This is a genomic window from Caldisphaera lagunensis DSM 15908, assembly GCF_000317795.1.
Classification (GTDB): Archaea; Thermoproteota; Thermoprotei_A; order Sulfolobales; family Acidilobaceae; genus Caldisphaera; species Caldisphaera lagunensis.
Genome location: NC_019791.1, coordinates 1,326,444 through 1,384,114, shown reverse-complemented (window position 1 = coordinate 1,384,114; position 57,671 = coordinate 1,326,444). Strand labels below are relative to the sequence as shown.

64 protein-coding genes, 1 tRNA gene and 1 other RNA gene (2 of these 66 cut by a window edge) are annotated in these 57,671 nt (G+C 31.0%); 20 read left to right on the top strand and 46 right to left on the bottom strand.

Annotated elements, in window-relative coordinates; genetic code table 11:
* Positions 1–344, bottom strand: the beginning of a protein-coding gene (locus CALAG_RS06865) for a class I SAM-dependent methyltransferase (RefSeq protein WP_048816827.1). Its footprint begins 661 nt before the window's first position; only the first 344 of its 1,005 coding nucleotides appear in the window; the start codon lies at positions 342–344; the stop codon falls past the left edge of the window.
* A 216-nt stretch (positions 345–560) separates the two neighbouring features.
* Between CALAG_RS06865 and rnpB the strand changes: the two genes are divergently transcribed.
* An RNA gene (rnpB, locus tag CALAG_RS07745) (RNase P RNA component) lies at positions 561–871 on the top strand.
* A 45-nt stretch (positions 872–916) separates the two neighbouring features.
* On the opposite strand, the gene CALAG_RS06860 is transcribed toward rnpB, so the two are convergent.
* The 5 genes from CALAG_RS06860 to CALAG_RS06840 all read right to left on the bottom strand — a co-directional run bounded on the left by CALAG_RS06860 (position 917) and on the right by CALAG_RS06840 (position 6,151).
* A complete protein-coding gene (locus CALAG_RS06860; RefSeq protein WP_015233008.1) occupies positions 917–1,348 on the bottom strand; it encodes an NOB1 family endonuclease in 432 nt (143 codons plus the stop codon).
* Positions 1,311–2,162, bottom strand: a complete 852-nt coding sequence (locus CALAG_RS06855; RefSeq protein WP_015233007.1) for an NAD(+)/NADH kinase — start codon at positions 2,160–2,162, stop codon at positions 1,311–1,313. Before CALAG_RS06855 ends, CALAG_RS06860 begins: the two co-directional genes overlap by 38 nt.
* A gap of 229 nt (positions 2,163–2,391) precedes the next feature.
* Positions 2,392–3,699 carry a tRNA (N(6)-L-threonylcarbamoyladenosine(37)-C(2))-methylthiotransferase gene (locus CALAG_RS06850; protein ID WP_245529236.1) on the bottom strand — a complete coding sequence of 436 codons (1,308 nt, stop codon included), beginning with the start codon at positions 3,697–3,699 and terminating at the stop codon, positions 2,392–2,394.
* A gap of 250 nt (positions 3,700–3,949) precedes the next feature.
* The gene (gene dcd / locus CALAG_RS06845; protein WP_015233005.1) at positions 3,950–4,480 is read right to left on the bottom strand and encodes a dCTP deaminase; all 531 of its coding nucleotides are present in this window, start codon (positions 4,478–4,480) and stop codon (positions 3,950–3,952) included.
* A gap of 69 nt (positions 4,481–4,549) precedes the next feature.
* Positions 4,550–6,151, bottom strand: coding sequence for a CTP synthase (locus tag CALAG_RS06840; RefSeq protein WP_015233004.1), 1,602 nt, complete (start codon positions 6,149–6,151; stop codon positions 4,550–4,552).
* Between the two features lie 74 nt (positions 6,152–6,225).
* Here CALAG_RS06840 and CALAG_RS06835 point away from each other — a divergent pair, with 74 nt between their 5' ends.
* Entirely contained in the window at positions 6,226–6,699 is a 474-nt protein-coding gene (locus CALAG_RS06835; protein ID WP_015233003.1) for a Holliday junction resolvase-like protein, read from the top strand.
* Between the two features lie 94 nt (positions 6,700–6,793).
* A complete protein-coding gene (locus tag CALAG_RS06830; protein ID WP_015233002.1) occupies positions 6,794–7,525 on the top strand; it encodes a TatD family hydrolase in 732 nt (243 codons plus the stop codon).
* Here the strand turns inward: CALAG_RS06830 and CALAG_RS06825 are convergent, their stop codons facing one another.
* Entirely contained in the window at positions 7,526–8,245 is a 720-nt protein-coding gene (locus CALAG_RS06825; protein ID WP_015233001.1) for a diphthine--ammonia ligase, read from the bottom strand.
* Positions 8,246–8,286: 41 nt separating this feature from the next.
* Positions 8,287–9,597 carry an asparagine--tRNA ligase gene (gene asnS, locus CALAG_RS06820; protein ID WP_015233000.1) on the bottom strand — a complete coding sequence of 437 codons (1,311 nt, stop codon included), beginning with the start codon at positions 9,595–9,597 and terminating at the stop codon, positions 8,287–8,289.
* Between the two features lie 270 nt (positions 9,598–9,867).
* Between asnS and CALAG_RS06815 the strand changes: the two genes are divergently transcribed.
* Positions 9,868–9,941, top strand: a tRNA-Val gene (locus CALAG_RS06815).
* Positions 9,942–10,020: 79 nt separating this feature from the next.
* On the opposite strand, the gene CALAG_RS06810 is transcribed toward CALAG_RS06815, so the two are convergent.
* The 4 genes from CALAG_RS06810 to CALAG_RS06795 all read right to left on the bottom strand — a co-directional run bounded on the left by CALAG_RS06810 (position 10,021) and on the right by CALAG_RS06795 (position 14,760).
* Positions 10,021–10,782, bottom strand: a complete 762-nt coding sequence (locus tag CALAG_RS06810) for a DNA polymerase sliding clamp (RefSeq protein ID WP_015232999.1) — start codon at positions 10,780–10,782, stop codon at positions 10,021–10,023.
* 94 nt (positions 10,783–10,876) lie between these two features.
* Complete coding sequence (locus CALAG_RS06805; RefSeq protein ID WP_015232998.1) at positions 10,877–12,034, bottom strand: DNA topoisomerase IV subunit A; 1,158 nt, start codon at positions 12,032–12,034, stop codon at positions 10,877–10,879.
* A gap of 11 nt (positions 12,035–12,045) precedes the next feature.
* Entirely contained in the window at positions 12,046–13,689 is a 1,644-nt protein-coding gene (locus CALAG_RS06800) for a DNA topoisomerase VI subunit B (protein ID WP_083859987.1), read from the bottom strand.
* A gap of 138 nt (positions 13,690–13,827) precedes the next feature.
* Complete coding sequence (locus CALAG_RS06795) at positions 13,828–14,760, bottom strand: deoxyhypusine synthase (RefSeq protein WP_015232996.1); 933 nt, start codon at positions 14,758–14,760, stop codon at positions 13,828–13,830.
* Positions 14,761–14,989: 229 nt separating this feature from the next.
* Here CALAG_RS06795 and CALAG_RS06790 point away from each other — a divergent pair, with 229 nt between their 5' ends.
* The 3 genes from CALAG_RS06790 to CALAG_RS06780 are packed head-to-tail and all read left to right on the top strand — an operon-like array spanning position 14,990 to position 18,233.
* Complete coding sequence (locus tag CALAG_RS06790) at positions 14,990–15,427, top strand: archaellin/type IV pilin N-terminal domain-containing protein (RefSeq protein ID WP_048816826.1); 438 nt, start codon at positions 14,990–14,992, stop codon at positions 15,425–15,427.
* An 8-nt stretch (positions 15,428–15,435) separates the two neighbouring features.
* Positions 15,436–16,851 (top strand): type II/IV secretion system ATPase subunit, encoded by a 1,416-nt coding sequence (locus CALAG_RS06785; RefSeq protein WP_157463225.1) that lies wholly within the window; start codon positions 15,436–15,438, stop codon positions 16,849–16,851.
* Positions 16,848–18,233, top strand: a complete 1,386-nt coding sequence (locus CALAG_RS06780; protein WP_015232993.1) for a hypothetical protein — start codon at positions 16,848–16,850, stop codon at positions 18,231–18,233. The genes CALAG_RS06785 and CALAG_RS06780 overlap by 4 nt, the downstream gene beginning before the upstream one ends.
* Here CALAG_RS06780 and CALAG_RS06775 read toward each other — a convergent pair.
* Together CALAG_RS06775 and CALAG_RS06770 are read right to left on the bottom strand one after the other, a co-directional pair.
* Positions 18,216–18,734 carry a PDDEXK family nuclease gene (locus CALAG_RS06775; RefSeq protein ID WP_048816825.1) on the bottom strand — a complete coding sequence of 173 codons (519 nt, stop codon included), beginning with the start codon at positions 18,732–18,734 and terminating at the stop codon, positions 18,216–18,218. The two genes, CALAG_RS06780 and CALAG_RS06775, sit on opposite strands and share 18 nt — an antisense overlap.
* A gap of 38 nt (positions 18,735–18,772) precedes the next feature.
* The gene (locus CALAG_RS06770) at positions 18,773–19,909 is read right to left on the bottom strand and encodes a DUF373 family protein (protein WP_015232991.1); all 1,137 of its coding nucleotides are present in this window, start codon (positions 19,907–19,909) and stop codon (positions 18,773–18,775) included.
* A 382-nt stretch (positions 19,910–20,291) separates the two neighbouring features.
* On the opposite strand from CALAG_RS06770, the gene pdo reads away from it, so the two are divergent.
* On the top strand, positions 20,292–21,029 hold the full coding sequence (pdo, locus tag CALAG_RS06765; protein WP_015232990.1) for a protein disulfide oxidoreductase: 738 nt from the start codon (positions 20,292–20,294) through the stop codon (positions 21,027–21,029).
* Here the strand turns inward: pdo and CALAG_RS06760 are convergent.
* From CALAG_RS06760 to map, 20 genes are all read right to left on the bottom strand, one after another.
* Positions 21,026–22,201: a hypothetical protein gene (locus CALAG_RS06760; protein ID WP_015232989.1), complete on the bottom strand. Its 1,176-nt coding sequence runs from the start codon at positions 22,199–22,201 to the stop codon at positions 21,026–21,028. The two genes, pdo and CALAG_RS06760, sit on opposite strands and share 4 nt — an antisense overlap.
* A gap of 146 nt (positions 22,202–22,347) precedes the next feature.
* Positions 22,348–22,743 (bottom strand): 30S ribosomal protein S8, encoded by a 396-nt coding sequence (locus CALAG_RS06755; RefSeq protein WP_015232988.1) that lies wholly within the window; start codon positions 22,741–22,743, stop codon positions 22,348–22,350.
* A gap of 10 nt (positions 22,744–22,753) precedes the next feature.
* A complete protein-coding gene (locus tag CALAG_RS06750; RefSeq protein WP_015232987.1) occupies positions 22,754–22,918 on the bottom strand; it encodes a 30S ribosomal protein S14 in 165 nt (54 codons plus the stop codon).
* 10 nt (positions 22,919–22,928) lie between these two features.
* Positions 22,929–23,489, bottom strand: a complete 561-nt coding sequence (locus tag CALAG_RS06745) for a 50S ribosomal protein L5 (RefSeq protein ID WP_015232986.1) — start codon at positions 23,487–23,489, stop codon at positions 22,929–22,931.
* On the bottom strand, positions 23,486–24,244 hold the full coding sequence (locus CALAG_RS06740) for a 30S ribosomal protein S4e (protein ID WP_015232985.1): 759 nt from the start codon (positions 24,242–24,244) through the stop codon (positions 23,486–23,488). The genes CALAG_RS06745 and CALAG_RS06740 overlap by 4 nt, the downstream gene beginning before the upstream one ends.
* Entirely contained in the window at positions 24,237–24,689 is a 453-nt protein-coding gene (gene rplX / locus CALAG_RS06735) for a 50S ribosomal protein L24 (protein ID WP_015232984.1), read from the bottom strand. Before rplX ends, CALAG_RS06740 begins: the two co-directional genes overlap by 8 nt.
* 10 nt (positions 24,690–24,699) lie before the next feature.
* Complete coding sequence (locus CALAG_RS06730) at positions 24,700–25,122, bottom strand: 50S ribosomal protein L14 (protein ID WP_015232983.1); 423 nt, start codon at positions 25,120–25,122, stop codon at positions 24,700–24,702.
* 18 nt (positions 25,123–25,140) lie between these two features.
* Entirely contained in the window at positions 25,141–25,479 is a 339-nt protein-coding gene (locus CALAG_RS06725; RefSeq protein WP_157463222.1) for a 30S ribosomal protein S17, read from the bottom strand.
* Between the two features lie 228 nt (positions 25,480–25,707).
* Positions 25,708–25,980 (bottom strand): ribonuclease P protein component 1, encoded by a 273-nt coding sequence (locus CALAG_RS06720; RefSeq protein WP_015232981.1) that lies wholly within the window; start codon positions 25,978–25,980, stop codon positions 25,708–25,710.
* Between the two features lie 12 nt (positions 25,981–25,992).
* The gene (gene rpmC, locus CALAG_RS06715) at positions 25,993–26,187 is read right to left on the bottom strand and encodes a 50S ribosomal protein L29 (protein ID WP_048816824.1); all 195 of its coding nucleotides are present in this window, start codon (positions 26,185–26,187) and stop codon (positions 25,993–25,995) included.
* Complete coding sequence (locus tag CALAG_RS06710) at positions 26,180–26,923, bottom strand: 30S ribosomal protein S3 (RefSeq protein ID WP_015232979.1); 744 nt, start codon at positions 26,921–26,923, stop codon at positions 26,180–26,182. The genes rpmC and CALAG_RS06710 overlap by 8 nt, the downstream gene beginning before the upstream one ends.
* 4 nt (positions 26,924–26,927) lie before the next feature.
* Positions 26,928–27,401: a 50S ribosomal protein L22 gene (rplV, locus tag CALAG_RS06705; RefSeq protein ID WP_015232978.1), complete on the bottom strand. Its 474-nt coding sequence runs from the start codon at positions 27,399–27,401 to the stop codon at positions 26,928–26,930.
* A gap of 10 nt (positions 27,402–27,411) precedes the next feature.
* A complete protein-coding gene (locus CALAG_RS06700) occupies positions 27,412–27,849 on the bottom strand; it encodes a 30S ribosomal protein S19 (protein ID WP_048816823.1) in 438 nt (145 codons plus the stop codon).
* Positions 27,850–27,974: 125 nt separating this feature from the next.
* The gene (locus tag CALAG_RS06695; protein ID WP_015232976.1) at positions 27,975–28,403 is read right to left on the bottom strand and encodes an AbrB/MazE/SpoVT family DNA-binding domain-containing protein; all 429 of its coding nucleotides are present in this window, start codon (positions 28,401–28,403) and stop codon (positions 27,975–27,977) included.
* Between the two features lie 284 nt (positions 28,404–28,687).
* Positions 28,688–30,418, bottom strand: a complete 1,731-nt coding sequence (gene metG / locus CALAG_RS06685; protein ID WP_015232974.1) for a methionine--tRNA ligase — start codon at positions 30,416–30,418, stop codon at positions 28,688–28,690.
* Positions 30,419–30,524: 106 nt separating this feature from the next.
* A complete protein-coding gene (locus CALAG_RS06680) occupies positions 30,525–30,875 on the bottom strand; it encodes a transcription factor S (RefSeq protein WP_048816900.1) in 351 nt (116 codons plus the stop codon).
* 42 nt (positions 30,876–30,917) lie between these two features.
* On the bottom strand, positions 30,918–31,178 hold the full coding sequence (locus CALAG_RS06675; RefSeq protein WP_015232972.1) for a hypothetical protein: 261 nt from the start codon (positions 31,176–31,178) through the stop codon (positions 30,918–30,920).
* A gap of 361 nt (positions 31,179–31,539) precedes the next feature.
* Positions 31,540–31,839 carry a hypothetical protein gene (locus tag CALAG_RS06670; RefSeq protein WP_015232971.1) on the bottom strand — a complete coding sequence of 100 codons (300 nt, stop codon included), beginning with the start codon at positions 31,837–31,839 and terminating at the stop codon, positions 31,540–31,542.
* On the bottom strand, positions 31,836–32,960 hold the full coding sequence (locus tag CALAG_RS06665) for a DUF1512 domain-containing protein (protein WP_425393257.1): 1,125 nt from the start codon (positions 32,958–32,960) through the stop codon (positions 31,836–31,838). Before CALAG_RS06665 ends, CALAG_RS06670 begins: the two co-directional genes overlap by 4 nt.
* Positions 32,961–33,075: 115 nt before the next feature.
* Positions 33,076–33,981 carry a type II methionyl aminopeptidase gene (map, locus tag CALAG_RS06660; RefSeq protein WP_015232969.1) on the bottom strand — a complete coding sequence of 302 codons (906 nt, stop codon included), beginning with the start codon at positions 33,979–33,981 and terminating at the stop codon, positions 33,076–33,078.
* Between the two features lie 74 nt (positions 33,982–34,055).
* Between map and CALAG_RS06655 the strand changes: the two genes are divergently transcribed.
* Positions 34,056–34,742 carry a metal-dependent hydrolase gene (locus CALAG_RS06655; protein WP_048816821.1) on the top strand — a complete coding sequence of 229 codons (687 nt, stop codon included), beginning with the start codon at positions 34,056–34,058 and terminating at the stop codon, positions 34,740–34,742.
* Positions 34,743–34,814: 72 nt separating this feature from the next.
* Positions 34,815–36,629 carry a ribosome biogenesis/translation initiation ATPase RLI gene (locus CALAG_RS06650; protein ID WP_015232967.1) on the top strand — a complete coding sequence of 605 codons (1,815 nt, stop codon included), beginning with the start codon at positions 34,815–34,817 and terminating at the stop codon, positions 36,627–36,629.
* 25 nt (positions 36,630–36,654) lie between these two features.
* Here CALAG_RS06650 and CALAG_RS06645 read toward each other — a convergent pair whose 3' ends face one another.
* On the bottom strand, positions 36,655–37,383 hold the full coding sequence (locus tag CALAG_RS06645; RefSeq protein ID WP_015232966.1) for an RNA methyltransferase: 729 nt from the start codon (positions 37,381–37,383) through the stop codon (positions 36,655–36,657).
* Between the two features lie 243 nt (positions 37,384–37,626).
* On the opposite strand from CALAG_RS06645, the gene CALAG_RS06640 reads away from it, so the two are divergent.
* Positions 37,627–38,802 carry a glycosyltransferase family 2 protein gene (locus CALAG_RS06640; RefSeq protein ID WP_015232965.1) on the top strand — a complete coding sequence of 392 codons (1,176 nt, stop codon included), beginning with the start codon at positions 37,627–37,629 and terminating at the stop codon, positions 38,800–38,802.
* A gap of 36 nt (positions 38,803–38,838) precedes the next feature.
* Here CALAG_RS06640 and CALAG_RS06635 read toward each other — a convergent pair whose 3' ends face one another.
* From CALAG_RS06635 to psmB, 6 genes are all read right to left on the bottom strand, one after another.
* Complete coding sequence (locus CALAG_RS06635; RefSeq protein WP_015232964.1) at positions 38,839–39,168, bottom strand: hypothetical protein; 330 nt, start codon at positions 39,166–39,168, stop codon at positions 38,839–38,841.
* 89 nt (positions 39,169–39,257) lie between these two features.
* Positions 39,258–39,890: a 6-phospho-3-hexuloisomerase gene (hxlB, locus tag CALAG_RS06630; protein WP_048816820.1), complete on the bottom strand. Its 633-nt coding sequence runs from the start codon at positions 39,888–39,890 to the stop codon at positions 39,258–39,260.
* 134 nt (positions 39,891–40,024) lie between these two features.
* Positions 40,025–40,933: a nucleotidyltransferase domain-containing protein gene (locus CALAG_RS06625; protein WP_015232962.1), complete on the bottom strand. Its 909-nt coding sequence runs from the start codon at positions 40,931–40,933 to the stop codon at positions 40,025–40,027.
* Positions 40,908–41,765, bottom strand: a complete 858-nt coding sequence (locus CALAG_RS06620; RefSeq protein WP_015232961.1) for a nucleotidyltransferase domain-containing protein — start codon at positions 41,763–41,765, stop codon at positions 40,908–40,910. The genes CALAG_RS06625 and CALAG_RS06620 overlap by 26 nt, the downstream gene beginning before the upstream one ends.
* A gap of 16 nt (positions 41,766–41,781) precedes the next feature.
* Positions 41,782–43,812: a beta-CASP ribonuclease aCPSF1 gene (locus CALAG_RS06615; protein WP_245529233.1), complete on the bottom strand. Its 2,031-nt coding sequence runs from the start codon at positions 43,810–43,812 to the stop codon at positions 41,782–41,784.
* A 54-nt stretch (positions 43,813–43,866) separates the two neighbouring features.
* Positions 43,867–44,499 carry an archaeal proteasome endopeptidase complex subunit beta gene (gene psmB, locus CALAG_RS06610; protein ID WP_015232959.1) on the bottom strand — a complete coding sequence of 211 codons (633 nt, stop codon included), beginning with the start codon at positions 44,497–44,499 and terminating at the stop codon, positions 43,867–43,869.
* Between the two features lie 371 nt (positions 44,500–44,870).
* On the opposite strand from psmB, the gene CALAG_RS06605 reads away from it, so the two are divergent.
* The 5 genes from CALAG_RS06605 (at position 44,871) to CALAG_RS06585 (ending at position 49,318) form a co-directional block, all read left to right on the top strand.
* Positions 44,871–46,073, top strand: a complete 1,203-nt coding sequence (locus tag CALAG_RS06605; protein ID WP_015232958.1) for an ethylbenzene dehydrogenase-related protein — start codon at positions 44,871–44,873, stop codon at positions 46,071–46,073.
* A 74-nt stretch (positions 46,074–46,147) separates the two neighbouring features.
* The gene (locus tag CALAG_RS06600; protein WP_015232957.1) at positions 46,148–46,765 is read left to right on the top strand and encodes an arsenate reductase (azurin) small subunit; all 618 of its coding nucleotides are present in this window, start codon (positions 46,148–46,150) and stop codon (positions 46,763–46,765) included.
* A gap of 10 nt (positions 46,766–46,775) precedes the next feature.
* Positions 46,776–48,143, top strand: coding sequence for a cytochrome b (locus tag CALAG_RS06595; RefSeq protein ID WP_015232956.1), 1,368 nt, complete (start codon positions 46,776–46,778; stop codon positions 48,141–48,143).
* Between the two features lie 4 nt (positions 48,144–48,147).
* Positions 48,148–48,381, top strand: coding sequence for a hypothetical protein (locus CALAG_RS06590; RefSeq protein WP_048816819.1), 234 nt, complete (start codon positions 48,148–48,150; stop codon positions 48,379–48,381).
* Entirely contained in the window at positions 48,362–49,318 is a 957-nt protein-coding gene (locus CALAG_RS06585) for a hypothetical protein (protein WP_015232954.1), read from the top strand. The genes CALAG_RS06590 and CALAG_RS06585 overlap by 20 nt, the downstream gene beginning before the upstream one ends.
* Positions 49,319–49,320: 2 nt before the next feature.
* On the opposite strand, the gene CALAG_RS06580 is transcribed toward CALAG_RS06585, so the two are convergent.
* Both CALAG_RS06580 and CALAG_RS06575 read right to left on the bottom strand, forming a co-directional pair.
* On the bottom strand, positions 49,321–49,974 hold the full coding sequence (locus tag CALAG_RS06580) for a hypothetical protein (RefSeq protein ID WP_015232953.1): 654 nt from the start codon (positions 49,972–49,974) through the stop codon (positions 49,321–49,323).
* Positions 49,971–50,171: a Sec-independent protein translocase subunit TatA/TatB gene (locus tag CALAG_RS06575; RefSeq protein WP_015232952.1), complete on the bottom strand. Its 201-nt coding sequence runs from the start codon at positions 50,169–50,171 to the stop codon at positions 49,971–49,973. Before CALAG_RS06575 ends, CALAG_RS06580 begins: the two co-directional genes overlap by 4 nt.
* Positions 50,172–50,338: 167 nt before the next feature.
* Here CALAG_RS06575 and tatC point away from each other — a divergent pair, with 167 nt between their 5' ends.
* Positions 50,339–51,133: a twin-arginine translocase subunit TatC gene (tatC, locus tag CALAG_RS06570; RefSeq protein ID WP_015232951.1), complete on the top strand. Its 795-nt coding sequence runs from the start codon at positions 50,339–50,341 to the stop codon at positions 51,131–51,133.
* 29 nt (positions 51,134–51,162) lie between these two features.
* Here tatC and CALAG_RS06565 read toward each other — a convergent pair whose 3' ends face one another.
* The 3 genes from CALAG_RS06565 to CALAG_RS06555 all read right to left on the bottom strand — a co-directional run bounded on the left by CALAG_RS06565 (position 51,163) and on the right by CALAG_RS06555 (position 54,657).
* Positions 51,163–52,218, bottom strand: coding sequence for an NAD(P)-dependent glycerol-1-phosphate dehydrogenase (locus CALAG_RS06565; protein WP_015232950.1), 1,056 nt, complete (start codon positions 52,216–52,218; stop codon positions 51,163–51,165).
* A gap of 59 nt (positions 52,219–52,277) precedes the next feature.
* A complete protein-coding gene (thsB, locus tag CALAG_RS06560; protein WP_048816898.1) occupies positions 52,278–53,936 on the bottom strand; it encodes a thermosome subunit beta in 1,659 nt (552 codons plus the stop codon).
* Between the two features lie 115 nt (positions 53,937–54,051).
* Positions 54,052–54,657: a 50S ribosomal protein L11 methyltransferase gene (locus CALAG_RS06555; protein WP_015232948.1), complete on the bottom strand. Its 606-nt coding sequence runs from the start codon at positions 54,655–54,657 to the stop codon at positions 54,052–54,054.
* A 267-nt stretch (positions 54,658–54,924) separates the two neighbouring features.
* Here CALAG_RS06555 and CALAG_RS06550 point away from each other — a divergent pair, with 267 nt between their 5' ends.
* The 3 genes from CALAG_RS06550 to CALAG_RS06540 form a co-directional block, all read left to right on the top strand.
* On the top strand, positions 54,925–55,824 hold the full coding sequence (locus tag CALAG_RS06550; RefSeq protein WP_015232947.1) for a DUF655 domain-containing protein: 900 nt from the start codon (positions 54,925–54,927) through the stop codon (positions 55,822–55,824).
* 1 nt (position 55,825) lies between these two features.
* A complete protein-coding gene (gene rsmA / locus CALAG_RS06545) occupies positions 55,826–56,617 on the top strand; it encodes a 16S rRNA (adenine(1518)-N(6)/adenine(1519)-N(6))-dimethyltransferase RsmA (RefSeq protein WP_015232946.1) in 792 nt (263 codons plus the stop codon).
* Positions 56,618–56,697: 80 nt separating this feature from the next.
* On the top strand, positions 56,698–57,671 hold the 5' portion of the coding sequence (locus CALAG_RS06540) for an Nre family DNA repair protein (protein WP_015232945.1). Its footprint extends 265 nt past the window's final position; 974 of the gene's 1,239 nt are visible here — the first part of the coding sequence; the start codon lies at positions 56,698–56,700; its stop codon lies off the right edge, out of view.

Here is a 57,671-nt window from a genome sequence, read left to right as displayed (position 1 = left end):
TTTATTTTAACTATTTCCTTAGCAGCCCTTTCTAGTAATTCTATATCTTTTTTATAATTTATTATTGCAATATCACCAATAATGGTATAGCTAGATATACCTTTTATTATTCTGTTTAATTTTTTTGTTTTGAACTTATATTCTTCAAATGTATCATTGCAAAAATCTATGTCTGCTACTCCTTTAATAATGGCTAATGACTTCTCTACATCAATAACAGGTATTAACAATTTATTATCCTGAATTTTAGGCTTTAGCTCGTTGTTCAGGATTTTTGCTTCTTTCAATATTTTAATAACGTCCTCTCCATATTGTTTGCTAATTTTTATACAAGGGCTGTTCAAGCTATTATAACCCCTTTCTTTTGAAACCCAATTTTTATAGCTAAAACAAAAATTAAAACAATACGTAATTTTCATTATTTTTGTTTCTATTTAGTTAATCTTTGCTTTTAGCATGTATTTACTCTCATTATAAGATTTTTAAATTTTTTAAATATTAAAATCTTAAAATTCCATAGGGCAACCTTTTAAGGCTTAATAAATCCATTACATTTATGCAGGCCAGGATAGCGGCTCACGGGCCTTAATAGGCCTGAGGAAACACCGCCCTCCCAGTGGCAGCTAGGCCTCAGGCTGAGGTGATACCTCAGGCAACGGCACAGAAACGACACGGCCTCCATTGTATGATTATGATACAGAAAGATCTATCCAGCAATGGATAGATAGTAATCTGTTGAAGACAATGGAGGATGCGTTGAAACGGCCGACCCTAGCGGAGCAAGGGTGAGGGCGATGAGGAGCCACGCGAGCTCTCTAATTTCCGCAGAGTCGAATGCCGCAATACAGAAGGCGGGTTATTATCCTGGCCTGCATCATTGCTAATAAATAAAAATTTATCGAAACTAAAAAGATTACTATTTCCTTAACTCTTTTATTCCTTTATATTTGATTTTTACTATTTTGATCCCTAGTTTTAAAGCCAATTTTTGTATAGAGTAATCATCCGTAACTAGGTAGACTTCTTTACAAAATTCTTTTAATTGTATAGATAATGCTAATACATCTATATCTGTATTGCTCAATTTTTTATATACATTATTCTTTGTTGCCTCATCTTTTACTTTATTAATAAATGTCTTTTCTGGTTCGATGATGATAAGTTTATTTGCACTTGAAACCATATTAACGCTATTCTTTGATTGTTCATCCTTTACTTCATTTATAACAGAAGGTGTTGTAATACATCTATCTAAACTGCTTAATATAAACCCTGAAAAAATAGCTCCTGCATCTAAGACTAGACACTTTTCACCAATAGGATAATAATCTTGAGAAAAGCCTTTCATAATAATTTTCCCACCATCTAAACCTTGCAATCTTTACTGGCTTATCACATAATTCAATTCTAAGAGATGATCTCGATTTACTATAAACTTTCTCTTGACCATCAATGTTTAAATAATATTCTCCGCTATCCTCTTTTACATTAATATCTAAAATTCCATTAATAGGAAATACTACCGGCCTTATATGTAATTGGACTGGATTAAGAGGTGTTAATATAATTAAATTTAACCTTGGATCTACTATTGGTCCCCCTGCACTTAAACTATAAGCTGTTGAACCAACAGTAGTTGATATCACTATACCATCTCCATCAACACCATAAACCCTATCTTTATTATAAAATATCTCTAGTTTAACTAAAGAACCATCTGCAGTAAAAATTACTATATCGTTCATAGCACAGCTTTTGCGCTCTCCATTAAAAATTGATTGTAATCTTGGATACTCTATTAATGTATATTTATTATTAATAAAATCATACACCCTATTTTCAATTTCATATTCTTCAACATCAAGTAAAAAACCCCTTTTGCCTGCTCTAATGGCCATAATTATTGAGTTACCTGTTTTTTCCCTCATTACTGTTCTAAGTAAAGTTCCATCTCCTCCTATAACTATAATTTTTTCAGGAGGATTATTATCAATATTAAATTCTCCAACATCTTTTATAATATTATTATAATTTTCTTTACTTTCTTTTTCAACTAATACTTCTTTTTTATTTTTTTTAAGAATATTTATAACCCTTAAAGCTATGTCTATAGCATTATTACTATTAGGCTTAACTACAATGCCATACTTTTCTTGTTGCAATTTGGAGCACCATCACATAATACAGTAATTGCCAATCTTTAAAATCTCTATTACAAAAACTTCCTTAGCTAAAGAGTAAAGGTATCATTTGTTCTGACTTCCTCCCCGCCCTAAAGGGCGAGGCTTTCTGCCCACAGTTTATGGTAAATAATAGCAATTCTTCACATAATGTTAATAAGACTATAAAATGAATAAAATTTTAAATTTGCCATTAAAACAACTCATTGTATTACATGTACTTTACTTTTAATTCTTCAATAACTTCCCCCCTTAGATCAAAGTATGTTGCTTTATTTATTCTTACTAAAGCCATCTTTCCAATCAATTCATCTCCTCCTTTAATAGCTACTGGAAAATAATTGTTAAGCCTACCTACAACATAATTTTCTCTGAAACCATGAGTTGTTATTAATACCTCATATGTTTTTCCAATATAATTTTTATAGATTTCTTCTTCTATCTCTTTTATTACTTTATTTAACATAAGACTCCTCTTCTTTTTTATTACTTCTGGAACTTGTTCCATAGATGCTGCCTTCGTTCTAGGCCTAATGCTATATTGTGCTAAATATACTCTTTCAAACCTTAATTCTTTAACCAGTTTTACTGTGTTCTGAAAAGCTTCCTCATTCTCCCCTGGATGACCTACTATTATATCCGTTGCAAACAAGGAATTAGGATATTTTGACTTTATTTTATTATGCAAATATTTATATTCCTCTATTGAATAGTTTCTATTCATAATTTTAAGCATATTATTATCTCCTGATTGAACGGGAATATGGAAAAACTTAAAGATTCTTTCATCTTTATATAATTCTAATAAGTTATCAATAATTTCAATAGACTTATCTGGTGTCATCATACCAATTCTTATTCTATATTCACCCTTTATTTTATCTAATATAATATTAATTAATTCATCTAATCTAAACTTTGGGTTAAAGTCAAGTCCATAGGCAGCTATATCTTGGCCAGTTAGCCTAATCTCCTTTACTCCTTTCTCAACAAGCTTTTTAATTGTATCCAATATTACTCTTGGCTTATAAGACTTCAAAGTCTGCCTTGCTAATTTTGTTATACAAAAGCTACAATTATCAACACATCCTTCTTCTATCATTATTGTCGCAACACTATCTTCAATTGGTGGGGTCGGCATGAAATCTGTATCTCTATTTCCTTCTATTAGTACGACTTTATTTTCAGATTTTACAACATCCAATATTTTCGTAGAATTTTGAGGTGATACTAAACTTGCATTTGGTACAACTCTGCTAATAAAAGATGGTCTTGCTTTAGCTAAGCATCCAGATACTATTAATCTTGCATTTCCATAATAATTCTTTATTTCGTTTAATCTTTTCATTATCTTAGCTTCAGTATCTAATCTAACTGCACATGTATTAACTATAATGATATCAGCATCGTTTGGATATTCTGTTTTTACATAGCCATTTTGGGATAATATGGAATCCATAGTAGAACTGTCAAATTCTGATAAAGCGCAGCCAAAGGTCTCTATGTAATATTTTTTCAATATTTCACCCTCTATATATAACTTACTAGCCTTCAATCAATCCTCCATTTTTCCATGTTACTACGCCTTCAATCACTTCAATTATTTACCAAGCTAATGCTCTAAATTGATTTGTTCAGCTATTAGCTGAACTACAGTCTTCTTAAAATTTTTGTTTATATTGTTATTTATATCCGTTGCTCTATATATGAGAAAATCTTACAAATGCAAAATAAATATAAGCCTTAATAATTCGTTAAATAATTTTATATCATTTTTTATTAAAGAACTTAGGTAATTTAACCCCAGTCTGGCCTTTATAACTACCATCATAGGGTTTTTCGGAAGGAGTTTCCATTTTAACAAGAATTAAATGGAGAAATCTATCACCAGAATATAGCTTAACTGGAAATTCGCTTCCTATAACTTCTATTGTTAACTGGCCTTCAAAACCTGCATCAGTTACAGTGCTAGGTATATAGATACCCGTTCTAGCCCATGTACTCCTTAAATTGACTAATCCTGCTAAATATGATGGCAATTTAACGTATTCTAATGTATGAAGTAAGTAATGTCTATGAGGTTCTATTATAAAACTATTTGATGAATTGCATTCATAAAACTCCTTGGGATCCTTGGGATTATTTGGATCTAAAACGGTATCTGTTTTTTTAAATGCGCAATACTCATTACCAAGTTTTAAGTCAAGCCCGTTTTCCCTTACAGTATCATCACTCAAAGGATTAATTATAAGCTCACCAGATTTTAAAAGAATTTTTATGTCTCTATCACTTAATATCATTGTTTACACCAATACAAAATAACTAATTATAGTTTAAAACTAATCCAGCTTATATCTATCTCATAATAATTATGAAGAGGCTTTGACTAATCCCACATATAATGGATTAGGATTCAATGGTCTACTTGTAAACTCTGGATGTGGCTGTGTCCCTACAAAGAATTTGTGATCTCTCTTTGATAACTCTATGAACTCTACTAAGCCTTTATCACTCCAACCGCTTACCTTTATTCCAGCATCAATTAGTTTATCTAAATATTGTAAATTAACTTCATATCTATGTCTATGTCTTTCATAAACTATTTCCCTTCCATAAAGATCATATACTGTAGTATTTTTAACAACATTTATTTTAGATACTCCAAGCCTCATGGTGCCCCCCATATTATCAATAATCCTCTGTTCAGGTAACAAGTCAATAACTGGATATGGGGTATTCGGATTAATTTCTGTCGAATTAGCATCTTTCAAGCCCAAAACATCTCTGGCATATTCAACTACTGATAATTGCATACCAAAACATACGCCGAGAGTTGGTATATTATTTTCTCTTAGATATTTTATGGCCTTAATTTTTCCTTCAGTCCCACGAGCCCCAAAGCCCGGTAATACTACAGCACCCTTAACATTTTGTAGCACTTCTTCAACTTTTATATGTCCATTTTCAATATCTGTTGCCTCAACCCAAACAAGCTTAGGAATAACGTTAAGAGAAACACCTGCACTTTTTAATGCTTCTGTAATACTAATATAGCTGTCTTTTAGTTTTGTATATTTTCCTATCATAGCTATAGGAACTTCTTTATTAATAGATTTAATTTTTTCAACAAAATTTTCCCAAGAAGCTAAATCGGGTTCTCTATCATTAATATTTAGCTTTTTAGTTAAGAATTTTCCATAACCTTGATTTTCTAGTATCAAAGGTACTTCATATGGTGTTATTGTATCATGATCACTAAAAACAGCTTCTCTTGGCAAATTAGAAAATAATGCTATCTTATATCTTGATTCATCTTCCAAGGGTCTAGAACTCCTTACAATAACAGCTGTTGGCTGTATGCCTATTCTTCTTAGTTCTTGCACACTATGTTGAACAGGTTTGGTCTTTTGTTCTCCAGTTGCTGATAATATAGGAGACATTGCAACATGCATAAACAACACATTATCAGATCCTAAATCTATCCACATTTGTCTAGCAGCTTCTAAAAATGGAAGCCCTTCAATATCTCCAACAGTCCCTCCTATTTCTATTATCATTACATCTACTCCTGTTTCTTTGGCTAACGTTATTATTCTGTTCTTTATTTCGTCTGTAACATGAGGTATAATTTGAACTGTTTTACCTAAATATTCTCCTTTTCTTTCTTTGGTAATAACATTAAAGTAAATTTGACCAGTAGTTATATTATGCTTTTTACTTAAATTTATTCCTAAAAATCTTTCATAATGACCTAAATCTAAATCTGTTTCTCCTCCATCTTCTGTTACATAAACCTCTCCATGAGCATATGGATTCATCGTTCCTGCATCAACGTTTAGATATGGATCAATTTTGATTATACCTACATTATACCCTCTTGATTTTAGCAATAAACCGGTGCTAGCAGATACGATGCCTTTCCCTATTCCTGACATCACTCCTCCTGTAACGAAGATGTATTTTTCATTCATCATTAATGCCTTTTATTATACTATACGGCTAACCTTTTAAATATTATAAGCGCATTAAATTGTGGGAGACTGAGTTGAGCATATTAATATATGCATTAATTTCAATAATACTTATTGAGTTAATAGTAATACTTTATTTATACATATCTAATTGGAGAAAATCTGTAAAGATAGATAGCATAAAAAGTAATATTGAAAACTTAGCAAATGAAAAGGCAAAAGTTATTGCTATGGAGTCTATAGAAAAAGCTAGAAAAGAAGCTGTACAACAAAGTAAAGCTGTTATAACAGGCAAAGTATATGAACAATTTGCTCCTTATTTACCTAATTTTAAGCATAATCCAAAAGAAGCTAGATTTATAGGATCGCCTATAGATTATATTGTTTTTGATGGAATAGAAAATAATGATGTTAAAGCAATTTATTTCGTTGAAATTAAAAGTGGAAAATCAAATTTAACGAATAGGGAAGAATCTATAAAAAAAGCTGTTGAAAAAAAGGCTGTTTATTTTGAAACAATTTATATAGATGATAAAAATAATAGCTAAGAATTGAAAATATATTCATATAAAATACATTTAGATAAAATTTCATATATCCAAATATATAAGAATAAATAATTGATAGATAAAGGGGGCATTAATGGAAATATATGATATGCATTGTCACCTAAATGAATTCGATGATAAAGAAATAGAAGAAATAATAAAAAATGATATCAAAATAGTAGCTGTGTCAGAGGACGTTAAAAGTTTAAAAAGGATATTAGAATTAAGTAAAAGTTTTACAGGAAAAATAATTCCATGCGGAGGATTTCATCCATGGATGATTAAAAATGGGAATTTAGATGATCATAAAGAAATACTAAATATAATTGAAAAAGAAGGGTTAAATTGCATTGGAGAGGTTGGCATAGATAAGAGATTTCTTGATGAGTCTACATATAAATTACAAGAAGAAATATTCATTTCATATGTAAAATTGGCAAAAGAATTAAATTCATTTCTTAATATACATTCACCAAGTGCATGGAATGAAGTTTTTGTCGTATTAGAAAAAGAAGGAATTGAAAAGGCAATGTTTCATTGGTATACAGGACCAACTAGTTTAATTAATGAAATAACGAATAAAGGATATATAATATCATTAAATGTTGCATTAATGATTCAAAAAAAGCATCAAAACATTATAAAAGAAACACCTTTAGCTAATGCAGTAGTCGAAAGCGATGGACCATATAATTATCACGGTGTAAGACTTACACCTTTAATGATATTTGAATTTATAGATTTTATTTCAAAATTAATTAATGTAAATAAGAAGGAATTGAACGAAATATTTAATAGAAATTCAATAAATCTTTTGAAAAAATAATTAATAATTATTTAAAATAATTTCTGCATTGTCACATAAGAAGGCCTTTTTAGGAACTAATGAGTATTCAAACTCACTTATTTTTTTTCTATATGCTTCCAAACATATGCCCTTCTTAAAAAGAGGGGCATTTATAACAAAAGTTTCTGCCTCTCCTCCTTCAAATGCTATATGAAAACCGTATAATTTTGAGAGATCAACTAATTTTTTTAAAACATTTTTATCTACCTTTATACCTAAAAAATCAATTGGTATTCCATAAGTAGTTATTTGAGTAATAATAAAAGAAATATTGTAATCTATAAGTTCATACATATATTTAATTGGATCTTTACCCCATTGGGGGTCAAACAAATTAACGTTAAGCTTTCTTGCTAGATACTCAAACCTCTTTAACTGATACTGACTTGCAATACCACCTATAACTAATGTATCAAAATCATTTATTTTCTTTATTTTATATAATTCATTATACAATTCTTCAACTTCTTTTTCTTTCTCCCCACTAATGTTTAGCAAATAATGGATTTCTTTTAAACCCATAGATTCCGTTTGTAAATTTGTCAATTCAACAAAAGGAAAATGAAACATATAGCTGTCATTTCTTTTTGGTTTAATACTTGCGATACATGATATTTCATATCCAAAGTCTACTGCTTTATGCAAAGCATATGTACTGTCTTTACCTCCAGATAATAGGGAACAAGCCTTTTTTGGCATAGATTTGACCTCTTTAAACCCAAAAAAGAGTTCTTATTATGTTATGGATAAATTCTTTCTCTAAACCTCGGGAATGGTATTGAATCTCTTATATGATCTAAACCTGCTATCCAAGTAACTAATCTGTCTACACCTAAACCATAACCACTGTGAGGAACTGAACCATATTTTCTCAAGTCCAAATACCATTGATAATCATTAGGATTAAGACCTTCTTCTATAATCCTTTTGTAAAGTTTTTCATAGCTATCTTCTCTTTGACTTCCTCCAACAACTTCTCCATAACCTTCAGGTGCTTCCAAATCAAATCCATAAACAAGTTCAGGCCTAGAATCATCAATTTTCATATAAAAGCTCTTTAAATGCTTAGGAAACATAGTTAAGAAAAATGGTGTATCGTAATACTCAGTTAACACCTTTTCTTCATCGGCTCCTATATCATCGCCCCATTTCAAATTAATACCTTTCCTTTTAAGCTTCTCAATTGCCTCATCATAAGTAATCTCAGGAAAACTTGTTTTTAATGAATTTTCTAATATGCCTACATTTCTCTTAACAATTTCTAATTCTTCTAGTCTTTCATCTAAAACTTTTTTAATTGCACTTTTAACCAATCCTTCCACATGCTTCATCATATCTTTCATATCCATCCAGGCAGCTTCTCCTTCTAAATGATAGTATTCATAAAGATGCCTTCTTGTCCTACTTTTTTCAGCCCTAAAACTTGGCGTTATTGCCCAAACCCTTTCTAGACTAAATATCATAACTTCTAGATAAAATTGAGCACTTTGACTTAGATATGCTTTTTTACCAAAAAAGTTGACCTCAAATAAAGTTGCTCCACCTTCTACAGCGCTTTGTGTTAAAATCGGAGGATTTACTTCCCACCAATTGTTTCTCTTAAAATATTCTCTCATCCCTTCAAGAATTGATTGCCTTATTTTCATAATAGCTGTTAATTTTCTTGATCTAAGCCATAAATGTCTTATATCTAAAAGATAATCAATGCTTTCTCCTCCTTTTATTGGAAAATCGTCTGAAAAGCCTATTACCGATAAGTTTTCTATTTGAAGTTCTTTTCCACCTGGAGCCCTTTCATCATCCTTAATAATACCTTCTACTATAATCGAAGATTCTATATTTACCTTTTCCGCAAGAGACACAATTTTTTCTGAAGAATTTTTCCTTGGCAAAACTGTTTGCAATATACCATCTGAATCCCTAATTACAATAAATATGTTATCTGCAAGATCCCTTTTTCTATAAACCCATCCTCTAACTTTAGCCTTTTCTCCTTCATTTAATTTCATTATTTCCTTTGTACTTTTAAATTCACTATTTTGCTCACTCATGTTTCTGTCCCTATTTTTAATATAAATTTTAGGTTTATATTTTGTGGTTATCTTTAACAAAAAGGAAATATTAAGGGAAATAAAATAAAATGATAAACCTCTAATAATGTTTATAATCTAACTTCCTCGGACCTAAAGAGAAAACTGTTTTCCGTAATTGCAGAAGATTGATTAATTTCTAAAATGGAATTGTAAAAATCTTTATAAACTTGAACTCATAAAATGGAATTGTAAAGGACCCTGAGCCGGGCGTGATCGCCGAGATCGAATGGGCCCGTAGTCTAGGTGGTTAGGACGCCGCCCTTACACGGCGGAGGTCGCCGGTTCGAGCCCGGCCGGGCCCACTATTTTATCTATAATCAGAAAGATCTTTTCCATATTTATATAAGGAAAATAAAAACCTTGTTAAGAATTATAATAATATCATGAACTTACTGGAGCTACATATATAATAAATTCTTCTGGCCCAGAAACGCTAAACTCTATCTTTAGTGGGTAATCGCTTGTAAATTCCAAACTCACACTTTCAGCTATTGTAGTTATAGGCTCTAGGGTTGATTTGAGAGAACTTAAGCTATATGATGAGCTAGATTCTTCATCTATATTTAACTCCTGTAGAGGCGAATCCTTCTTCATAATCCACTGATAAAACTTCTCTTCTCCACTAGCTTCCGCTATAATTTGGTCCTCTTTACCTGTAATTTTAATTATATCCCCAACCAGTTTTGCATCTTTTATCAATGTGTCTATATCTCCTGCAGAAAGTATAAAACGAACTGTTGGATTCATTTTAATTTCTTTAATTTCATTTCCTTCTGATTCTCCACTAGAAATTTCAAATGATCTTTCAACACCTGTTTTTTCATCAATCAAAGATACTTTCATATAACTGTTTCCAGTTGTATATTCTAAAATTATTTTATCATTTCGTGTAGATCTCCTAAGAACCTTGCTTAATTCTCCTATATTCACTGTTAAACTAATATCGGAGTCAACAGAAAGTTCTTCAAACCCAGTTGATGATACCTTAAATATTCCCAAAATCGTTTTATCTGGACTGAAAACCCATGAACTTAATCCATCAGTACTAAAATGAAATGTGCCTTCATCATTTACTCTTGCTAATGCTTGGACAATTTTTTTAAATTTGCTACCTGATGGATATACTGCTTTAAGTGATGCCAACTTAATTCCCCAGTATAATAATAGTTTATACCAAATATAAGGATTCTTATTCTTTTATCCTTACTTTTCATATCTTAATTAAAAAAATTAAAATTCACTCAATCCAATCATTAGTTTGTATCTTTTCTGGAATGTATTGGAACGCTAGGAATTTTAATCCTTTGCTTGCCATAGCTTCTATTTCAAGCTTTGCCTTCTTATCCATAAACATATCAATTTCTCTTTTCCATAGCTTAGAATGGAACCATGAATATCTCATTAATTCCTTTGCTCTTTTTATGTCAACATCTTTTGCTTTTATTATAAAGTTTCTTCTCTCTTCTTCGCTTAAATAGGCCTTCTTAGTGCCATAACCAAATATATCACTCATTGATACTCCCAAAAATTTAGCCTTAGGAGTTGCTAATCTTTCACTCTCATAACTTAGCTGTATACTTCCTACTTTAAAAACGCTATATATGTACCATCCATATGGATCTGAATCGGTTAATATATAAACAGGTAACTTTAACTCATCATGAAGTCTCCTAACAAATCTTCTAGTTGCTCTATCAGGTTGACCTGCACCTGTAACTAATAGCGCCTTATATTTTTGCCAAAAACCTGCTCTATGTAATTGCTGAAATACTGCATCTTTCTCCACGACCAAAACCATTTCTGCATCATAATCAAGAAATTCTATTAAATCAGGGGTAGATTCTATTGCATAAGCTCCATGACCTAATTTAGACAAATCTATAACATCATTACCGCTCCTAATTCTCATGTTTCCAACTACTTTACCTTTTTCTTTGCTTAAAATTAACATGTCCTCTCTAAGTAATCCTAGCATAACCTCAACGTCTCTTATTGAAGCATCACTTTCTGATTGCTCTTCCCATGTATTTTCTTCCTTTAACTTTCCATTTAAATCCTTGTATAATATTGTATGCTTACCTCTATAATACAAATCTCTTATTGTTGGGTATTCATTTTCGACTAATGCTTGATATATAATTGATGCCATAAGTAATGTTTGCATGAATTTTTTAGACTCATTCATATTTAAGAAATTCCTTTCTATTTTCCTTATGCCCAGTTTTAATATACCTTTGTTTGGGTCAAATACGGTGTTAGCTAATGTTCTCATAGGTATCTCTAATTTAGGGGGGTTTTCTTTGCTTATCTCTTCATGTAATTCAGAAAATTTTTTATGAAATATTTCTGCTACCTTTTTTCTTGCGGCAATATCTATTTTATCTATATGGGACATATCTTATCACCTTATTGCTCTAATTTAACATTAGCTATTACAGATCTAACCACCTTCTCAGGATCCTCTTCTTTTCCATCAATTTTAGGAAACTCTATTGATCTAGATACTATTTTAATCAACCTTTCTACCAAATCCTTATCATTATTTTTATTATTCCCCCATTTTTCTGGTGGTATTGATAATACTGATAGACTTCTTGCAATTTCAGGAATGTACTTTGATATTGTTACAATCTTTTCTCTTAAAATGTGCTCGCTATTCCTTTTAGATATATATAACCTTAGACTTCTTGCAATTTCTTGAATAGCATTTCTAATTTCACTCTCTAATTCCGATACCTCGCTTAATGATTCCTTACCTACCCCCTTATATGGAATCTTTGTGCTCGCTACATGAACCAAAACAACTAAAGGCATAGGCTCCTCTATATTATAAATTTTCCAATTTATTGAGCTAACTACTTTGTATGAAACGTCCTCCCTCTCTTCATATAACAATGGTATTTTGTTTGCATATCTTAGCAAAACTGGTTCTTCTGATGGAGGTATATTTCCACCATACGCAATACCTGCCTCTACAATAAATGGATGACCCTCGTATGCCTTAGCTTGTCTAGTTATAGCCTTTACCCATTCTGGGTTAAACAATCTCTTTAAACCTACTTCAATAAGCTCTTCTCCAATAGGGCTTAAATATTCACTCCTTGGAGGTCTGAAACCTTTATAGGTTCTTAATCCAGTAGATAATGTTTGCAAAAGCTTTGAATTCCCCTTTTCTATAAGGCTCTTAGGATTCATGTTTGGGTCTAATCCCATGCTCTCCAGGAATTTTCTTGCTGTAATTTCACCAATTGTTTGAAATTCCTCAGTCATAAATTCTAATAAAGTCTTTGTTTTGGTAAAAGATATCATAGCCTTGAGCTGTTCTATATCAATACCATGAGGATGTGGCTTTGCTTCACTTGGAGGTTTAGGTATTTTCTTTGTAACCCTTGGGAAATAGAATATTTCATTATCAGGAGTTTCAAATATAATTTCTGCATAAGGGGAAATTAATGCTATTCTCTTTATGTACTCTATGATCTTAGGCTTTGCCCTTGTCCAGTCTCCTTCCAAAGTTAAATAAACTTTAGTCCCATGCCAATTATTCTTCTTAATTAATTGACCTTCCTCAATAATAACTGGCTCATTTTTCTTTATATCAATTAATAACTTTCTATAATATATATTTTCACTTGAATCCATTGAAGAAATAATAAAAACAGGTTGACCTGTTGTCATCTGAGAATATAGTATAGCAGCTTTTATACCGAGGCCGTACATACCTCTTGTTTGCCTAATTACATATTTACTGCTATATAATACCTTTCCAAACGCATTAGCTATTTCATTTGGAGGAACACCAATACCATTATCTTCTACAGATACTTCATATTTTGCAGGTTTATCATCTGTCGCTGCCTCTAATTCTCTTAAAGAGATTCTAATTTCGGGCAAAATACTATGCGTATCTGTTGCATCTAAAGAGTTTTCAACAAGTTCTCTTATTGTTTGATATAGTGCCCTTGTTGTATTTGAAAATCCTGCTAATTCTTTATTCTTAGCAAAAAATTCCGCTATACTCATCTCCCTATACTTTTCTTGGGCTTTTATCTTTTCTTCGGCCTCGGCACTCATTTTTTGCACCCTTTTATCTTTTTTACACTTTTACATATATGCACTCTTACTCTTAATACCAGTATAAGGTATATGCTCAAGGTTTTAATAATTTAGTAAAAATCTTATTATAATTTAAAATATTTTTAAAAGAGAAGCTGCTAGTATTGGTAATGTTATTGTAGCATCTCCATAAACAATTGATTTTTTAGCCTTTGGTTTTACTTTTCCCCAAGTTATTGCTTCTTTAGGCATTGCACCACTTAGGCTTCCATCCCATTCTGATGCAGTTGTTAAATAAACTACATAATCAAGTCCATTCTTAAATTGACTCCACCATATTGCATGATGTTTACTAATCCCTCCACCAATAATAAGAGCTGTAGCCTTACTTTCTTCATTAAAAAATATATCAGATAATTTTTTCATGTCTATAAAATAATTTATTTTGAAATTTTTATATCTTTGTGATTCCATAAATAGATCTGTTCCAAAGGCTCCGTCTGGCCATCCAGGAACAAAAATGTCTGCATTAGAATTCTTTGCTGCCCTTAAAATACTATATTCATCTTCTATCATGCCTCCAGCTAGATTTAATAGCTCATGAATTCCCCATTCATCCTTTATTTCTACAGCTTTCTTTACTAATTTCCTAACAAATTCTTCTACCTTCAATCCATAATCTTCCACTTTTATAAAAATATTTCCAAGCCTATGTATATTGTTTTTATACAAACTTTCATCATCAGATTCAAAATATCCTTGATAATAAACCCCGCCATTAGACCTAGCTATATCATGATCTAAAGTTCCACAAGTTGTAATAATTACATTAAATATCCTTTTTTCTATCAATTGAGACAAAATGCCTCTTAATCCAGTTGAAACTAAGTTTCCAGTAAAAGTAAGTATTCTTATATCGGATTCTTTTAAACCTTCTTTTAATATTTGAGATGATTCATATAAATGACCTGCCATGAATCCATATATTTCACCATAAGCTTCTATTAATTTTTCAATTGGCATATTGGGATCAATTCTCACATCCCTAACAGGTTTGACTTCCATGTTTACACCAAATTAATTTTTATAGAGATCTATAATAAAAGCTTATGACTATATAAGAAAAAGTGTCCCACCCCTAAAGTTTTCCTCTTTTATCGTGTAAATATGGTTCTAATCTCAACGAATTCATGACATTTGGAAGAGGGGTAAACGAAAGTTTTCTTAGTATTTAAGCATTTTGATTTTGAAATCCTAATCACTTTTTAAAAAAATAAATATTTTGGTGAGAAACATGAAAAGAAAGGCTTTATCTAATTTAATTGGAACCATTATTTTAATTAGTGCAACCCTTATTGGAGGTGTGCTTGTTTATAACTATTTTCAAAAGAGTATGACTACAATGGAAAACATGGGTCAAAATGTTTTCATAATGGCAAATTCTCAGATAATAAACAGCAATTCTCAGATAATCTACATAAAAATAACTAATAATATGCAAGGCCAAATAAAAATTATTGGAATATATGGTATTTATCAAAATGGTACTCAAGAAAACCTAACGTTAACTTCAAATAACATAAATCCTGATATAATAAATAAATACATCAATTCTGGAGAAACAGTTTCTTTTGTAATATATGCTTCATCTAACATACAATCAATTTTTTTACAATATAATGATACCCAATCAAATGTAATCATGTCTTCACAACCAGTAAATTTAAAGTGATTTTAAAAATGCCTATATTGGAAAAAGTCATCAAAATTATTAAAAATAACTCTAATGAAAAAGAAAACGTAACACAAGAATTTTTTTATGAAAAAGAAAAAAATTTTAGAAAAATACCACCAAAATGGTCTCTAGTAGCACAATATAAAATTGGTCCAAATAACTATTATCTCTATAGAGGAGAAGATAATCTAGTTCATTTATATGTATCAGAACCAGAAATAAATGTTACAACAGAATTGTTAGCAGGCCTTAAAAAAGATATTAAAGAAGAAGAAAAATACATAATAGAAAAGTATAAGAGTGGTTACGGAAAAATATACCCTTTAATTATAGATCCTAACATAGATGAAATATCCTATAGTGGTTTCACAGGCAATATAAGTGCTATACATAAATTAGTGCCATTAAGATGGATCATTGTTGATATAAGGATAAGCAAGGAAGAGGCTGATTCTTTAGCTGTAGAGTTAGCTAGAAAGGCAAATAAAGTAATTAGCATATCAACTCCATATGTTGAGGGTATAACAGATGATGGTAACAGGATTTCTGTTTCATTTTTAAATGAGATATCTCATTTCGGAAGTAATTTTGTTTTAAGAAAATATCCTGAAAAACCATTAACCATGTCTGATTTGTTAATATCAAAAGTATTAACTCCTCCTATAGCAGCATACCTATGGCTGCTAGCAGAAGCCCAAGGATTTTTAATAATATCAGGTAGCATGGGAAGTGGAAAAACAACTTTACTTCAATCAATAGCAAGTCTTTTACCTCCTTATAGCAAAGTAATTACCATAGAAGACACGCCAGAATTAAAACTAATTAATCCAAATTGGGATTCTTTCATAACAAGACCAAAACTTCCTGGGACTGAAATGCAGGAAATAGATCTAGAAGATTTGCTAAAATATGCACTAAGAAGGAGAGCCGATTATGTTATAGTTGGTGAAGTAAGAGGAAAAGAAGCAAAATATCTTGCCCAGGCTGCAACAAGTGGTTATGGGGCTATGACAACAATTCATTCAGATTCTCCAGAAGGAGTTATTACTAGACTTAGCTTAGATCCCATAAAACTTCCTTCACTATTTATCAAATCTATTACTGCTATAATTCAAATAAGAAATCTTCCTTCACTAGGTGGTAAAACTATAAGAAGAGTATACGAAATTTCGGAGGTTGATGATAAAAATCTTATTAACATATATAAACTTGGAAACCAACAAAACGATGTCAATAATATTATCAATAATAGCAAAAAATTAGAAATAGCAATTAATAGACTGGGATTCAATTATAGCGAAATTTATGATGAATTTACATCAAGAATTAAATTCTTGGAAAACAATATGGGGAAAACACCTGAAGAATTATATGTATCATTATCAAGGTTTTATGTTGAAAAGTATGGTGATGTCTTATGATAAATTTAATTAAACCCAAAAATATTGATAATTTAAAGATTGACATAAAATCTGCCATTTTAATAAATAAAGTTAGCTATATCCTTAGGATTGCTTCTTTTCCGCTTTTATCAATATCAGGTTACTTTTTACATATTCATAAAATTATTGATAGCATAATCATATTAGTATTTGCTTTATTGTTTTTCTTTTCTAATTTTTGGATAACTGATTTGTGGCTAAAATTGGTAGATAATGGAATTGAGAATGAATTACCCACCCTTTTAGCATTTCTAATTCCGTATGCAGCAACAACCAAAAACTTAGTTGATCTTTTACTTAACATTCCCAAATCATTAAAATTGTTTTATATTAATAAAGAAATTGAGAGACTAAAACTATTATTAAACTTTACTCAAGATAGTAGAAAAGCACTGTCTCAACTAGGTGAAACTACACCTAATGCTAGATTTAGAAGGCTAATAATTGAACATGTACAAACAGAAACCATGGGTACATCCAAAAATAGGATTACAATGCTTTTGTATAGATATGCAATTCTTGGAATAAGAGATAGATGGAGGAACTATACAATACTTGGAAAAGAGCTTGCAGAGATAGATATAGGAATAATGTTATCTATAGGTATGTTAGCAGTTCTAATGCTGTTGGGTAACTATAATCTATTGTCTATTTTGCTATTACTAGGATTATTTTTAATTCCTATTTCCTCAATAATATTAATTTTGACAAGACCTAAAATTGGAGAACCAGAAGGTAATTTTTTTATTATAACCATTTCAATAATTTCTCCTCTTATTTCTTCTTTTTTAATCCTAAGAGGTTTTCAATATTTATCCATAGTCCCTTTTATTATTAGCATTCCAATATTGGAAATATATAATTATAATAAATCAAAAGAAGCAGATAATGCGCTATCATATCTAAGAATCGCTTCAGAAAAAGCCAAACTAGGAAAAAGATTTGATATAGAATTAAACAAATCAAAAATATTAGCAAAAAACATAATTCAAGGTATATTAGAATCTGAAAAAATAGCAGGCAAAGTTGGAGCAAGCAATGCCATAGAGGGTTTGAGATTAATAATAGAGGAATCCAGAAGGCTATCAAACTTAATTAAAGCTCAATCTTTATTTATGATATCAATTGCCCTCTTTTCTCCTTTAATCTCAATTATGGCTATTAATATAATTTCTAATACTTTTTTAACAGCGTCTCAATTTCTACCAATTAATTATGATATGGTAAATACATCACGAATTATTATAGCATCTTTATCTCCATTATCTACTTTACCCATATCTATACTTTATAGAGGTAAAAATCCAACCTTAATTCCAAATCTATTATCAACGTTAATAACATTATTTGTCATTAGATAATGAGTTAAGCATGTATATCCTTGATTCGTAATATGTAATTTCACCGTTTTTATCAACTATCGCTATAATAGGAATATGAGAATCTGCAACAGCAAGCTCGCTCCAATTGGCAATTTTATTAGTTGTTATAGGACTTCCTTCGCTTAACACAAAAACCTCTATTTTCTTTAGCTTATGTGTTTCTGAAATAAGAGTATTATCTCTTGGTCCAATCCAAACTCTTCTTCCTCTTTTTCTCAAATCATAATAAACCAAAAATATATGTAATGGTATTTTATAGCGATCAATCAATTCCAATGCTTTCCCCCACCCAACTTCATTATCAATCATAGCTTTTTCTATTGCTATTAAATAAATTCCTTCAAGTAGGTTCACGCTATTATTAACTATTAAATCATTTTTTATGAGTTGCTCACAAAATTCATTATCATAGCAATTTTTTACCATTAGTTTCTCTTCTTCAATATTTAATTCAAGATATGTATCCTTAGCGTTCTTCATCTTTATCACCAAAGATCCCATTTACAAAGGGGGCCATTTTATTTATCCTCAGCTCTTTTATAATGCCTAAAATATAAATAATCTACTAATTCTATTAATGCAGCAACTCCTGCTCCAGCTACGCTATAAAGCAAGAATCCACTTCCGATGAATATATTTATTATGTCTGATGCAGTTATCAAATTCAAACTTAAACCATAAGTTTCCAAAGATAAACCAAGTTGGCTAAACGCAAAGGCTAAAGATACTATAACTGCTATTGATGCTATTTCTTTAAATATATATAAATTGCTTTTAGTAACTTTATAGAATATTCTTGCAACAACAATATAAAGAGTAAAACCAGCCAACAAAATTGGTAACGAGTTTGCTGATACACTTCCTATTAATATTATTAAATTTTTAGGTCTTGTTACAAAAGAATAGTATCCTGCTACAATACTAGCCAATATTGTAACAGCTAATATACCCAATCCAGCAATTTGAAAATGGCTTGTTTCTCTTAAATAATTAGCCAAGGACCTCATTGCATTATAAGATTTGTTTTCAATATTAAATCCTTTTAATATTAAAAAAATCCCAGCTATAGCAAGTATAACCTTTAATGCTAATATAATATATCCAAATATTGATAATATTCCGAACAATGCAATAAGTACTCCAGGTATACCTAAAAAATACTTAGAATACCTTGGATCATTAATTGCCTTCCTTATATATCTAGCTAGCAAAAAATAACTACCCTCAACTCCTAGATGTTGTTCAACTATAACTCTTTTTAAACCAGCTATCGGAGCTAATTCTCTTAAAACTTCTGCGATTAATAGTTCATCTGTACCATCACTAACAAGATATAATTCAACGTTATTACCAATCTTATCTATTAATTGTTTAACTCTATCTTTGACAAACATCTGAGCTAACAAAGTATTTGTTGGATGACCTCCAACAATAGCTATATCAGGTTCTTTAGATGAATTTTTCATACTTTCGTATAGATTTAATCCAGCAAATATAGCGTTAGTATCTGCATCTTCTGGCCTTTTTTCGGCAAATTCCAACGCTGCTTTCATGACGTCTTCTTTTCCATAGACTAGAGATTTGCCTGTAACACTGCCTATATCATCATCTATGTCAATAATCAATATTAATGGTTTTTTTGTGTTTTCACTCACAACTCTTTGCCCAGTTATTTATATTGAGGTGAAATAATAATATTTTTCTTTCTATCTCATTATAATCATATAAGTAATTTAAGGAAGCGATATTTTCTTGCTATTCTCAAAACTCTGTTTTATATCATTTTATAATTTTTTATAATCCCAAGTATTTTCATAATTTAATAATTATAATTTGAGAATCCTTTTTACAATAGGATAAAATAACATAAAAATGAAATAGTCTACTTTTTAAAAATTTATGATTATCAATAAGATAATCTAAATAAAATATAGGATTATTAAAATTAATAAAATTTTATCATGTTTCTTTTATTTAACACGAGTTTATTATCTCTGGAAATTAACTTAGTTTAGTGCTAGAAAAAGGTGGATAACTATGGCTGGAAGGTATTATGATATTGAATTTGACGAATCGTTCATAAATGAGCTAAGAGAGACCTTAGCATATATGGTAAATCCTGTTACAATAAACATATTTATAGATGATAATTGTGAAACATGTGAAGATACAATTAAATTAATAAAGACAATTCAAGATGCCTCCCCTATTAAAAACGGCAAAAAGATGATAGAAGTAAAAATATATAACAAAAACAATCCTGAAGATTTAAAAGAATTTGAAAAACAAGGGGTTGAAAGAGTACCAGCAGTTACGTTGATCAATGGCTTGATAAAATATAGCGGTATACCAGCAGGAGAAGAGATAAGGGGATTTATAGAGACAATCATGAGAATAAGCGAAAATGACAGTGGTTTAGAAAAAGAAACTAGAGAAGAACTGGCAAAATTAAATGGAAAGGTACACATAGAAACTGTAATTACACCCTCATGTCCATACTGTCCTTATGCAGTATTATTAGCTAACATGTTTGCTTACGAGGCTTACAAACAAAACAATCCCAAAATATTATCAGAAACAGTAGAAGCATATGAAAATATGGATATAGCTGAGAAATATGGCGTAATGAGTGTACCGGCAATAGCATTAAATGGCGTAATGTCATTTGTTGGAGTTCCATATGAAGAAGATTTCGTGTCGTACATAAAGGCAGCAGCAGAAAACAAATTAAAACAAATGGCTCCAAAAGAAGAAGGAGAAGCTACTGGAATCTAATCTTTTAGTCTTAACAACTTATTTTTAATTGTTGATTCTTTGATTATATGTAACCTAGCGTTACAATAGCATCCAGATGGAGCAGGAATTCTATAAATTCCCTTAGATTCGATTATATCATAACATCCTAAATGAGAACAAATTTCAATCTTATCCGTTTTTATTTTTGGTATCATTTCAATAATTGAATCATTATTTGTTGCATTAAATATCTCAAATTCAATAAATTCATCATATATTCCGGACAATATAATGGCTGAAGATCCACTTCTTACATGATTCATAATCTCATATCCATATGGAAAATCTACCAAAGTCTCAATTAATGATCTAAAAGATAAAATTGGACCCGCGTTAACTATATAGAAAGGCTTATCAGTTTTTATTCTTAATTCTCCTGGAGAAATTTCTATTCCTATACCATATCTTGATACAATTCCGATTGGATTTTCTGAATCTAAAACAAAAACATTGGCTTTAAAACATTTCTTATCATAAGCATGAAACTTGAAAAACCTAAACGGATATAATATATAATACTTAAAGTCATAAAGTGGTATTTTAAAAAACATTTCTTTTTCATGATCAAAAACATATGTTACGTTTTTATTGTTAAATAGTATTCCCATATCTGTTTCATATAAGTTTCGCGTAGCAAATGAAAACCTATTTTTAACATTAAACTCTAGGTATCCCACCCTAAATGTGGGTTTATTTTCATTATGTTTCAACTCTACGCAATTTTGTTTTTTTATAAACTTAAATGGCTCAGAACTTCTTACATATATTTTTTTATTATTATATTGAAAACATTCTCCATAATCTAACTCTTTATCTATTGGATTTATAGGATTCCAACCTAGTGGATTTATTTTATAATCACTATTTATAATGCTTTGTGGTATAAATTCATTATAATCAAAAGATAATGTTTCCATTGGTTTACTAGGTATCTCAGAAATAAGCCCTCCTCCATTTAAGTTCAATTTATATGAATTACAACAATTCCAAGATAATTTGATTCCCATATCTAGATCTATGTCATAAATTTTGTTATTATTCGCTATGGCAGGAAAAGTTGGAATACTAAGAACTTTATTGCTAAATTTATTATTTTCAATAAAGATCTTATATAGGCTAAACCATTCTTCAAATAATCTTTTGTTTTCCATATCTTACTTCCCCATTTATTTCGATATGTTATTTTATATTATTCTCTTTCCTCCCTTTATATAAAAACGATAATGCTATTGAATCAAACATAATTACACAAAAATAATTATCACATATTCTATATATTTAATAAAATTTAATAAAATCAATATACATATGCTATAACAATACCGCCAGTTTTCTTAACTAACGCATCTTTATGTGTCATAACTCCTTGATTTGTTGATATTATTAAATGTCCCAAATCTCTACTTGCCAAAAATCTCCTCAAATTTTCTGGCAATCTTAATAATTCATTATATTTGATTGAAACTCTAGGTCTAACTGTTCCTATTTTATTTATTCTACCTAGTAATTGTATTTTGAACTTACCAAATCTCCCATCATCTATGTACTCAAATTCTCCTATATAACCTTCTTTTTGAAGAACCTTTAACACTGATGCTGAAAGTTTTGATGCTGGCATTAATATTACTTCTCTTTCACCTCTAAGCTCTGCATTCATTATTGATGATAAATGACCAGATAAAACATCTACCATTTCCTATCACCTACTTATATTTTTTAAAACCTAATGTTGGGGCTACCTCCCTAAAACATTGCCTACACAAATATAAACCGTATTTTTGTATAACTGCATCCCTAGTTCCACATCTTTGACATCTTTGGGCCCCTCTACCCATGCTTTTCATTTTTGGTGGCTTATACTTTCCCATCCATATCACCTCATATAAATGTTACCCCAAATTCTTTACTAAGTAATACCATCGTTTCTTCAGGCTTAACCCTATGCCTTAAAGGTAGATCAGAAGTTTTTATTTTTCTCTTTTCTATCCTATAGCCTGGTTTCTCAACAGTTATTATTACATCCATACCTACGATTCCTATTTCTGGGTCATATCTTGCTCCAGGCAACAATATATATTCAGTTATCCCAAAACCTACATTACCAAACTTATCAATGCTGCTTTTCTTAATTCTATAACCTACAGCTTCTAGAGCTTTCTTTAAAAATGCATAAGCTTTTTCCCTTCTTAAAGTTACCATTGTTGCTATATTTTCACCCTTTCTTACTCCAAAGGCCCTAACAGTTTTCTTTGCAGCCCTTAATGATGCTTTTTGGCCTGTTAACTGAGTCAATAATTCTTGTACTTTCACTAATTTTTCACCACCTTGGCCTAAAGCTATATTTACTGTTACTTTTGTTATCCTTGGTTTGGTCATAGGATTTTCTTCCCATGACTTTAATATTTTATTTACCTCATCTTCGCTTAATGCTATGCTCATAATTCTATCTCACCTGGTAAAGATATAACTGGTTTTTCTTTGCCTACAATTAATATATAATCAAGAATCGTCTGTATCTTCCTTCCACTCTTTCCTTCTAAAGTTACTGTACTGCTCTTTCTTCCCCATTGTTTATTTACTGAAACAATCTTCCCTAATTTTCCTACGTTCTTACCCCATATAACCAATGCGTAATCTCCTATTTGAAAAGGTATGTGCTCCTTTATTTCTTGATTTGGTAAGGTTATTAGCAATGTATCTAGTGTTTTATAAGGAACTTCTTTCTTTTCACCTTCTTTAAATTTCACTAAAATATTACGCCCCCCACTTAGGTTTAATTGTAAATTACCTCCTTTGACTATAGTCTTATTTTCAATCCTTACTGGCTTAAGACTTGCTTCTTCCTTAGTTATTTTATAAAGCCCTAGATAATCTGTTGGATATGGTATTACTCTATAATATTCGTCGTTCTCAGGTATCTCTAAAACATCCATAACACTGAGTGGGTATTTATAATCGTTAACAACTCTTCCGTCAACCTTAATTTTATTTTCATTAATAATCTTAATAGCTTCTTTACCCGTTTCGGCATATTTTAACATATCCCTCAAAACTACTAATAAAGGCAAACTTTGTTCAGCATTATGAGGTCCAGGTGATGGTTTAGGAGTCCACGGCCTTAATTTCCTCTCAATAGGCCAAAATGGAGGAGCTGCTATACCCTTAATAGACCTTGTTCCTCCCATGTTACCCATTTGTCTTCACCTCTTTTTCTTCTGTGCTTTTTTCTTCACTTGATTCCTGAGCCTTAGCAAATTCACTTTGTGTTTCCTGCATCTTTCCTCCTCTCCTCTGCACAATTTTCTTTCTTTCCTCATCTTTTAAATCTAAATCAATTATTTCCAAATTCCAAGGTCTAATTTTCACTGGTATTTCAGTTCCATCTGCTTTTTTCCTTTTAATTCCCTCTATTTTTACAAACAATCTCTTTAAATCAACCTCAGTGACCTTTCCAGTTTTACCTTTATGAGTTCCTTTCACAACTCTAACCTTATCTCCTACTTTTACTGGTAAATTTCTAATTCCGAATTTATTTCTTAATTCTTTACTTAATTTAACTGTAACTAGTTTATGCCTCAAATGTAAAGGCATATTAAATAAGTACTTCCTTTGTTTCTTTGGAATAGATGAACTTATCATTTAAATCACCTCATATAATTGATGTTGCAAGCTTTGCAACCGTAGGCCACCTTTCTGCTACTTCTTTTGGTATAGCCCCTCTTATTTCACTCCCTTTTGGAGTTCCATCAGGATTAACTAAAACTAGTGCATTATCATTAAAGGATATCCAAGTACCATCTGATCTCTTATAAGGTCTTTTCTGCCTTATGACAACAGCATAGCTAATCTGCTTTCTAACTTGGGGGGTTCCTTTTTTTATTGAAACAACAACTAAATCTCCTACAGTTGCCCTTCCCAATCTTCTTACTCTAGTTTTTACTAAAGGTACGTCTACTATCAAAGCTTCTTTTGCCCCACTATTATCTGCAACTAACGCAACTGAACCCACTTGAAGGCCTGCGCTAAATCCTCTTCTCGAGAGCACTGCGCCATATTTCTTTTTCTTTGGCATTTATCATCACACCCCTACTTATATTTTACCTAATATTACAAACTTAATAGTTTTTGATAAAGGTTTTGTTTCTCCAATTACTACCTTATCTCCTTCCTTTATATCTAAGCATTCAGGCACATGAACTAGTTTCTTTGTTTTTCTCCACTCATACCTTTTATATTTACGCTCATAATATAGATACTCATGCCTTACTACTGCACTTCCCTTAGCCCTAAATTTTTCAACAATACCCTCTAACAGTACCCCTCTAACCCTAAGTGATCCATGCCATGGACAATTTGGATCACTGCAACTTTTTGAGGGTGGACTAACCCCAGGTATCTGTAAATTCTTTATTGCTTTTTGTTCTGGCATTAAACTTACACCCATCGCGATTCCTCATTTTACCGCACATCAAAAAGTAAAAAATGATACTTATAAACTCTATTGGAGCCTTTCGCATGGTCTTCTAAACATCACTCTATTTAAAGATATTCTTATTTTATAAATTTGAAAAAATCTATAAAAGGCTATATCTTAATTTTTTTTAAATTTAATGTGTATCTTAAAAAATAAATTGAAATTTTTATAAACTTTTTAAGATCATTTTAAGATTTTCTTAATCCTATCTTCAGGCCTACCAATCAAGTTATCTCCTAATACAACAACCCTTTCATTATCAATCTTAATTTCAAATATTGCCCCCTTTTTTAATATAGTTGCCTTACCCTTATTAGTTTCTATAATGATTGTATTTTTTGTCTCATATAAAATTTTTCCACATTTACCTTCAATAGAAGGATCTAAATGCTTAACTATGCAAACATATAAGCCTATTATTTCATGATATATTAAATTTTTCTTATTTATTTTCAAAAAAGATCACATTTATTTATTATTAGCTTTTTTCTTTTCATTAAGTAATGTTAAAATCCTTGCCTTATTCTTCTTAAGCTGTTTTATTCTGGCCGGATTATCTAGAGAGCCTGTTGATGCTTTATGTCTTAACACTGTTAACTCAGTATTTATATCATTTAACGTCTTCTTTACTTCTTCTTCTTGCATTTTCTTTAAATCATTCATTTTGAGCCTGTATTTCCCCACCTTCCTCAACCTCCTCTTCTTTAATTTCTTCTATCATTTCCTCTAATTTTTCCTGGCCCTCGGTAGATTTAATTTCTTCTACTTGCTCCTTTAATGATTGAACAACATTCTTTATTTCATCTTCACCTTTTTCATATATGTGAGGCATAGAAGCCTGTTGTTTGACTATAATAATTCTCACCCCATAAATTCCTTGAGGTAGTTTAGCATGGGCAACAGCCTTGTCTACATATTGATCTACAATATCCCCTGTTTTAATAACTTTCCCCATTTGAAGCTTTTCAAATTTTGCTCTCTCGTTAGTTAGCTTACCACTTATAACTATTTCTGCGCCAATTGCACCTGCTTCAATTATTCTTCTTAAAGTTGCCATTGCTACTCTCCTAAAATGATATCCCATTTCTAAAGATCTAGCAACTCTAAACGCTTGAATTCTTGCATCTAATTCTGTGTTATCTGGCTGGCTAACAGTTACTTGAACGTTCTCTAATCCAAAAACCTTTTGAAAAACACCTTGTAATCTCCTAATTGTAGCCCCTTTTCTCCCTATAATAAGTGCAGGCCTTTCAGCATATATATGGATCCTGGTACCTAGTCCACTTTGTATTATATGTACCCCAGAATAACCTGCAGTATAGAAATTCTGAGCCAAATACTCATCTATTTTGGCTCTAAGCATTGCCTGATCCAAGAAATATTTCTTTATTCTAGACATAATCTTAACCCTCCATTCTAACTATTATTTCAATATTAGATCTAAATTTCCTAAGTATATCAGCTCTACCAAAGGCCCTAGGCATTGCCCTTTTCAATGTAAGGCCTTTGCTTACTCCAATATGATATATAACTAATTTATCAATCTCTAGTCCTTTATTATCAGCATTGTTCTCAACATTCCTTAGCAAATTTAAAACATACGTTGCTGCTTTTATTGGATATCTTCCAGATGGTACCCCCCATCTATCGCTCAAACCTCTTCTATGCGAAACTTTTTTATTTGATCTTCTAAATGGTAATGGTTCTTTTTGTTTTATTACGTTTTCCAAAAATCTCTCTGCCTTTTTTAGATTCATCCCATTTATTGCATTGGCAATTTCAACAATTACTTTTGGATGCACAGGAACTTCCCTTATAACAGCCTTTGCAACCTTACTTTCATCTTGTAATTTTACAGAATAATTCCACTGTGGCATAGTATTCACCTCACACCTTTGCAGCTACATGCAAGCTGCTCTTTGAAGCCTTTAATCCTGGCTCTCCATGATGGACTGTTTTTGTTGTATGGCTATATTCTCCAAGCCTATGCCCTATCATTTCCGGTATTATCTTTACAGGCACAAATTCTTTACCATTATACACAGCTATAGTTAAACCAATCATTTCCGGCAAAATAACTAAGTCTCTAACGTGAGTCTTAATTACTACATTTTCCTTGCTAGGATCTTGCTGCATAATTTTTCTTAGTGCTCTTATTTTTGATAAAAGGATTTTTTGGGATGGTGTAAACCCTCTAGCCAAGCTTCTCCTTGACCTAGAAGGAAATAATTTAACAAGCTCATCCATAGGCATATTTAATAATTCTTCCAAAGTCTTCCCTCTGTATTTAAATCGTTTCCATTCTGGTTTCAGCTCTATTGACATTCCTTTCACCTAACTGGCGCTCTCACTTACTAGCAATTCCTAGTTATTTAAATGCCTTTAAAAATCCTTTTATGCTATTATGAAATAAAAATAATATTGTTAATTTTTTAAAAGTTTTTATTAATTTAGTATGTTGGAACCTCAAATTGTTTAATTCTTACTTGAGTAACAACATCAATAGATTCTAATACAGATTTTAATTTATCAACATCAATAGAACTTTGGCTCGTATCAATTATAAAAGTACATTCTCCTTCCTCTCTTCTTGTTATCGATGTACACCTATTCGAAATAATATCAATTTTATATTCTGCTAATTTGTCAATAACCTTTGCTAGCGAGCCAGGTTTGTCAATCATATCAACATTTAATTCTAATACCTTAGCATTTTCAGATAATATTGGATTTATTACTATTTCTTTCTTATCACCATCAGCCAATAATGCAACTAGCATACCAGGCTCTATTCCCAAATTTTCCCTCATAGTCTGAGGTATTGTTATTCTTCCTTTTGAATCGACCTTAACTATACCGGTTATTCTATTACTTGACATATCATACACCTCATCCAAATTAATCCAACTAAATTTATGCTATCCGTATAAAAAAGGTTAAGAAGTAGGTATAAAATTTTACTTTTTATAACAGTTTTTAATTTAAAATAAAAAATTTTAAAAAGTATTAAGTTGTTTTTTAATTTATAAATAAACATATTTGCGGTCAGAGTGAGACTAGGTATTTCATCTTCTCCTTCATTGGTTGCCCACGTCATCATACCGCATAGTATAAAATTGACATCAATTCCTTATATATTTAATATTAGTTTATCAATAAAAATTTATTTTGCTATATTAATTTCTTTTAATAAATTTGGTCTTTCCGAATTTGCTTCATCTCTTGCTTTTTCTATTATTTTATCAATATTTTCTAAGAAATCATTTGGCAATTTTTTAAAGATTGGTGTAATATTGCTTATTTTCATTCCTGATTTTAATTTGCTGTTTATAATATCATCAAATTTTATTTCCTTTATGCTATAGTTGTATCCAAGTTGCTTCCAAATAGTATCTGAAGTTGATGGCATAAATGGATAAAGTAATAACGCTATATCCTTTATTATATTAGTTGAATTATAAATTACACCTTTAGCTAATCCTAAATCCTTACTATATAAATCCCATGGTGCTCTATCATTTAAATATTTATTCCCAAGCCTTGCAATCTCTAAGATGTAATCAGTTGCTTTCTTAAGCCTTACCTCATCCATGCTGTCTTTATATTCATTTATGTAATAAGTAACTTTGTCATTTAAATCCAAATCTACATTTTCTAATTTTTGAGGTTCTGGTATAATCCCATTAAACTTAGATTTAACCAAGGAGAGGACTCTGTATATGAAATTACCAATATCATCGTTAAGTTCATTATTAACGATCTTTACAAACTCTTTCCATGTAAAGTTCGAATCTCCTCCTTCAGGTCTAGTTCTGATTAATGCCCAACGCCAATATTCAGCTGGGGCTATCTTAAGGGCTTCATCTAACCAAACTCCTATTTTCCTACTCTTGCTAAACTTTTGTCCTTCATACATTAAATACTCAGTAGAGTTAATATCCCATGGAAGCACATAATCTTCTTCAGCCGCTAAAAGCATTGCGGGTAATATTATTGAGTGAAATGGTATATTATCTTTCCCAATAAAATAAATAGATTTTGTTTCTTTATTTTTCCAATATTCCTTCCAGGCGTTTTCATCATTCTTTAGATTTAAAAAATATTCCTTTGTTGCACTTAAATAACCTAATAATGCATCAAACCATACATAAATAGTTTTACCTTCTGTATTTGGGAAAGGCGATTCAATACCCCATGATATGTCCCTTGTAATACTTCTTGGTTTTAACCCATGTTTTATCCAAGATATACTATAATTTTTCACATTATCGCTTAATTTATTATTGTTGTTAAGCCAATTCAATAGTTTGTCTTGGACTCTCGTTAAATCTATAAAGTAGTTTGTAGTCTTTCTCCATACAGGAGTTGATCCACATAACGCGCACTTGGGATTTATTAAATCCTTCGGAGTTAATAGCCTACCACATTTATCACATTGATCTCCATGAGCAGATTCATATCCACAATATGGACAAGTTCCTATTACATATCTGTCAGGTAAGAACATCTTATCATTTAAACAATATGGTAATTCTTCTTCCATAGGAAATATATAACCCTTTTCATAAATTTTTAATAAAAATTCTTTAACAAATCCCTTATGGACCTCACTCTCTGTTCTTGAAAATAAGCTGAACTCAAAGTTAAATTCTTTAAATAGCTTAATCATATATCCATGAACTTGATCAGTTAATTCCTTTGGAGTAACCTTTCTTTTTCTTGCCTCCAGTTCTATAGGTGTACCGTGTTCATCACTACCTGTTACAAATACCACATCATTTCCTAAAGATCTAAGATATCTTGAATATACATCAGCACTTAACAAATGAAGTACTGTACCTAGATGTGGAATAAAGTCTGAATACGGCCAGGCTGATGCAACTATGTATCTCATTAACTGCTCCCCCTTATCTCAAAACTAAAATTTTAACTCCATATATTAAGCTTTATCTATAAATTAATAAAACAGATAATCCTAAATTTTAAGCTATGTTAAAAAATTAAGCATATTCTCTCCATGTGTAACCACATTTAGTGCATCTATAAAATCTAGTTGGAGGTTCATCGGCGGCTCTTGTTTGTATCATCCACGCTAGCAATTCATCGTTTCCACACCTAGGACATCTAATACTTCCCTTTACTATCTGAGCCGTAGGCGGAGGTGCTTGAGAATCTACCACAATAGTTTTATCCTTTGGGGTATGTTGTATTTTCTCCTTTACTTTAAGTGTATTTGATAAACTATTTTGATCTACTTCTGTTTTATATCCACATTTTGGACAAACTAAATAAAGCTTACCACCAATGTGCTTGGGTTTCATTAAGCTTCCACATTTTGGACAAAACATCATTGATCCTTGTACCATTTTTATCACCCATTCGCTTACCAATTATTATTCGGCAGAACTATTAATTCCATTTATTTCTCTCTCTATACTATCTAGAAGATCTTTTTTAACAACCTTAGAGCCTTTTTCTTTAGTTTTTGCACGGGGATATTTCATTTGTCCACCATTACATTCTATGATTTCAGATAATAATGCTATGCAATGAGGACAAACCTTTATAAATTCTTTATTGTTTATCTTACATAAAGTAGTTCTATTTCTTCTTTTGCAAATATCACAATATTCCCAAGATAAAGTTATTCTCAAGTCTTTCCCCTTAATCCTTTATATCAATTTTAAGTTTATAAAGATAAGTGAACTAATCGGTTATCAAATGGAGCATTTTATGTTGCTATGAAGATTTTCTGTTTCTTAAAAAACCTAATACCAATAAAAAGGTTCTATAAATGAGATCATTTTTAATATTTTATATAAGCTACATAGTATTGCTCTTAATATATTTGATTCTTTGATCCATTATACTGGCTAACAGCTAAGGTGCATGTTAATGCTTTTCTAAAGTACATGTTAATGCTTTTCTAAAAACATTAAGAAGGCAATTCTCTTCTTAGCTAAAGGATGCTTACCTCTGTGTAACCTAATTAGCTAAAAAGAAATTCTATAAAAATTAAAATTTCTTGTTCTTAGTTTTTTCTTCTTTAATTGCATAAATACCTACAATTTTTCTTATATTACCATTATTATCACATGGACCTTCCATTAATCCTACAAAATCCCCTTGTCTAAAATCTCTAGTAGTAATCATACCATTACAATCCTCTAATGTAATAAATTTTGGCCTTTTTTGTGTTTCAGCTATTTTTCTTAATTCATTAGCTTGCCTGATAGTTAATAATATTACTATAACTAAAACTACTAATAACAATATAGCCTGATAATAAAAGTTTATACCAAAAAGGCTACTCATTGGCCAACACCCGATGTATTACCAATACCAGCGATAACAACTGTTTCTCCTGGTTTAGATTCTTCCTCCATTATTTGTTTAACTCTTTCAACAGCTTTATCAGTACCATCTAATATTTTCTTATCCATAGCCATTATAGCTTCTTCCATACCCATCTTAATTATTACTGCTCTTAAAGGTATATTATATTCTGTTGCAATTCTTTCAAACATTATTTTTTCAGGTCCAGGATCCCCTATAGCTGCACCAACACCTTCTGCTACACTACCTGTTTCTTCTCCTTCAAATTTTAATGCTGCATCGACTGTTATTAACAAAGAAACTTTTTCTCCTTTAGCCAAAGCTTCTTTAATAATTTTTGCTGTTGCTTCTCCAGGTCTCCCAACTGTTGAACCAGGACCTTTAGCTTTAACAAGTATGATTTTTCTACCATTATATTCTGTTTCTGTTGCAACTGTATCCTCATCTATTTCTCTCCAATCATTTTTATAGTTGCTTAATTTAAGTGCAACAATCGGACCTGCCCCATCTCCTACTGGGACCCCCTCTAGAAAATCATCAAGAGCTTTTCTATAAATACTAGCGATCTGCATAATTTGAGGCATCATTAAGGAAAGATACATAATCATATACCAATTTTTAGTTTTATCACTGCTCAATAATATATGCTGAACATATTTATATATTAAAAATAATGCAGATGATATTTCAGCCGCAGTAGATGCTATACTCCTAGCGACTTCATTAGATTCTGGCATAGATATTTCAAAAGTCTGTTTAAATTTAGTATCTCTTAAATTTACAATATGTCTCAACCTATTTATTATATCTGTAGGTTCTATGTTAACAGGATCTATAGCAAAGAAATCAATAAGCCTATCTAATGTCCTAGACGCATCTTTTGCTTTATTTTTATTCATAAATTCAATAGTTTTATTTCTAGCAGTATTAGCCATATCGTTTAAAATAGCTAGTTTATTCTTTATATCTGCCTTCCACCAATATACTTGTAAATAATTTCCAAAACCAAATAAATATAGTACAAATATCAACACCCATACTACGTTAATTAGCAGATAAACCCAATTTTCTATAGCTGTAATACCGACCAATAGACCCACCGCTCCTTTTTTCCCCAGAGTTTTATTTTTATCCAGAGCTTAAAGATTATAACAAATATTAAAAAAGTTTTGGAAATATATAGATTTACAATCGAGAGTTTCTCGAACAAAATAATTATAGAGTTGTTACAATTACTCTATCGTTAAGAATCAAAAACGTATGTTCATATTGTGCTACTATTCCCCTACCTGCCTCAATAAGTATTGGATAATCCACCAATGCTTTCTGCATAGTTAACTCATTTAATAGATCCTCCACTTTGGATTTTTCAAATTCTTTTATCAGCCATCTTGCAGCAAATGGTAAGGCGTTATATTTCTTTTCAATATATTCTAGCAATTGCTTTGCATCTTCAGAAATATTTTTTGGTTTTCTGCCTGTTAACGAATATATAAATGCTTTCGGGCCATCTATTACAAATCCTTTTCCAAATGTACCAAATGGTTCAATAGCAACTTGAGTTCCCGGCCTTAATCTTTTATAAAACATTGTTCTATCCGGATAATTTGGTATGCTTTCTCCAGCATGTAAATTATATCTAGATATGGTATGTCCGGTTAAATTTTTTATTGGTCTAAATCCTTGACTTTTAATCGACATTTCTATCGTTTTTCCTATATCATAGATTGATATATTTGGTTTCATTATATTAATTACATTTTCCAAAGCCTTCTTTACAGACATTGCAAGTTCCTTAAATTGATCCCCTATAATAACAGATGTTGCAGTATCAGATAAATAACCATCAATGCTTGCTCCAACATCTATTTTTATAATACCCATACTAGGAATTTTCATATCATCTTCTATACCAGGGGTGTAATGAGCTGCAATTTCATTAATTGATAAATTACATGGAAATGCAATATCAGCCCCCTTTTTTATAATATAGTTTTCTACCTCATCACATATTTCTCTAGAACTAGCCCCAGGTTTTACTAAAGATGCACCAAGATCTCTTGCTTCAGCACCTATTTTACCTGCCTTAATTAACTTCTCTATTTCTTCATTACTAAACATTTATCTCCCCCAAACAAAAAATTAGGTTAAAACTTAATATTCTCGTATAACATAAAACTTATTTGGTGAGCAAGATGGGTAGCTTAATTTATTATGGACATTCTGCGTTTGAAATAAATTCCGATGGCAAGAAAATATTAATAGATCCTTGGATTACAAATCCAAAATCGGTAACAAAACCAGAAAAATTTAAAGATGTAGATTTGATTGTTTTGACACATGGTCATGATGATCATATAGGAGATACATTGGAAATCATGAAAAACAATCCTAAATCAAAAGTTGTCGCAATATTCGAATTAGCCAATTATATAGCAGAAAAGCTAAACGATGAGCATAGGGCTATTGGAGGTAATATGGGGGGTCCTATTATTGTAGATAACATAAAAATAGCACTAGTTCCTGCAAATCATAGTAGCGAAGGTTATGGCGCCCCCACGGGTGCGGTCATTATTACTAAAGAAGGAACTATATATCATGCTGGAGACACTGGAATTACATCTGAAATGCAATTAATTGGAGAAATATACAAGCCTGATATAGCATTGTTACCTATAGGAGGTCATTTTACTATGGATCATAACGAAGCAGCCAAAGCTGTTGAAATGATTAAGCCTAAGGTTGCAATACCTATGCATTACGGTACATTCCCCGTATTATATGGAGATCCAGAAGAATTTAGGAAAATAGTTATATCAAGAGGATTAAATACAAATGTTGTTATATTGAAGCCTGGAGATAAATATGAATTTAATTTTTAATTAACCTATACAATATAGTTTTAAAACTTTCAAATTCTTTTTAAAAGATGCAAAACGTATTAGGTGCAAAAAATGGTAAGAGTTGCAGTAATCGATGAAGACAGCTGCAAACCAAAGAAATGCAATTACGAATGTATAAGTGTTTGTCCCGTTAATAAAAGCAAGAAAGGAATTGCAATAGATGCCGATATGCCATCAAAAGGCAAGCCAACAATATATGAAGATGTCTGCATAGGATGCGGTTTATGTATAAAAGCCTGCCCCTTTGATGCAATATCAATAGTTAATTTACCTGAAGAACTTGAAGAAGAAGCAGTGCATAGATATTCTATTAACGGTTTCAAACTGTACAGCTTACCTATACCTAAGGCAGGTCAAGTTGTAGGTATTCTAGGTAAGAACGGCACTGGGAAAACTACTGCAATAAAAATTCTTGCTGGAGAATTAAAGCCTAATCTAGGGATACTAGATAGAGATGTAGAATATGATGAAATTATAAAAAGATTTAGAGGGAGTGAATTACAAACATATTTCCAAAAAATAGCCAATAAAAAAATCAAGGCGGCACATAAAATACAATACATAGATTTGGTCCCAAGGCATCTAAAAGGTGATGTTAAGACCTTATTAAAAAAGGCTGATGAAAGAGGCATAGCATTAGATTTGGGCAAGCAATTAAATCTAGATAAAATATATGATAGAGATGTTAGAAATTTAAGCGGTGGAGAACTTCAAAAGCTGGTAATAGCAGCTACTTTAAGTAAAGAAGCGGATATCTATATATTTGACGAACCTAGTAGTTATCTAGACGTCAAAGAAAGAATTAATGTTTCTAAAATAATAATGAATGAAGCCAAAGGTAATAAGTATTTTTTAATAGTAGAGCATGATTTAGCTGTTTTAGATTACCTAAGTGATTTCATACATATAATATATGGAGATCCAGGGGTATATGGTATTGTTTCAAAGCCTTATGGAGTAAGAGTTGGAATAAACAACTACCTAGATGGTTACTTGCCTTCAGAGAACATGAGAATAAGAAAAGAACCAATACAATTTAGAAAAATCGCCTCAGAAAGCATAGTCGATGCAAACAATAAGCCATATAAATACTTAGAATGGGATAATGTAAGTATATCAAGAGGTTCATTTAAGCTAGATGTAGATTCTGGGTATGTTATGAATGGGGAAGTCATTGGAATCATTGGTCCAAATGCTATAGGGAAAACAACCTTCATTAAATTCTTAGCTGGAGAAATAAAACCTGAAAATGGTAATATAATAACATATAAAGAACTAAAAATTAGCTATAAACCTCAATACATTGGTCCTGAAATGTTCCAAGAAGGACTAACTGTTGAAGATATATTAAGAAATGCAAATCCAGAATCAATAATACCTAATTCATGGCTATACCTAGAATTAATACAAAAACTAAACTTAAATAGAATGTTTGATAGAGAGGCTAGATCTTTAAGTGGGGGAGAAATGCAAAAGCTTGCTATTGCTGCAACATTAAGTTCAAATGCTGATCTTTATTTACTAGACGAACCTTCTGCCCATTTAGATGTTGAAGAAAGACTTGCAATCGCAAAAATAATTAGAAGATTAACAGAAATAAGGAAGGTTACAGCTTTTGTTGCAGAACATGATATAATTATACTAGATTTTATAAGCGATAGGATAATTGTATTTAATGGTAACCCAGGTATTTATGGACATGCTGAAGTTCCAAAAGATACAAAGAAGGCTATGAACCAATTACTTTCAGATCTAAAAATTACTATTAGAAGAGATTCAGAAAGTGGAAGACCTAGAATAAATAAGGAGGGTTCTTATTTAGATAGATTGCAGAAAACAAAAGGGGAATTTTACGCAACCACATAATAATTTTTAAATAAACCTTTTCCATCTAATCATTTCTTACGTCTTTTGATATGTAATCATTTAACTTATCCTTACATCCATATTTCAAACAAATCTTACTTATGAATTTCAGTATTCTGCTAGCTTCACCTTTTTCAGATTTAGAAACAACTTTTTTGACTGCAAGTATTATATCTTCTAATTCATTCTGTTCAAATGAATCATATACTAATGCCTTAGCATAAGCTTCTATAAGATCAACAGTTTTTTTATCAGCAAGTTCAAATTTTGATTCCTTGTTTTTCGCCAAATAGAGTTCATATAGCATTATCGCTCCTGCATTTGATACATTTAATGCGGTATATTTTTTAGATGATGGTATTGTACATAATAGGTTGCACTTCTTTAATTCATCTCTAGTCAACCCAACGCTTTCTCTACCCAATACTAATGCAACTCTTCCATTAACTTTTTCTGCAAGTTCAGAAGCTTGCCTTGGTGTAATAGGAATCCTTAAAACATCCCTTGCAGAACTTTCATCTGATGTACAAATAGATAAATCTACTCCTTCTAATGCCTTATCTAGGCTATCAACAATATTAACATCGTATATTTTATTTGAGGCCTTTACTGCCCATCTAAAAGATTCATAAGCACTTGCAAGCGGATGAACTAAGTAAGTCTCATCAACATCGAAGTTTTCTGAAAGCCTTAATAAATACCCTAAATTTACTGAGCCTTCTATTCCTACCATTATCAACCTTAGTTTTTTCATTTCTTTCTCCTAATATGAATAGAAAATTATTATGGTTTATTTTCTTATGTTTTACAAACTATTTTCCTTAAAGAGGTAAGTTTTCTTTTGCAAATAAAAAATTTTAAAAATTATCTACATCTAAAGGTTTTTTAAGATATTATTATAAGTCTCTATATTGAATCAAACTATTTGGAAATCAATAGATATAAAGTAGGAAAGCTTTTTTATTCAATAAATATAGATTTAAAAAAGGTGTAGGGATTGACGATTGAAAATATAATTCAGGCCGTTAAAACCACTGAACTTGCAGCAAATAACGCATTTTCTTCATCACCTTACCTTAAATATGCCGTTGCTGCAGATTGGACCGCGATTTCTGCCTATGCAATAGTTCTCATTATTACTTTAACAATATATAATTCAAAAAAGGAAAAAGAAAGAGCAAATAATGTTGCTCTGGTTATTGTTAGCATAGCAAGTAAAAAAGTGAAGAATGTTCTCTATAAAAATATAAATCATCATAAAAAATTGAAGATTCCTATGTATCTAGTTATAGATGAAGGGGCTGAGCTACAGGAGGATCTTTCTAAACTAAGTGGGATCAACCTTGTTATAGTTCCTAAATCTTTTAGAAAGGATTTATTTGGTAAGGGTAGGGCCTTAAGATATTTTGTTGAAAATTTTGTTAAACCAGATTTTTGGTATGTATTTCTTGACGATGATAACTTGATATTGAATAACTCTTTTTTATATGAAATACCATATTATGAAAAGAAAGGTTATGTTGCGTTTAATCCTGTTCTCTTGCCTAGAAAAGGCAAATCTTACATGGCTTATATTATGGATTTTGCTAGATATTTAGATGATATCTCATTTTTCAGGCTTTTTACAGGCTTAGTAAAAAAGCCCTATGTGGGCCTTCATGGAGAATTGTTAGGAGTTAAAGGATCCTTCCTTTTAGAAGTAAACGCGTTTAATAAGCCCAGCAAAGTAGAAGATTTCCTTTTTTCAATAGATGTAGTTAAAAATAGTGGCAAAACATGGCAAAGCAATACAAAGGTTAGCATATTAAGTCCAAATTCTATAAAAGATTTAATAAAGCAAAGAGCTAGATGGTATTCTGGTATGATGGAAGATTCTAAATATGCTCCGATAACTATGAGAATTATTATAGCTTTCAAAACCTTTGCAAGAACCCTCGGTTTAATTGGATTATGGATTTTACTTCCTTTTGTAAACTATTATATCGTTGCTCTAATTTTAATACCAAGCAGTCTGGTATATTGGGTTGTCTATATCTATGGAGTAAAGAAATCGGGCAAACTAAGGTATATAGTAACATTGCCAATATTTGGTTTATTAGAAGGTTTAGGATTAATTTATGGATTAACTAGAATAGGGAAAAGGGAGTTTATAATTATTGATAAGACTTTATGATTTCTTATAGTCAAAATAGTAAATTAATGGTAAAAATCATTTTAAGAGAGAGATAGCTTTTTTAAGTGCTTCATTCTTTGAATTTTGATCATTGGTAGTACATGCTTCGACTAAGTATGATAATATTCTATATATATTAACTATTTCTTTTCCTTGGCCCTTAACTGAAGAATCTAAATTTTTTACATTTGCTGATAAAGAATCTACCAATAATTCTAAAACAGATATCACATCTTCGATATGCTCATGTTCATGCTCATGTTCATGCTCATGTTCATGCTCATGTCCTGCCTCTACTTCTTCAACTATTTTTTCTAAGTCCTCTTTTTTCTTTGGTAACTCCATTCTTTTTCTTTCACTACTCAATTCTTACACCCATTTTCATTAGATTTATTTAAAGCGTAGAATTATTAATTTTTCCTTATTTTTTATAAAATAAAATATTTTTATTAAAATTAGAATTCTACATTTGCATGTCTATTACGCATCTGGTCCTCACTAATGTTAAGCCTAGACATTAAATGATAAACAACTCCATCCAAAAATATCATGGTAGTATCTTCAAATAATGTTCCAAGGGGAGCAAAAGGTTCATGTAAACCTAATATTTGCCTAGCAAAGTAATCATCCATTTTACTAATCTTAGATCTTCCAGGTATTTTAACAATAACATCTGCTATGCTGCCTAGAGGAGAATCTGGGAATGTTGTTAGAGCTACCACTTTAGATCCCACTTTCTTAGCTGCATCAGCGGCATCTACAATTAGTTGAGTTCTTCCTGATCCTGAAATTGCAATTGCTAAATCGCCCTTAGAAATGCTTGGAACTATTGTTTCTCCTAAAACGTACGAGCTGAACCCCATATGAAGCAATCTCATTGCAAATGCTTTCCCTACTAATCCGCTCCTTCCTGCACCCATCACTAAAACCTTAGCCTTATTATTATATGTGTCGATGAGTAAGCTAACAAAATTGTCCACTTCTTTTGTATCAATTATTTCAGATGCCTTTATTACAAAATTCGCTATCTCTTTCATCGCAACTATTGCTGTATGATTTTGACTTTCATTATCCAAAGAACTCACCATGTATTAACTTATTTAGGACAGATTATAAGTTTTTATTTTATATTTTAACTAATTTCTTTACATGATAAGAGAATTGATAAATATTTCATTTATCTTATGAATAATTTGATCTTTTTAAAATATTATAAAGTATTTTATTGTGTTGATATTTTTCCAGGATATTCCCTTACACCTATAACTATAATTTTCTCATTGGAAAGTCCTGAAATTTTAAGATTTCCACCCATATAAAGCAAATAACCAGCATTGTACTCAAAAGATATTACGTATCTTCCATTTACATCTTTTACGCATGGAGGATATAACAATGCACCAATCTGTCCTTCTGGTATTGTTATATTTAAGTCTTTTACTTTGTTAGGGATTTCTATTCTATTATAATTATTCAATGCATTACAATGAGAAGCTATGTTTTCTGGAACGCCAGTCCAGCTATATGCCTTGTTTTTATATAACCCCCTTCTCCATGGTATACACGGTCCATTTATGATCACACCTCCAAATGAATTTTTACATTCAATTATTTTTGCCTTATTTTTAAAAATATCATAAAAAAGTTCAGAATTTTTCTCCCCATATATAACCAAATCTATATCTGATCCTTCAAATTGCATTCCTAAGGCATAAGATCCCGTTATTCCTATATTATCTATATCAAGTTCATTTATTAAATTAAATATTGATTCTTCATTATACCTTAAACCATTTGATGAATTCAAAAAAATCTCTTTAAATACGCTTTTAGGATTGTTATATATAAGTATGTTCTCTTGTTTAATGTAGGGCATTTGAGTTCTATATATAGGATCGTAAATCATTTTAATTTTAGAGTTCTTTATTGCATCACTTATTCCAGAAGGACCGTATTCCAACAATATTCTACAAAAATTTAATGTATGTCTTTTCCATGAGCTCTTATTACATGATACATATTTTGGAATAATCGGTATCAATCCTTCAGGAGACTGTATCCCAATCTCTACCCCTATTATTAAATCCTTGGTTATAATTGTGGAGTCATGACCAAATCTCGATAGGATCAATCCTACCACCTTGATCGGGTACAACAATCAATCTATTATCTTTTACATTAAGTTGAACAACACCTTCAATATAATATCTGCCTAATGGAAGTTCCATATACCTAGTATGCCACGTCATTATTTCTACTTTGCCTAGATCTATACTATTTGCCAAATATATGCTTGGTACTAAGAAATTTTCTTTATTATCATAGATTTCTATTTCTCCTTTAAAACTTTTAAGAGTTTTATATATGCTCCTGCATTCTTCTGAATAAATCTGCCTTAATATTCTTATAGTATATGGAATACCCTTATAGCATGAATCTAAAACCCTTCTTTGAGCAAACAATTCATATTCACTACGCGTCATTGTATCTGAAACCTTATCATATCTATCTATACAATTAAATATTAGTCCTTCTCTTTTCATTTGTAAAAGGTTTTCATAAATTTCATTATTATTACCATATAAAATTAGATCCACATCGCTATTCTTTTTCTGATAACCTAGTAAATAACTTCCAACAAGTCCAGCATATTCCACTTTAAGAAATTCGACCAACTCAATAATATTTTTTGGCAAAATATTAACATTTTTTATAAAAATTTCTTTTGGATCATAATATTTTAAGATTTCATTCCTCTTCACGACAGGTACTTCTTTTCCAACACAATCTAAATATAAATAGTAATCCTTTATTTCTTCATATATTTCATTAATATTAACTCTTTTTCCCGAGATCCTATAAGGTATTGAAATAAATCCTTCCTTTGGATGCTCATACCCTTTAATTATCCAAATGATTTCCTTATTATTATGTTTTGTTTTTATGTGCCAACCTTCAAACATTATGATTTTTCCCAAATTAGGATTGAGTTTGCTGGAAAATATTAAGCATTGAATGCAGCTTTACATTTCTTGGGAATAATCTTATAGCCTCAAGATTTTCTGGATAAATTACTTCTGGAGTAGACTCAAATCCTAGTTTATCCCATCTTTGTTTTATTAATAATCCAAAAGATATTGTTTGGCTAGGCTCTCCATGATTTAGGATTATAATCCTAGGCTTCGGTGTTAAGCTTCTCAAAAATCCTTGTAATTCGCTTCTATTAGCATGACCTGAAAATCCTTCTATTCTTTGTACTTCTAGATTTACCTTTATTGTTTTTATTTGATTACCATCCATCATTTGTATTTCTTTTTCACCTTCTATAATCTTTCTACCTAGTGTTCCTGCTGCTTGATAACTAACAAATACTAATGCATTGTTTTGATTATCAGCTAAATTCTTAAAGTATTCTAAAATCGGTCCTCCAGTCATCATTCCGCTTGTAGAAATTATTATTGCTGGACCTTCGCTATATATTGCTTCATCTCTTTTACTGGAATCATTAACAAAAACCATATTAGGCCCTATAAATGGATTATTATCATTATGTAATATTTCATCTCTTATTGGCTTTGCTAATAATTCAGGATATGATGTATAAATTGCAGTTACTTCATATATTAACCCATCTATATAAATTGGCATTTCTGGTATCTTTTTGTCTTGCAAGGCTTTATTTATTAAGACCATTATATCCTGAGCCCTACCAACTGCCATAACTGGTATTAAGATTTTACCTTTCCTTTCATAAACCTTTTTAATTAATTCAAACAGTTGAGCTTCTGCTTCTTCTCTAGTTGCTGTTTCTGTTCCTCCATATGTGGTTTCCATAATAAGCGCTTCTACTCTATGAAACTCTGTGTTAGCAGGAGGCTGAAGTCTTGTTGTATTGGTTTCATCTTTCATTTTATAATATTTTATATCACCAGTATATAACAAATTAAATAGACCTTGACCTATGTGTATATGTGTTAATGCTGATCCCAATATATGACCTGCATCTGAAAACGTTAGTTTTGCATCAGGAGATAAATCTGTAACAACATTATAATTTACTGTAATTGTTCTTGTTAACATAGTATTTATATCCTTCATAGTAAATGGAGGTTCTTTACCCTCTCTTACAAAAAGATCCATAAAATCCTTAAGCATTAAAACCGTTATATCTCTTGTTGGCGGAGTCATATATGCTGGGCCACGATATCCGTATTTATATAATATAGGCAATAATCCCATATGATCCATATGTGCATGAGATATTACGATTGCATCTAGATCTTCTAATCTGAATTCTGGCGCATCAAAATGTGGATATGCATCTACAGAATAACCGCTTTGAGCAAAGCCTGCATCCAGCAATATCTTACTTTCTCCAGTATCAAGTAAAATAGAAGATCTTCCTACTTCTCCAAAGCTCCCTAAGCCTATAACTCTTATATTTCTTGGACCTACTAACATATCTCTATATACTCTTTCTCCGATTTCCCTTAATGCTTTCTTTCTTTCGGCAGATGCTCTTATGTATAGATCCAAAACGGAAGCCAGAGTCTTGCTAATTAATGGAGATTTTCTTTGAACTTCTAATCTCCATCCTGTATTTGCCAATACTTGATTTCTGAACTGCTTCCCCTTACCCAGAAGTTTTCCTGGTTTATCTGCAAATACTCTTACCTCTCCCAATACTTCATCGAATTGAATATCACTCGGCGTAATTCCTGCATCTTCGGGCGTGTTCTCCATGATATATTGTATTGTTGCTTCTTTAGTTTTTCTTACTTTATTATCAGTTCTTATCACCATTCTTTTCCTTAACTGCTTTGCTAATTCCTTTATCTTTTCTTCTCCATCTAAAATCCATTGTGGATTCTTTACATAAATAGCTATTTCTGGCCCTTCAAATTCTATGCTTGAAATCTCTGCATCTCTAACATTTTTTAATATTTCACTAACTATCATCGATCTTAATTTTTGCCCAGACATTAGTCTCTCTTGATTTGATTCTTCCAAATTAAATCACCGGGATAAATAAAATTTTGCTAAAATTTCTTTCCTTTTATCCTTTTAAGAAAGGAGTTGCTGGAGGGGTATAAAACTTTCTCTAATACCTCCAGAAGATATAGCAATTACATCTACACCATCTCCAGTTGCAGAATCCCTCATAATAGCTACTTTTATGGCCTTAGCAGCCAAATTCATAGCTTCTTCTAAACTCAAATCCGGTCTATAATCCTTTTCAAGTACTCCTAATGCAACTGGAGATCCTGAACCTGTTGAAGTCATTTTTTCTTCAGTAATGCTTCCAAAATAATCTAAATTATATAGCCTTGGCTCTGTATCATATCCCCCAACTATAAGTTGAACAAGATATGGATAGTATTTTGTTGAGAACAATACATTTGCCAAAAGTGTAGCCATGCCTTTAACTGTTAATTTCCTTTTATTCATAGTTTCATACAATCTAGCCTCTTCTCTTATTGCATCTGCTAACATCTGCGCATCAGCTACTAATCCTGCAATGGTCATAGCTGCATAATCTGTTATTTTGACGATTTTTTTAACTGTTCTACTAGCAATTAATGTACCGGCAGTTGCCCTTTTATCTGCAGCTAAAATAACTGCATTTTTTGTTATAAATCCAACAGTTGTTGTTCCATGAAAAGCCTTCAATGAATTTTCTTTATCAAATAATATCAATTCAATCCACCAAAACTCCTATGTTTCCTATACATTTAAATTTTTATATGGATATTGTTTTATAATGTCCTTCTTAAATACTTTTTTATAATATTATAAATAATTTTCAATAAGTCAATTAATATAAAAACATCAATTTTGAATATTTTACTACTCAAAAGTTAAATTAAATTTTACCTAAAAAGTCATTTCAAAAGAAATCGATATATAAACTTTTGCATTTAATAAATATAAACTAGCTATATTTTAACTGTAAAAAGTTTTAATTATACATAATGAATAGATATTAAGTTTTTTGTTTCCTTAACACAATTCGTTAGATATTTAATGTTAAGCGCTAAGATGTAAGAAAATAGCTAGGTGAACTTGACGTGAGCCCGAAAAGAATTGTAAAAAAATATTTTATTATCCTTGTTATAATTTCAGCATCCTTAGCTATAATAGGCCTTTTGCATGGAAATCTAACAAATATTACAAAAGCACAAACAGTAAGCGCTGTTCCACAAATAATTGCTTATAAGATAACAGGATCAGCAAATCTAAAGGATCCAGGAAGTGAAAGCTTTTGGTCTCAAATTCCTTGGACTGTTATACCTTTATCAGCTAATGTTCCAGGAGGAGGTCATACATCTCAAATAATGGTTAAAGCTGCGTGGAACGGAACATACCTATTTGTTTTACTCACATGGAATGTCACAAAACCAAGCCATCATCTTTCCAGTGTTTTCTCCCTTGGTGGGGGTCCCTTTGGTTATCCACCTCTATGGTATAACCAATCATCAAATTCATATGTTGTTGCACCTCCAAGAGTAGACGAAGAAACTATAGTAAAGAGCTATTATGTTAATTCAACATATTATAGTCAAGATAGAGTTGCAATGATGTGGTATTTAGGAGGCCAAAGTGGTACACCTAATGATTGTATGGTCGTCGGAGCAAGTAATGGAGGTGCTTTAGCTGCAGGCGGAGCTGCAAACATATGGGATTTCATGATGGGTGCAACATGGAATGGAACACAATTAGTAAGCCCAGCACTAGGTATGAGTCCAGTACCAGAATATACCTATTATAATTGGTGGAATCATAATGTATCGTTTACTGGAGTAAATTATCAAGCTCCTCCAACAGGTTTTGCATTAAATCTATATACAAATGCCTCAAATCTATATGAAGTAGGCCTTGGCACAGGATTATTCTACACTGATGTAGATACAAACCATACTAATCCATTTGATGTTCTTGCCGGAGCTTATAATACATCTCATACCTGGGTCGTTGAAATGGCAAGGCAAATGGGTTATGTACCAGGCGCAGGCCAATATGAAGTAAACTTAACTCCAGGCTCAACATATGATGTTGCCTTTGCTGTATGGCAAGGCTACCTTGGAGAAAATGCCTTCATCAAATCAATATCAACCTTTGTTCCATTAGTTATCAGTAACTCTTCACCAACAACTACTACTTCTCCTGTAACAAGTACTGTAAATATGACATTAGTATATACTGAGGTTTCAGCAATAGTTATAATGGTTGTTGCTGCAGTAATTTTATACTTTGCTCTTAGAAAGGGGTGAATCAAAATAATACACATATATTACAATCGTATATTAGCTTTTCGATACATTTTAAATTTCAGTAGGTGATAGGCATGGAAAATAAAGATGAAAAAGTTAATGATAAAATAGATATCGGTAAAAGAAACTTCCTCAAATTCTTATTAGCAGCAGGAACTGTTGTTGCTGTTGGAGGAGCTCTTGAGCCTGTATTTAAATATGCATTAAGCTATGAACAAACTGGATTAACCAGCTTTCCTAAAGTAAAAGTTGCCAATATTAACGATTTACAAGTTAATCAACCTATAACTTTTAACTATCCATTGGAAAATGAACCAAACTATTTAGTTAAATTAGGCCAACCAGCTGAAGGCGGAATTGGACCAAATAACGATATAGTCGCTTTTAGCGCTATATGTGAACATATGGGATGCATCTATCACTTTGAAACTTCATTAACTCCATATGGAGGACCTAATGTTCCTGGAGGTCATTGCCCATGTCATGGTAGCTTATATGATTATTTAGAAAAAGCAAAAGTTGTTGGAGGACCAGCCCCTTGCCCAGTTCCTATGGTACAATTAGTTCTTGATAGTTCAACAGGAGATATTTATGCTGTTGGAATGAATCCACCAACAATCTATGATCATGGTACCCCATGTGGAACAGATGTTACCGCCGATCTAACTGGAGGAACGCCAGTTAGTAGTTAGGTGAGATTTGATGTCAAAAAGTAAGGAAGGCTTTTGGAATAAATTTTTTGAAAGATTTGGTATAAAAAATATAGATGATATATTGAGACCAATACCCGAATTCTCTTTTAGACCTGATTACTGGCTAGGAGCATTACTAGTTGTAGGTTTTGTGATGCAAGGAATCACAGGTTTTCTACTTCTATTAAATTATATTCCAACCACAACAGATGCATATACCTCAACTAGCAATATAGTAAATAAAATCCCATATGGAAGTTTATTGCTTAATTTCCATTTATATAATGCATATGCAATAATATTCTTAGCATTTGTCCATATGTTTAGAAACTTTTGGCAAGGTACATATAAAAGACCGAGGGAAGGTATGTGGATTGTAGGAGTTATACTAGGTTTAATTACTTTAGGTTTTGGATTTACCGGCTATTTGCTACCATGGACTGTTCTTTCAAAATCAGCAACTGATGTGGGAATAGGCTTATTAAGTTATTTACCCTCATGGATGACTTCATGGCTACATACTTTATTGATTGGTAATGGTACAGATGCTGATGAATTACAAAGATTTTTTGATATACATGTTATACTACTTCCAATACTATTAGTTGTATTTTTAGGGTTGAAATTATTCATGTTCGAAGCACATGGAATGAGCGAGCCTCCAAAGAAGGGAGTTGTAGAAAATATAAAAAATGAAAGAAAAGGTATATCATGGTGGCCAAGAGGAGTTGAATATTTACTTGCAATATCGCTTTTCTACATAGGAGCAATTGTAATAATAGCAAGTGTTTTCCCTGTACCATTAGGCCCAATGTATACCCCTCAAGCAGCTTCGCAATACACTCCGGAACCAGATTGGTACTTCCTATGGATGTATCAAATAATAAAACAATCAATATTTGGAGGTGCAAATATCGTATATGGAATTTACTTAATAGGATTGCTATTCATTATTTTACTAATAGTTCCATTTATAGATAGAAGTCCGTTTAGACACGTCTCTGATAGACCAGTTATAATAACACTTGGTATGATGGTAGTATCTACATTAATATTCTTTACGATTTGGGCATACTTAACTCCAGGCCTAACAATACCCTTTACTCAAACATTAGAATTCTTAATCCCTATGTATGTAATAGAAGCAATTGGTGCTTACTTAGGTACAAGATCAAACAAAACAAAAACTAGTAAAAATATAATTAAAACTAAACCAAACACTGTTGCAGCAATTATAGCTCTATTATTGACGATTGTTGGAGGCGCATTATCAATAAACTTGATTGTTTCAAAAGACGTTGCATGGGGTATAGTTTTATTGCTAGGCTTTACTTTTATGATAGTAGAAATTATGAGAAGAAGTCATTCTGAGGTGTAAAATGATGAAGAGCTCTACTAAAGAAATTTTATTATTATTTGGTTTTTTGTTGTTAATAATATCTATGGCTATAAATATTTTTGGCCTAGTTAATACTCCTTCAGTGCCAACTAAAACTAATCCATATGATAATAGATTTGATGGAATATTCTTAGGCATGATATTAATAAACTTATCAATAATGTTTGGATTTTACTATAAATATGAGGAATTAACTCATGAAGAGCTTTCAAAATAAACATATAAATATTGATATTTTTATTTTTTCACTCATAATAGCATCTTATTTTATTCAATTTATTTCTATACAATTTTTTGTAAGGTTAGAGCCATATTTTATGGGAGCATTTACTTTACCAAGTATTGTAAATATAATAATATCTAAGCTTGCCTTAATATCAAGATATTTAATAGAATTATTAGGTATTGTAGGCTCTATATATTTTATTTTCAATAAAAATAAGATAATAAGTATTCTATCAATGCTTTATTTTATTTTAATGATAATACCATTTATTGTAATATCATATTCACAAAACATATACATAAACTATGTAACAAACCCATTTGGATTAACTTTAATTTCTATGTCTTCCTTGATACCATCTTTAGCTATTTTATTAGATTATAAAAAGAACAAAAATTACTTTTCAACTTTAGCAACAAAATTAATCTTTGGCATATCAATGCTTTTGTCTTCCTTGTTCTTTATTTTAAACTATACATCTTCATTTACCTTTTTATATCCACCTATAGAACTTTATCCAATTTCATTAATATTTTTCTCTTTAGGATTTATTATTTTCACATACATGGCTTTAAAGAAATCCAACAAATATGCAATAATCGCATCAGCAATAATTTCATTATTGCTAATAATCCCTTTAATCTATTATTCCTTTACCAATACACTCTTTAAATTCGTCTTCAATATGTCTATGCAAACTGCATTAGGAATTGCAGTCCCATTGCCTTATTTCAGCTTCCTGTATTTTATAATTCTGTTTATCTTTTTAATAGGTTTATTCAATATTAAGAAAAACTATCATATGTTTTTTGCATCTATAGCATTAATAGGCATCTTTACAAGCGCATACTTAATATCAGATACAATGTATATGTTTTTAATATATTTATTCACTATGATCTTTATAATAAGCTTTGAAAAAATATAATTTTAATTACATTTTTTCTTATATTCCCTTATAAAATAATTAAGAGATTTACCGGCTATTGTATTTAATTCTCCTGTATATTCTTTAGCCTTTTCGTAATCACCAATTAAATTATAATATTCAACCTGTATTGCTATCACAGCAGCCAGTTGGTCTTTCATATTTAATTTATCAAAAATTGTCCTTGCCTCTTCAAGATATTCTCCTACATTATTTGTTAATCTCTTATCTATTAATATTTTGGATTTATACATTAATGCATATGCCTTAGATTCTTCATCAATTCCCTCTAGCTTATTTATAAAGTTCATTGCCTCATCGTAACGATTTGAAGCTATAAATGCTGATATTAAGTTTATATAAGTAGCTTTTAAAAGATCTTTGTTTCCATCATTTTTTAATAACATCCAAGATTTAATAAGCGAATTTATTGCTAGCGAATATCTACCTAGGTTTATCATAATAGCTCCTTGATTAACTAGAGACTTAATTAGCAATAACCTAGACTCTTCATCAAGGTTTTTTATCTTAAATAAATAATTCGAGGATTCTATAAAATTATTTGCAGCTTGAATTAGCAGCCCATCGTTCATTAACTTAATTCCTTCATCAAACTTCCTTCTGGCTAAATTTAAATATTCCGAATCCATACTCATTGCTTACCCTCATCTTTCTTAGCTTTATCATTGTTTATGCTCTCTTTAAGTTCTTTCTCTACTTCCATCTGACCCTTTTTAAATTCTCCAACCGCCCTACCCAAGGCTCTTGCTATTTCGGGTATTTTAGTAGCGCCTCCAAACAATATGGCTATTACAACAATAACGATAAGCCAATCTATTAAACTATCTAGCATGATTCTTACCTCCTCGTAAATTTATTATAATCTAAGAGTACTTATATCTTTATAGGATTAACTAATTATATTAATTGATAATCACATTGAAGTTTTAAGAATTATACTTGCTTTATAATCAAAATTATAATTCCTATTTCAAGAAATTATTTAGGGGTTAGCAAAAAATGCAAAGTTCCAATTCAATACTCAATGAATATTATAAGTATTTTAATGAATTATTAAGGAGACTTTTAATACCAGCAATCTTTTTTATTGTTATATTAATACTAATAATGTTTTTTAAGTTCAATAAAATAGAAATACATAAATTTTATATGTATTATCCATTTCCTTCGTTAACTAATAGTACGAGCGTAATGATACTCAAAAAGATAAAGGACTTTATGTTACCTAAGAACATGGTCTTAATATCAGTTAATGCATTTGATCCTATTATAGGTAGCTTATATACTTCATCCCTAATATCAGCAATAGTTACCTCTCCCTTATGGATCTATGAAATATATGCTTTTATTTTTCCTGCCTTAACACAAAAAGAAAGAAAAGCTATAAATATGTTTATAATACCATCAATAATATTATTTATTTTTGGTGCCTTATTTTCATATTTTATTATTCTTCCAGCCCTCTTTAGATTTATGTATTATCTAGACCTTGGATTAGGTGTTCTACCTAGCCTAAGTATAAGGGCTTTTATTTCTACAGTTTTATCTTTTGTATTATTGGTAGGAATCTCTTTTGAATATCCTATAGTTATAATGGCATTAACCTACGTAGGTTTTGTTGATTACAAAACGTTACTAAAATATTGGAGATATGCTATAGCATTATCATTTATTATCGCTCTAATAATATCTCCAGGTGCAACAGGAGGAATTATAGAAATTACTATAGGGTTAACCTTAAGCGGGCTATATTTTTTAGGAGTGTTAATCTCCAAATATCTTTTAAGAAAATAAATTTGGATTTAAATATAATTATTAATAAATCAAATAACTAATGTGTTTTTAGCTAAGTCTTCTGCTGCCTTTTCATTTAAGCCGGTTTCTCCTAAAATTGTATATCTTTCAGGTCTAATACTGACGGATTTGACAAGAGATTGTATTATTTCTTCTTCCGACACTCCTAACTCTTTTGCATTTACTGGCGCTCCAACAGTTTTTAATAAATTCCTTATTTTCTTCCAATCTTTTCCATGCAAATAAGACATCATTATAGTACCAACTCCTACTGCTTCACCATGAAGAGGAGGATTCTTGCTTATCATTTCTAATGCATGCGCAAAAAGATGCTCAGAACCACTTGCTGGTCTAGAACTTCCGGCTATACACATAGCCACTCCGCTGCTTACCAATGCTTCCAACAATACCCTTATCCCATCTTTGCTTCCAACGCCAATTTCTTTTGCATAAGAACTTACATGTCTAGCACTCATTAATGCAAGGCTTGCTGCATAATCAGCATAATATTCTCCCTTCAATTTATGAGCTAAGCGCCAATCTAATACAGATGTATATTTTCCAATTAAATCTCCAAATCCAGCAACATTATATCTCCTAGGGGCTGATAATATAACATTTACGTCAATAAGAATTAATTTCGGAGGTTTCGCTGGTTTAGAATGAAAACGATCAAATCCTCTTAAAGTTACGAAAGGGCTTGTTATTCCATCATGGCTTGCTGCAGTTGGTACACTAATGAAATTTTTTTCTAAATTCATAGCTATATATTTTGCCAAGTCTATGCTTCTCCCACCACCAAGTCCTAATAATATATCAAACCTATCTTTAGAGACCTCTTCTGATAGACTCAATGCATAATCAACTGTAGGACTACCTGCTATTTTATATGATACTGAAAATCCTTTATCTTCTAGACTTTCTTTCACCTTATTAAAATATTTGTTATAAACATTAGGACCTGTCAATATTAAAACAGATTTCCCTTTGTTAAATATTTGAAGGACTTGCTCCCCTATATTGTCTAATATATCTTCCCCTATTATAATTCTCTGAGGCAAATCTATTGAATGCTTACTAATCATATTCAAGGCCCAAAAATATAAGAAAAAACGGGAATAAAAAATATGATCTAATCTAAAATTTAATCGCTTGATTCCTTGCTGCTTGATTCTTCTTCTGATGATTTACTGCTTGGACCTTTTCCTCCAGCACTGCTCTTCTTAGCTGCAATCATATCGTCAATCCTTAATATTAGACTTGCAGCATCAGTTCCTGCCTTGATAGCATTTGCTTTAACTCTCATAGGTTCTAAAACTCCCTTGGACCACATGTCTACAATATTACCTGTTTCAATCTCTATACCATACCATTTCTTTGAATTATCTGAATGAGCACTTCTTAGCTTCATTAATATGTCTATTGGATCATGACCAGCATTAAATGCTATTGTTTGAGGTAGAGCTTCTAATGACTTTATGAAAGATTCTACTGCTATTTGTGTCTTTCCGGGTACACCTTTTGACCATTCCCTTAAGCCTTTTGCTAACTCTTCTTCTGTAGCCCCTCCTCCTGCTACAATTTTACCATCAATAACTGCATCTGCTACTGCACTTAAAGCATCATGAATTGCTCTATCAGCTTCTTCTACTAATCTTTCAAATCCTCCCCTTATTAATATTGTTACGCTCTTTGGATTCTTTGCTCCTTCTACAAATATCATCTTATCGTCTCCAATTTTCCTTTCTTCTACAGTTTCAGCATATCCTAAATCTTCTGGCCTTAAATCGTTTAAATTGGTAACTATTCTTGCTCCGGTTGCCTTTGCAAGTTTCTCTATATCACTTCTCTTTACTCTTCTAGCTGCTAGTATACCTTTCTTAGCTAAGAAGTGTTGAGCAACATCATCAATTCCTTTTTGTGTAATAACAACATTTGCTCCTGATGCGGCTATCTTTTCTACCTTTTCAGCTAGCATCTTTTCTTGTTTGTCTAACAATTTTTTCATTGATTCAGGCGATGATAAACTTATTTCCATATCTAATTCAGGCTTTTCTATTTCCAAAGATGCATCCAATAGCGCTATCTTTGCATTCTTAACAACTTTTGGCATATCTGGATGGACAACTTCTTTATCAATAACTATTCCATTAATTAGTGATGTGTCTAAAAGGCTTCCCCCATACTTTTTGACTATTTGTATGTTATTTAAGTCAACAAAATATTTACCATCTCTTTGTTCAGCAATAGCTCTAATGGCATCTACTGTTATGTTTGCAAAATGATCTTTTGCTTCAGATACTGCTTTACTATTAAGACTTGTTTTAGCAACTAATACTAATTTTTCCCTATCATCAATACTAATTGGTTCTGCTATATTGTTTAGTATTTCTATGGCTTTCTGTAAAGCTTGTTTGTAACCATTAATAATTATTGTTGGATGTATATTCTTTTCTAATAATAATTCAGCTTCTTTTAAAAGCTCGCCAGCAAATATTACAGATGTTTTTGTTCCGTCCCCAGCCTCTTCATCTTGACCTTTGGCTACTTGAACAAGCATCTTTCCGGCTGGGTGCTGTAAATCCATTTTATCTAATATAGTTGCACCATCATTTGTAATTGTTATATCTCCTAAGCTATCAACCAACATTTTATCCATTCCTTTAGGTCCATAAGTTGTCTTGAGGATTTCAGAAATAGCTCTGGCTGCCATTAAATTATTTCTTACAGCTTCCTTTCCATAAGATCTTTCAGTCCCTTCTTTTAATATTATAACAGGTACTCCCATATTCTCAATAGGCATCGACATCTTAGTTTCACCCTATCTAATCAACTGCCGAGAATCTTATGTGAGCAAGCTTCTATATAAACTTTTCGTATCTATTTAATATGTTTTTTAAATAATAAATTAATAGCTATTAATTTCTCTGCCAAAAATTTACCTCAAGTTGTTCCATAAACAAATTTTCCTTTAATATAGTTTGTTTATTATAATTAAAATTCTTTAAACATTTATCCTGATCAAACTTAGATAAAGATGATTTTAAAATTAATATATTCTTAGATTTTAGAGATGATAAGCAAACTTTTTCATGATTATTTTCTTCTTGCCATGATTTAACAATCCACTCATCATCTATCTTATCATTTGAAGGTAAATATGGAGGGTTAACTATAGATAAGTCATATAAACCTCTTAAACAAAATGTTCCATCACATCTAATAACTATGCTGTTCCCTTTATTTTCCATTTCTATGACTTTTTTGGCTGCCATTACTGCATAAGGTGATATATCTATTGAGATCAAAACCTTAGGATTAAAGATTTTTTGAGCAGCTATAGATAAAATGCCAGATCCTGTACCAATATCTATAATCCTTTCGAAAACATATCCTTTGTTCTTAAGATAAAGCATTGCCTTTATGATTAATAGAGTATCATCAGAAGGTTTATAAACATGCTTATTATCAATAATTTTTATATCGCCTAGTTCTGTTGAGATATTAATATATCTTTCCTTCAAGCCTAACACCTTTAATCATAATACATCATTTGCAATTTTCTTATAACATTTTCATTAATCATAATGCTAAGAGAAGCATATAAGTTTCACTAAGAATTAGATAAAAGGTAAGGCTCCTTAATATGAAAGAAGTTAAAGAAATAAATGTTATTGAAAATAAGCAATACCTTGCATAGCTTTATATATCAATCCCCTTATAAGGACATTTAAGAATATAGATAAAAGGGATTAGACTACTTAAATTATGCGGAAGAGAGGCGAAAATAGATGGGTCAGAGGGCTCCTCAGAGAAAAGAGAGCGAGCATGTAGCGGCTGTAGAAATAGAAGCAGTTATATTGGATTATATGGAAACAGGTTACTATATGGATCCTCATCCATGGCATAAGGAAAAACCTGTTGCTCAAGCCATTGGAGTAAGAAAATTCACGCTTTTAGATGGGATCCCATTAGGAAATAAAGTAGAGCCATTAGATGTTGTAACATTAGCAAGAGAAACAGTAAAAACTATAAATGAGCCATTAGATCCAACGGGAAAAAGGTTCAGACCATTTGATGTTTCATTAGCATGTATACCTGGAGCTGATAAAAAGATTTATTGTACAACAGTAAATCCAGTTTCACAAAGAATTTCAGATTTAATTGATATCTCACTATCAGATCCAAGTAGTAGTTTGGTTTATTTAAGGAGCCCCTCTGATCTTTCCAAAGTTGCAAAAGAAAGAGGCCTCTCAGAGAAAATACTTGTTGTACCTAGAACTCCTATATCATATAAAGATATATCAGAGATTGCAAAAAGAAACCTCCAAGAAGCTGTTAGATTCATAATTAAAAGTAATGAAAAGCTTTTTATAGAATTCTTTAACATTGCAGAACCCATAAATATAAGATTACATTCAATCGAGTTGCTAAAAGGGGTTGGTAAAAAGACTCTTAAGACATTGCTTGAAACAAGAGAAAGAAAAAAGTTCAGCAGCTTTGATGAAATTAAAAAGATATTAAAAGTTGATCCAATTGATATATTATCTGACAAGATATTGGAAGAAATAACAAACCAACCAAAATACTATTTGTTCGTAGAGCCTAAAGAGCCAAATGTTCCCTATCTAAACTATTTAGATACAATGAGAAGAAGCCTTTATCAAAAACAAAACAAGGCTGAGAAATAAATTGAGTTATGAAGATTTTTATTTAATTTGTAAAAAAATTAATAAAAAAATTGAATTTAAAGCCATTAAAAAATTATCACAACATTTTTTGCTAGATTGTGATTCAATAAAGGTATTTTATGATAATCTTGTAAAATATAAAAATCAAGATTTTCTTGAAATTGGAACTGGAATAGGTACAATAACATTTCCTATATCGCTTATTGCAAAGAGAGTTATTACAGTTGAGATAGATAGAAGGTTCTCGTATTTAAAAAAAGAGCTTCCAAATAATGTAGAAATTGTATTTGGGGATGGATTAGAATTTGTTAAATCAACAAGAATACCTATACTAATATCTAATATGCCATATAGTATATCTTCAAATTTATTAATCAATTTATCAAAAAATAATAATATAAGACATTCAGTATTAGGTATGCAAAAAGAAGTAGCTGAGAGGATAACCGCAAAGCCTGGAGAAGAAAATTATGGAAGATTGAGTGTAATAATGCAGCTCTTATTTAACATAAAAATTGTTGCAACTATACCTTCAGAAAAGTTTTTCCCTAAACCTAAAGTTGATAGCTCAATAGTAGTTATAGAGAGGATGAATTTATGGAAAGATGAATTTAATCTATTGGAGAAATTTACTTCTTGCCTTTTTTCTCAAAAAAATAAAAAAGCTCAAAAAATAATAAATAATTGCCTAGGTAATATTGGACAAATAAGAAGTAATTGCTTGCAAGATAATAATAAAAGAGTTAAAGACTTAACACCAAAAGAAATATTGTGCCTTTTATTTTATAAATAAATTATATGTCATATAAAGAAATACGTTTAAGCACTAATGAACAACTATTAATAGGATTAAATTAACTAGGTGAATTCTTAGTGGCAAGAATACCGCCAGAATTATGCGCACAATGCAAAGGATATAAAAAGCTCTGCGGACTACCAAAATGCCCAATACTAGAAGAGTTTAGAGCCCGTGTAAATTCCTCATTAAAGATCTCTAATAAAGATGTCAACGGCTCTACTCCCCCAAGTGGGATTATAGGCGAGTATGGATATCCTAAGGTTCTATTCCATTATATGGTACCACCTGGGCTAAGCGGAGACAAAGCTAAATATACAGATAACCCAGTTTTATGGTCTATTAAAAAAGAGCCTTTGGATAACATAGTAAAAATGAGGAGTGAATTAGTTTCTGCAACTATAATGGTTGATATTAATAGACCTTGGGAATTATATCAAAATGAAATAGGACTTGCTATAATATCAGAAAGACCTGTAGATAGTGAAGTCCTTCTTAAGAAAGAACCATTACCTAAGCTTTCATTTGATGGTATAACAAAACCAATAGGTCCTAAGGCGCCAGCTGAAAAAATAATAGTAAGAGATAACCCTAAGTTAAATATAACCACAGAAAAAATTATTTGGGATGATTTGAAGGCAGAAAAAGCAATATGGAAGATTTATTCATCAGGGATAGATATTTATACTATTCAAAACATGCTTAGTCTTGGTTTTTTAGGAAAAGTAAAGAATAGGAGATTAGTACCAACCAGGTGGTCTATAACTGCAGTAGATGATATAATTTCAAATGAGCTTAGAAAGAAGATTCGTGACTTTAATGAGATAAATGCTATCATGGCATTTGAAGGAGAATATCTAAGCAATAGATTTCTTATTATTTTCATTCCAGGAGAGGGAAGCTTTGAATGGATAGAAGTTTGGCATCCTTCATCTATTTGGACCAAATATGCAACTAAGCCCATAATAGATAAAGTAGAAGAGGATGCTTTAGGCAGAGTTTCAAATATGGATGGTGGATTTTCTGCAGCAAGACTTTCTGTTTTAGAATA

What these genes read in the sequence shown, in the direction of transcription:
- CALAG_RS06860 (WP_015233008.1), bottom strand. Translation starts at nt 1,348, where the DNA reads ATGAAAGGCTTTTCTCAAGATTATTATCCTATTGGTGAAAAGTGTCTA.
- dcd (WP_015233005.1), bottom strand. Translation starts at nt 4,480, where the DNA reads ATGATATTAAGTGATAGAGACATAAAAATTCTTTTAAAATCTGGTGAG.
- CALAG_RS06840 (WP_015233004.1), bottom strand. Translation starts at nt 6,151, where the DNA reads ATGAATGAAAAATACATCTTCGTTACAGGAGGAGTGATGTCAGGAATA.
- CALAG_RS06830 (WP_015233002.1), top strand. Translation starts at nt 6,794, where the DNA reads ATGGAAATATATGATATGCATTGTCACCTAAATGAATTCGATGATAAA.
- CALAG_RS06825 (WP_015233001.1), bottom strand. Translation starts at nt 8,245, where the DNA reads ATGCCAAAAAAGGCTTGTTCCCTATTATCTGGAGGTAAAGACAGTACA.
- asnS (WP_015233000.1), bottom strand. Translation starts at nt 9,597, where the DNA reads ATGAGTGAGCAAAATAGTGAATTTAAAAGTACAAAGGAAATAATGAAA.
- CALAG_RS06805 (WP_015232998.1), bottom strand. Translation starts at nt 12,034, where the DNA reads ATGTCCCATATAGATAAAATAGATATTGCCGCAAGAAAAAAGGTAGCA.
- CALAG_RS06795 (WP_015232996.1), bottom strand. Translation starts at nt 14,760, where the DNA reads ATGGAAGTCAAACCTGTTAGGGATGTGAGAATTGATCCCAATATGCCA.
- CALAG_RS06790 (WP_048816826.1), top strand. Translation starts at nt 14,990, where the DNA reads ATGAAAAGAAAGGCTTTATCTAATTTAATTGGAACCATTATTTTAATT.
- CALAG_RS06785 (WP_157463225.1), top strand. Translation starts at nt 15,436, where the DNA reads ATGCCTATATTGGAAAAAGTCATCAAAATTATTAAAAATAACTCTAAT.
- CALAG_RS06780 (WP_015232993.1), top strand. Translation starts at nt 16,848, where the DNA reads ATGATAAATTTAATTAAACCCAAAAATATTGATAATTTAAAGATTGAC.
- CALAG_RS06775 (WP_048816825.1), bottom strand. Translation starts at nt 18,734, where the DNA reads ATGAAGAACGCTAAGGATACATATCTTGAATTAAATATTGAAGAAGAG.
- pdo (WP_015232990.1), top strand. Translation starts at nt 20,292, where the DNA reads ATGGCTGGAAGGTATTATGATATTGAATTTGACGAATCGTTCATAAAT.
- CALAG_RS06760 (WP_015232989.1), bottom strand. Translation starts at nt 22,201, where the DNA reads ATGGAAAACAAAAGATTATTTGAAGAATGGTTTAGCCTATATAAGATC.
- CALAG_RS06755 (WP_015232988.1), bottom strand. Translation starts at nt 22,743, where the DNA reads ATGGTAGATGTTTTATCTGGTCATTTATCATCAATAATGAATGCAGAG.
- CALAG_RS06750 (WP_015232987.1), bottom strand. Translation starts at nt 22,918, where the DNA reads ATGGGAAAGTATAAGCCACCAAAAATGAAAAGCATGGGTAGAGGGGCC.
- CALAG_RS06745 (WP_015232986.1), bottom strand. Translation starts at nt 23,489, where the DNA reads ATGAGCATAGCATTAAGCGAAGATGAGGTAAATAAAATATTAAAGTCA.
- CALAG_RS06740 (WP_015232985.1), bottom strand. Translation starts at nt 24,244, where the DNA reads ATGGGTAACATGGGAGGAACAAGGTCTATTAAGGGTATAGCAGCTCCT.
- rplX (WP_015232984.1), bottom strand. Translation starts at nt 24,689, where the DNA reads ATGATAAGTTCATCTATTCCAAAGAAACAAAGGAAGTACTTATTTAAT.
- CALAG_RS06730 (WP_015232983.1), bottom strand. Translation starts at nt 25,122, where the DNA reads ATGCCAAAGAAAAAGAAATATGGCGCAGTGCTCTCGAGAAGAGGATTT.
- CALAG_RS06725 (WP_157463222.1), bottom strand. Translation starts at nt 25,479, where the DNA reads ATGCCAGAACAAAAAGCAATAAAGAATTTACAGATACCTGGGGTTAGT.
- rpmC (WP_048816824.1), bottom strand. Translation starts at nt 26,187, where the DNA reads ATGAATGATTTAAAGAAAATGCAAGAAGAAGAAGTAAAGAAGACGTTA.
- CALAG_RS06710 (WP_015232979.1), bottom strand. Translation starts at nt 26,923, where the DNA reads ATGTCTAGAATAAAGAAATATTTCTTGGATCAGGCAATGCTTAGAGCC.
- rplV (WP_015232978.1), bottom strand. Translation starts at nt 27,401, where the DNA reads ATGCCACAGTGGAATTATTCTGTAAAATTACAAGATGAAAGTAAGGTT.
- CALAG_RS06700 (WP_048816823.1), bottom strand. Translation starts at nt 27,849, where the DNA reads ATGTCAATAGAGCTGAAACCAGAATGGAAACGATTTAAATACAGAGGG.
- CALAG_RS06695 (WP_015232976.1), bottom strand. Translation starts at nt 28,403, where the DNA reads ATGTCAAGTAATAGAATAACCGGTATAGTTAAGGTCGATTCAAAAGGA.
- metG (WP_015232974.1), bottom strand. Translation starts at nt 30,418, where the DNA reads ATGAGATACATAGTTGCATCAGCCTGGCCGTATTCAGACTTTATTCCA.
- CALAG_RS06680 (WP_048816900.1), bottom strand. Translation starts at nt 30,875, where the DNA reads ATGATGTTTTGTCCAAAATGTGGAAGCTTAATGAAACCCAAGCACATT.
- CALAG_RS06670 (WP_015232971.1), bottom strand. Translation starts at nt 31,839, where the DNA reads ATGAGTAGCCTTTTTGGTATAAACTTTTATTATCAGGCTATATTGTTA.
- map (WP_015232969.1), bottom strand. Translation starts at nt 33,981, where the DNA reads ATGTTTAGTAATGAAGAAATAGAGAAGTTAATTAAGGCAGGTAAAATA.
- CALAG_RS06655 (WP_048816821.1), top strand. Translation starts at nt 34,056, where the DNA reads ATGGGTAGCTTAATTTATTATGGACATTCTGCGTTTGAAATAAATTCC.
- CALAG_RS06650 (WP_015232967.1), top strand. Translation starts at nt 34,815, where the DNA reads ATGGTAAGAGTTGCAGTAATCGATGAAGACAGCTGCAAACCAAAGAAA.
- CALAG_RS06645 (WP_015232966.1), bottom strand. Translation starts at nt 37,383, where the DNA reads ATGAAAAAACTAAGGTTGATAATGGTAGGAATAGAAGGCTCAGTAAAT.
- hxlB (WP_048816820.1), bottom strand. Translation starts at nt 39,890, where the DNA reads ATGGTGAGTTCTTTGGATAATGAAAGTCAAAATCATACAGCAATAGTT.
- CALAG_RS06620 (WP_015232961.1), bottom strand. Translation starts at nt 41,765, where the DNA reads ATGTTTGAAGGTTGGCACATAAAAACAAAACATAATAATAAGGAAATC.
- CALAG_RS06600 (WP_015232957.1), top strand. Translation starts at nt 46,148, where the DNA reads ATGGAAAATAAAGATGAAAAAGTTAATGATAAAATAGATATCGGTAAA.
- CALAG_RS06595 (WP_015232956.1), top strand. Translation starts at nt 46,776, where the DNA reads ATGTCAAAAAGTAAGGAAGGCTTTTGGAATAAATTTTTTGAAAGATTT.
- CALAG_RS06590 (WP_048816819.1), top strand. Translation starts at nt 48,148, where the DNA reads ATGAAGAGCTCTACTAAAGAAATTTTATTATTATTTGGTTTTTTGTTG.
- CALAG_RS06585 (WP_015232954.1), top strand. Translation starts at nt 48,362, where the DNA reads ATGAAGAGCTTTCAAAATAAACATATAAATATTGATATTTTTATTTTT.
- CALAG_RS06580 (WP_015232953.1), bottom strand. Translation starts at nt 49,974, where the DNA reads ATGAGTATGGATTCGGAATATTTAAATTTAGCCAGAAGGAAGTTTGAT.
- CALAG_RS06575 (WP_015232952.1), bottom strand. Translation starts at nt 50,171, where the DNA reads ATGCTAGATAGTTTAATAGATTGGCTTATCGTTATTGTTGTAATAGCC.
- tatC (WP_015232951.1), top strand. Translation starts at nt 50,339, where the DNA reads ATGCAAAGTTCCAATTCAATACTCAATGAATATTATAAGTATTTTAAT.
- CALAG_RS06565 (WP_015232950.1), bottom strand. Translation starts at nt 52,218, where the DNA reads ATGATTAGTAAGCATTCAATAGATTTGCCTCAGAGAATTATAATAGGG.
- thsB (WP_048816898.1), bottom strand. Translation starts at nt 53,936, where the DNA reads ATGCCTATTGAGAATATGGGAGTACCTGTTATAATATTAAAAGAAGGG.
- CALAG_RS06550 (WP_015232947.1), top strand. Translation starts at nt 54,925, where the DNA reads ATGGGTCAGAGGGCTCCTCAGAGAAAAGAGAGCGAGCATGTAGCGGCT.